Genomic DNA, 56653 nt, shown 5'->3' with positions numbered 1-56653 from the left:
CCGCCCTGCCGCCGGGCGCGCTGATCACCGGCGTCACCCTGCCGCCCGTCCCGGCCGCGGCCAACTCCCGCTACCGCAAGGTGCGCGAGCGGGCCTCGTACGCCTTCGCCATCGGCTCGCTCGCCGCCGCGCTCGACGTCCACGACGGTGTCGTGCGTGACGTACGCCTGGCCTTCGGAGCGGTCGCCTCCCGGCCCTGGCGTGCCCGTACGGCCGAGGACGTCCTGACCGGTGCCCCGGCCGACGCCGAGACCTTCGCCGCCGCCGCGGACGCCGAGCTGGCGGCGGCCAGGCCCCTGCCCCACAACGGATACAAGGTGACCCTGATGCGCAACCTCGTCGTGGCCGGCTTGAGCGAACTCGCCGAGGAGGCCGCCCGATGACCACCGCCACCCGAGGTTCCGTCGGTACCGCGCACACCCGCGTCGAGGGCCGCGACAAGGTCACCGGAGCGGCCCGCTACGCCGCCGAGGTCCCCTTCGCCGAGCTCGCCCACGGCTGGCTGGTGCTGTCCACCGTCGCCCGCGGCCGCGTCCGGTCCATCGAGACCGAGGCCGTGCTCGCGATGCCCGGTGTCCTCACCGTGCTGCACCACCACAACGCCCCGCGCGTCGACACGGACTACGTCGGCCTGCTGGGCGTCCCGCCGGACCCGACCATCGCCCTCTTCCAGCATGACCGGGTGGCCCACCGGGGCTGGCCGGTGGCGCTGGTCGTCGCAGAGACGTCCGAGCAGGCCAGGGAGGCCGCCGAATCCCTCGTCGTGCACTACGAGGAGGAGCCGCACGACGTCGCGTTCTCCGCGGAGCGGCACACCGAGGCGTACCCGCTCGACAGCCACGCCCCGGCCGTGGTGGAGAAGGGGGACCTGGAGGCACAGCTCGCCGCGTCCGCCGTCGTGGTGGACGCGGAGTACACCACGCCCGAGGAGTACCACAACCCGATGGAGCCGCACGCGGCGACGGCCCGGTGGGAGGGCGGCCGGCTCGAGGTCGTCGACTCCAACCAGGGCACCACCTGGGTCGCCGGTGAACTCGCCAGCCTGTTCTCCCTCGACCCGGCCTCCGTGCGGGTGCGGTCCGAGCACGTCGGCGGCGGATTCGGCAGCAAGGGCGCCCGCGCGCACCAGGTGGCCGCCGTGATGGCCGCGACCGTCCTGCAGCGCCCGGTCAGGGTCGTCATGACCCGCCGCCAGATGTTCTCGCTCGCCGGCTACCGCAGCCCCACCGCCCAGCGGGTCCGGCTCGGTGCCGACGCGGACGGGCGGCTGCGCGCCCTGGAGCACCAGGCCCTGAACATGACCTCGACCGTGTACGAGTTCGTCGAGCCGAGCGCCGCGGCGAGCCGGTCGATGTACGCGGCCGACGCCCACCACACCGCCAACCGGCTGGTACGGCTCGATGTACCGAGTCCGACGTGGATGCGCGCCCCGGGCGAGGCGCCCGGCTCCTTCGCGCTGGAGTCGGCGCTCGACGAGCTCGCCGAGCGGTGCGGCATCGACCCGATCGAGCTGCGGGTACGCAACGAGCCGGCGGCGGGCCCCGTCTCGGGGCTGCCGTTCAGCAGCCGCAACCTGATCGCCTGCTTCGAGGAGGGCGCCCGCCGGTTCGGCTGGTCCGGGCGGGACCCGCGCCCCGGGACACGCCGGGAGGGGCGCTGGCTGATCGGCACCGGCACGGCAGCAGCCTCCTTCCCCGCGGGAGCCATGCCCTCGGCAGCGGCCGTCACCGCGGAGGCGGACGGCACCTTCACGGTGCGGATCAACGCCGCGGACATCGGCACCGGCGCCCGCACCGCGCTCACCCTGGTCGCCGCCGACGCCCTCGGGGTGACGACGGACCGCGTCCGGGTCCGCATCGGGGACAGCGACCTCGGCCCCGCCATGATCGCCGGTGGCTCGATGGGCACCCGCTCCTGGGCGTGGGCCGTCACGGCCGCCGCCGAGGAGCTGCGCCAGAGCCTCGCGCCGGGCGCCGACATCCCGCCGGAGGGCGTCACCGTGCAGTCGAACACGGCCGAGGCCATCGGCGCCCTCGCTCAGAAGGAACGGCACTCCTTCGGGGCCCAGTTCGCCGAGGTGGCCGTGGACACGGCGACCGGCGAGGTCAGGGTGCGCCGCATGCTGGGCGTCTTCGCGGCCGGCCGGATCGTCAACCCGCTCACCGCCCGCAACCAGCTCGTCGGCGGCATGATCTGGGGCATCTCCATGGCCCTGCACGAGGAGGCGGTCCGCGACCGGGCCTCGGGCGGCCTGTACGGCGCCGACCTCGCGGGTTACCACGTCGCCGCGCACGCCGACATCCCCCACATCGAGGCCGACTGGGTCGACGACCCCGACCCGGACGACCCGGTGGGCATCAAGGGCATCGGTGAGATCGGCATCGTGGGCGCCGCGGCGGCGGTCGCCAACGCGGTGTGGCACGCGACCGGCGTACGCCACCGGAACCTGCCGATCCGGCCCGACCGTGTGCTCATGGCGGGCGGCGATGCTTGACCTGGCCCGGCAACTGCACGAGTGGGTCGAGGAGGGCCGGGAGTTCGCCGTCGCCACGGTCGTCGCCGTCGGCGGCAGCGCCCCGCGCCCTCCCGGCGCCGCCCTGGCCGTCTCCGCGGACGGCACGGCCATCGGCTCGGTCTCCGGCGGCTGCGTGGAAGGCGCCGTCTACGACCTGTGCCTCCAGGCCCTGCGGGACGGCGAGACGCTCGTCGAACGCTTCGGTTACAGCGACGAGGACGCCTTCGCGGTCGGACTGACCTGCGGGGGAACCATCGACGTCATGGTGACCCCGTTCGATGCCGGCCGGGCGGCCGAACCGGTCGCGCTGCGGGCCGCCGCCCATGGCGAGCCGGTGGCCCTCGCCCGGGTGGTCCGGGGCCCGGCCGACCTCCTCGGCCGGGCGGTGCTGGTACGCCCCGACGGCACGCACCAGGGCGGCCTCGGCGGCCACCCCGGACTGGACCGCACGGCGATCGCCCAGGCCCGCGCCCTGCTGGAGGCCGGCCGTACCGGCACGGTCGACCTCTCCGAGGACGGCTCCCACTGCCCGGGCGGTCTCACGCTGCTCGTCGAGTCGGCCGTCCCACCGCCCCGCATGATCGTCTTCGGGGCGATCGACTTCGCCGCCGCCCTCGTCGGGGCGGGCAAGTTCCTCGGCTACCACGTGACCGTGTGCGACGCCCGCCCCGTCTTCGCCACCCGGGCCCGCTTCCCCGATGCCGACGACATCGTCGTCGACTGGCCCCACCGTTACCTGCGGGGGACGGAGACCGACCGGCGCACGGTGCTGTGCGTGCTCACCCATGACGCCAAGTTCGACGTGCCCCTGCTGGCCGAGGCGCTGCGGCTGCAGGTCGCCTACGTCGGCGCCATGGGCTCGCGCCGCACCCACGAGGACCGGAACCGGCGGTTGCGGGAAGCGGGTGTCAGCGAGCGCGAACTGGCCCGGCTGAAGTCCCCGATCGGCCTCGACCTGGGGGCCCGCACGCCCGAGGAGACCGCCGTGTCCATCGCGGCGGAGATCATCGCGGCCAGGCACGGCGGGACGGGGCGGCCGCTGACCGGCTCGGGCACACCGATCCACCGCACCCTGCGGGAGGCCGGAGAGCTGCCCCGAGCGGTCTGAGGGGTCCTCGCACCATGCCCGTCCGGGTCGCGCGGCCTGGCACCGGAGGAGCCACGTGGGCGTTGCGGCGCCTTGCGCTGCACGGCACCAGGCCACGCGACTGATCGGACGCTCACGGGAAAGGGGCCCACCCCCAAGGGGCCGCGACCTGCCCACGACACGCCGGAGGGGCCACAGCCCTCTCGGGCTGTGGCCCCTCCGTGGCACCCGGCCGGCCGCTTCGGGCTGCGGCCTTGGGGGACCAGAAGCGAGCGGATCAGGCCGCGGCCGGCTCCGTGGCAAAACCGTGCAGGCGGGCGATGACCTCGGTGAGCTGCTCGGCGACCTCGGCGTCGTCGGCCGGGTGCGTCTCGGCGAAGCGGGTCATGGAGCCGGGGATGGACAGCTTGACGTCCTCCAGCACCTTGCCGCCGGCCACGCCCACGGACTTGCGGGTCTCGTCGTGCGCCCAGACACCTCCGTACTGGCCGAAGGCGGTGCCGACCACGGCGACCGGCTTGCCGCTGAGGGCACCGGCGCCGTACGGGCGGGACAGCCAGTCGATGGCGTTCTTCAGGACGGCCGGGATGGTGCCGTTGTACTCGGGCGTGAAGAGGATCAGGCCGTCCGCGGCGGAGGCGGCCTCGCGGAGCCGGGCGGCGGCGGGCGGAACGGAGCCCTCGACGTCGATGTCCTCGTTGTAGAAGGGAATCTCGGCGAGCCCCTCGAACAGCTCCACCTCGGCGCCCTCCGGGGCGAGCTTGACGGCGGCTTCGGCGAGCTGCCGGTTGTGCGAACCGGCGCGAAGGCTGCCGACGAGGGCGAGGATGCGAACAGACATGGTGACTCCCACGTAGTGAAGAACGGCTTGGAAACACTGCCGCAACGATCCGGACCGGGGTCCGTTTAACGTTGTAGCACTCTAACCGGACCGCGGTCCAGTTTTCTTCCCCATGCTTTACGCTGGCTTCATGTCCGCCATCCCGCCGCACTTCCCGACGCCCCAGGAGCCCGTCGACCATCCCGAGCTGCTTCAGCTCGGCGGCGCCCCGGCGACCGAAGAGCCGTGCCTGCGGGCCGACGCCGCGCGCAACCGTGCCCGGCTGCTGGAGGCGGCGGCGCGGCTGGTGGCGGAGCACGGCGCGGACGCCGTCACGATGGAGGCGGTGGCCGCCGCCGCCTCGGTCGGCAAGGGCACGGTCTTCCGCCGCTTCGGCGACCGCACCGGCCTGCTGACGGCACTGCTCGACCACTCCGAGAAGAAATTCCAGGCCGCGTTCCTCGCGGGCCCGCCGCCCCTCGGGCCCGGGGCGCCGCCCGAGGAGCGGCTGCGGGCGTTCGGCCGCGCGATGCTGCGCCGGTCGACCGACGAACTGGACCTGCAACTGGCGGCCGAGCCGTGCGCGTCCCGCCGCTTCTCCGTCCCGGCCCGCAGCGTGCTGCGCCACCACGTGGCCATGCTGCTGCGGCAGATCGTCCCGGAAGCGGACTGCGAACTCCTCTCGTACACCCTGATGGGCCAGCTCGACCCGGCTCTGATCCACCACCTGACCAAGCAGTGCGGGATACCCCTGGCCCGCCTGGAGGGCGCGTGGACCGACCTGGTCGACCGGGTGACGGGCGCCACGCCGGCCGGCTGAGGGCCCGCGGATCTCCGTGACCGTTCACGGCATCCTCACAACTCCCCCGGGCGAAGGGCTCATTGGGGCTTCTGCCAAGATGCCGTACGTCATGGTGCAGATACCGAAACCGCCCACGCCCCCGTCCCCCGCACCGATGCGCTCCGTGCCCACGAGCGCCGATGTGGCCCGCCTGGCCGGCGTCTCGCGCGCGACCGTCTCCTACGTCCTCAACAACACCAGTGCCGTACGGATCAGCGAACCCACCCGCCGCCGCGTCCACGACGCCGCGAAGGAACTCGGGTACGTGCCGCACGCGGCGGCCCGCAGCCTGCGCGCCGGGCACAGCCGTATGGTTCTGATCCCCGCGCCGACCTTCCCCGTCGGCCCCCTCTACAGCCGCTTCCTGGCCGACCTCCAGAGCTCCCTCGCCGCCCTGGACTACACGGTGGTGCAGCACGGCACCGGCGGCCCGCACGGCGACGAAGCCGCCCGTGGCTGGGCCGAGCTGCGGCCCGTGGCCGTCCTCGTGCCCGGGTCCGGGCTCGGCCCGCGCGGGGTCGCGGTGCTCAAACGCTCGGGGGCACGGGCCGTCGTCACCCTCGGCCCGGAGACCATCGAGGGCGCGCACGCCCTGCTCATGGACCACGATGTCGTCGGCCACAGCGCGGGCGCCCACCTCTATGACCGCGGCAGACGCCGGATCGGCGTGGTCGTCCCCCAGGAGCCGGGCCTGGAGGCGTTCTCGGCGCCCCGGCTCGACGGTGTCCGCCAGTCCGTGCGGGGCACCGACGCCACGGTGACCGAACTGCCCCTCGCGTACGACGAGGAGGCCGCCGCACGCCTCGCCGCGCGCTGGCGGACCCTCGGCCTGGACGCCGTGTTCACCTACAACGACGAGTACGCGATGCTGCTGATGCGGGCCCTGCAGGACGAGGGCATCCGGGTCCCCGAGGAGACGGCCGTGATCGGCGCCGACGATTTGATGCTCGGCCGGCTGCTGCGACCGCGGCTCAGCACGGTCCGTCTGGAACTGCCCTCCGGCCGGGAGCTCGCCGAACTGGTCGACCGTGCGGTGCGCAGGCCCGGGAGCGAGCCCGAGGCCCACAAGGTGCTGGGTGCCACGGTGCTGCACCGCGACTCGAGTTGAACCCCGTGGCACAACTCCTGCACGGATGACGGGAAGTGCACGGCCGGTGAGGTGCGAGCGGCCCGGTCGAGTTCGTCGGCATGGCAAGATGTTGCATGCTCAACAAGTTGAGGGGCGCGTAGTGGGCGGGCCGCAGCGCACAAGGCTGCGCCCGGTCGGCGCGTCCCGCCATGTGACCGCCGAACCGGCCGCGCACGCACGGGAGTTCGCCCGTCAGCCGGTGACCGATCGATCGGAGAGCCGTCATGCCGCTGCTCGACACCCATACCTGGCAGCCCCGCACCCTGACGGGGCCCGGGTACACCGTCACCGAGCCCGCCACCGGCCAAGCCCTCGGCCCCCTCACCCTCGCCACCCCGGAGGACGTCGGAGCGGCCGCCGGCAGTGCCGCCACCGCCCAGCGGGAATGGGCGCGAGCCCCGCACTTCGCCCGCGCCGCCGTACTGCGCAAGGCCGGCGACCTGTTCACGGCGCACGCCGACGAACTGCGCGAGTGGCTCGTCCGCGAGTCCGGCTCCGTCCCCGGCAAGGCGGACTTCGAACTGCACGTCGCCGCCCAGGAGTGCTACGAGGCCGCCGCGCTCGCCTCCCGCCCGGCCGGCCAGGTCCTGCCCAGCGAGGCACCGCGCCTGTCCTACACGCGCCGCGTACCGGCCGGAGTGGTGGGCGTGATCTCCCCGTTCAACGCCCCGCTGATCCTGTCCATACGCTCCGTCGCCCCCGCCCTGGCGCTGGGCAACGCGGTCCTCCTCAAGCCCGACCCGCGCACCGCCGTCTGCGGCGGGCTGTCCCTCGCCGCGGTCTTCGCCGCCGCGGGCCTGCCGCAGGACCTGCTGCACGTGCTCCCCGGCGGCCCGGACGCCGGACAGGCCCTGGTCGCCGACCCGCGCGTGCCGGTCATCTCCTTCACCGGCTCCACCGCCGCCGGACGGGCCGTGGGCGAGGCGGCCGGCCGCCACCTCAAGCGGGCCCACCTGGAACTGGGCGGCAACTCGGCCATGATCGTGCTGGAGGACGCCGACCTCGACGCGGTGATCTCCACCGCCGCCTGGGGCTCGTTCTTCCACCAGGGCCAGATCTGCATGACCACCGGACGCCACCTGGTGCACGCGTCCCTGTACGACGAGTACGTCGAGCGGCTGGCGGCCAAGGCCGACTCGCTCGCCGTCGGCGACCCGTACCGCGACCGGGTCCACCTGGGCCCCATCATCGACTCCGGCCAGCTCGCCAAGATCGGCGGCCTCGTCGAGTCCAGCGTGGCCTCAGGGGCCAAGCTCGTTGCCGGCGGCACGTCCGACCGGCTCTTCTACCGTCCGACGGTCCTCGCCGACGTCGGCGACCACACCCCGGCGTACGCGGAGGAGGTCTTCGGCCCCGTGGCACCCGTACGCTCCTTCACCACCGCCGACGAGGCGGCGGCCCTGGCCGCGCAGAGCCCCTACGGCCTGTCCCTGGGCATCGTCACCCGGGACCCGGCCCGCGGCCTGGACCTCGCCGAGCGCATTCCCACCGGCATCGTCCACATCAACGACCAGACGGTGAACGACGAGGCCGTCGCACCCTTCGGCGGGATGGCCGCCTCCGGCACCGGCGCCCGCTTCGGCGGTGAGGCCAACCTCGAGGCCTTCACCGAGCTGCGCTGGACGACGGTACGCGGAGACGTGGCTCCGTATCCCTTCTAGGACGACATCCCTTCCAGGACGACGTGGGGGGGCCCGCACAAAAAAGGGGCCCTCGTCACTCGCTCTGCTGCGGCTGCTGGGCCTGCTGCTCGGCGATCGCCTGGCGGACCTCGTTCATGTCGAGGTCCCGGGCCTGCCCGATGACGTCCTTCAGAGCGGCCTCGGGCAGCGCGCCCGGCTGGGCGAACACGGCAACCTGGTCACGCACGATCATCAGCGTCGGGATCGACTGGATACCGAAGGCCGCGGCCAGCTCCGGCTGCGCCTCGGTGTCCACCTTGCCGAACACCAGGTCCGGGTTCTCCTCCGCCGCCTTCTCGTAGACCGGTGCGAACTGCTTGCACGGCCCGCACCAGTCGGCCCAGAAGTCGATCAGGACGAACTCGTTGTCCGTGACCGTCTCGTCGAAGTTCTCCTTGGTGAGCTCCACGGTGCTGCTCATGGCGTAAGTCCCTCTTCCTGGTGTGGGTGAAGCCGTCGGCACAACACGGCCGACCTGGTAGGTATTCCGCGCCCCTACCCGTGTGGCCAGGGCGCACACCACCCACCAGACTGACCCCATGACGGAAACGGAAACCAACACGTACGACGTCGTGGTGCTCGGGGCCGGGCCCGTGGGGGAGAACGTCGCCGACCGGGCCCGCGCCGCCGGCCTGACCACCGCGGTCGTGGAGAGCGAGCTGGTCGGCGGCGAGTGCTCGTACTGGGCGTGCATGCCCAGCAAAGCCCTGCTGCGGCCGGTCATCGCCCGGGCGGACGCCCGCCGCGTGCCGGGCCTGAGCCAGTCGGTGCAGGGCCCCCTCGACGCGTCCGCGGTCCTCGCCCACCGCGACTACTACACCTCCCACTGGAAGGACGACGGACAGGTCGGATGGCTCGACTCCATCGGCGCCGACCTGTACCGCGGCCACGGGCGGCTCACCGGCCCCCGCGCGGTGACGGTCACCGGCCCGGACGGCGTCGAACAGGCCCTGACCGCCCGGCACGCCGTGGCCGTCTGTACCGGCAGCCGCGCCGCCCTGCCCCCGCTGCCCGGGCTGGACGACGTCAAGCCGTGGACCAGCCGGGAGGCCACCAGCTCGGCGAGCGTGCCCGGCCGGCTCATCGTGGTCGGCGGTGGCGTCGTCGCCACCGAGATGGCCACCGTCTGGCAGGCCCTCGGCGCGCGGGTCACCCTGCTGGTCCGCGGGAAGGGCCTGCTCGCCCGGATGGAGCCCTTCGCCGGGGAACTGGTCGCCGAGTCGCTCACCGAGGCGGGCACGGACGTCCGCACCGGCACCTCGGTGGAGTCGGTGAACCGCGAGAACGGCACGGTCGTGGCGGTCACCGACAAGGGCGACCGCGTCGAGGCCGACGAGATCCTCTTCGCCACCGGTCGCGCCCCGCGCACCGACGACATCGGCCTGGAGACCATCGGTCTGGAGCCCGGTTCCTGGCTGCCGGTCGACGACAGCCTCCGCGTCACCGGCCACGACTGGCTGTACGCGGTCGGCGACGTCAACCACCGCGCCCTCCTCACCCACCAGGGCAAATACCAGGCCCGGATCGCGGGTGCCGCCATCGCCGCGCGGGCCACCGGCGAGACCCTCCTCGCACAGCCGTGGGGCGCCCACGCCGCGACCGCCGACCAGGCCGCCGTCCCCCAGGTCGTCTTCACCGACCCGGAGGCGGCCGCCGTGGGCCTGTCCCTGGCCGAAGCGGAACAGGCAGGGCACCGGGTACGCGCCGTCGACGTCGACCTGTCCACCGTCTCCGGGGCGGGCCTGTACGCCGACGGCTACAAGGGCCGTGCCCGGATGGTCGTCGACGTCGAGGACGAGATCCTGCGCGGTGTGACGCTCGTCGGCCCCGGTGTCGGCGAACTCATCCACTCCGCCACGATCGCCGTCGCCGGCCAGGTCCCGGTCAGCCGCCTGTGGCACGCCGTCCCCTCCTACCCGACGATCAGCGAGGTGTGGCTGCGACTGCTGGAGGCGTACCGGGACAGCTGAGCCCCGTCAGGGTCGCGCGTGCGCCGGCACCACCAGCTCCCGGTAGTCGTCGCTCCACAGATCCTCCTCCGCCTCCGGCAGAAGCAGCACCCGGTCCGGACGCAGTGCGTCGACGGCTCCCTCGTCGTGCGTGACCATGACGATCGCGCCCGGGTACGTGCCCACCGCGGCCAGGACCTCCGCCCGGGAGGCCGGGTCCAGGTTGTTGGTGGGCTCGTCGAGAAGCAGGACGTTCGCGCCCGAGTGGACCAGGCCCGCCAGGGCGAGCCGGGTCTTCTCGCCTCCGGAGAGGACGCCGACCCGCTTGGCCGTGTCGTCGCCGGAGAACAGGAACGAGCCGAGGACCTGGCGGACTTCGCCGTCGGTGAGCTGCGGGGCGACACCTGACAGGTGTTCGCGGACCGTCGACTCCGGATCCAGGGTGTCGTGTTCCTGCGCGAAGTAGCCGAGGCGCAGCCCGTGCCCGTGGACCACCCGGCCGCTCTCCGGCGTCTCCTGCCCGGCGAGAACGCGCAAAAGGGTGGTCTTACCGGCACCGTTGGGCCCGAGTACCACCAGGCGACTGCCGCGGTCGACGGCGAGGTCGACGCCGCGCAGGACGTGCCGCTCGCCGTACGACTTGGTCAGGCTCACGGCGCCGAGCGGGATCCGGCCGCAGGGCGCCGGCTCGGGCAGCCGGATCCTGGCCGTCCTCTCGGCGCGCCGGACCGGTTCGAGGTCCGCGAGCATACGGTCGGCGCGGCGCGCCATGTTCCGCGCGGCCACCGCGGTCGCCACCCGGGCCCGCATCTTGTCGGCCTGGGCGCGCAACGCCGCTGCCTTGCGCTCGGCGTTCGCCCGCTCGCGAGCCCGTCGCCGCTCGTCGGCGTCCCGCTGGGCCAGGTAGGCGTCCCAGCCGGTGTTGTGGATGTCGAGCGCGGCACGCCCCGGGTCCAGGCGGAAGACGCGGTTCACCGTGCCGGCCAGGAGGGAAGTGTCGTGACTGATCATCACCAGCCCGCCCTGATGGGCCGTGAGGAACCCGCGCAGCCAGGCGACCGCGGCCGAGTCCAGGTGGTTCGTCGGCTCGTCCAGCAGCAGCGTGCCGTGCCCGACGAACAGGATGCGGGCCAGCTCCACTCGCCGGCGCTGGCCACCCGACAGCGCGCTCAGCGGCCGGTCCATCACCCCCGAGGACAGACCGAGCCCGGCGGCGACCCGGGCGGCCTCGGCCTCGGCCGCGTAGCCGCCGCACGCCTGGAACTCGGCCTCGGCCCGCACATAGGCGTTCATCGACCGTTCCGACCCGTCGGCCATCGCGGCCTCGGCGCGACGCAGCGCCCGCACGGCGTGGTCCAGGCCGCGTGCGGACAGGATCCGGTCGCTGACGGTGACCGACTGGTCGGCCGCGCGGGAGTCCTGCGGGAGATGGCCGACGTCACCGGTGTCCGTCACGGTGCCGGCGGCGGGCCGCAGGGTACCCGCCAGGGTGTGCAACAGGGTTGTCTTTCCGGCGCCGTTGCGGCCGACCAAACCGATGCGGTCGCCGGGGGAGACGTGGAAGGAGACGCCGGACAGCAGCAGACGCGCGCCCACGCGCACGTCGACGTCACGAACAGTGATCATGAGAAAACGCTCCGAACAAGCAAGAGGACACACGGGTGGCGTGGAAGCGGGTCCTCGGCTAGGAAATTCGGGGCGTAGACATGGAAGGCACGGTAGGGGAAGGGCCGGGCCGCGCGCCTCCGGTTTTCTCGTGCCTCGAGGCGCTTCGAACGTTCCTCAGGGCAACTCGAAGCCGAGCGCCCGCGCGGCCTCCTCCGGTGTCGGCTGGGTCCAGCGCCGCGTCACCGCCTGGTTGGACGACAGTGAACGCGACTCGGCCCGGTCCAGGTACAGGACGCCGTCGAGGTGGTCGGTCTCGTGCTGCACGATCCGTGCGGGCCAGCCGCTGAACACCTCGTCCACCGCGCGCCCGTGCTCGTCCTGCCCGGTCAGCCGCACCTCGGCGGGCCGGGCCACCACCGCCTGCCAGCCCGGCACGCTCAGACAGCCCTCGAAGAACGCGGCCCGGGTGTCGCCGACGGACTCGTAGGCCGGATTGACCAGCACCCGGAACGGCTGCGGCACCCGCCCGCGTGCGAGACGTACCTCCTCCGGCACGGGGGCCGGGTCCTCGATCACCGCGATCCTGAGGGGAACACCGACCTGTGGCGCCGCCAGGCCCACCCCGGGCGCCGCGCGCATGGTCACCCGCAGGGCCTCGACGAACCGGGCCAGCAGCGTGGGCCCCAACTGCCCGTCGTAGCGCTCCGTGCCGCGCCGCAGCACCGGATCGCCGGCCGCCACGATGGGCAACGGGCCGCCAAGAGCGAGGAGTTGCTCGACCCGCTCGGCCATGGGGGCGCGTTCGCTCGGAGTTCCCATCGCGTCAGGATGACACGGCACCCTCCACCAAGGCGTGACGCACATCACACCCTCTCCGCGGGAACTCAACCCCCGGCCGGACCGACTACTGCACCGCAACGGCCAAGAAGACGTCCCCCGGAGAAGCCCGCCGATGACCACCGCTCCCTCGACCCCCACGGACGAGGTCCCGAAATCCGCCACCCCGGCACCGTCGAAGAACGGCTGGGCCCCACTGCGTCCACTGATCCTCCGCCTGCACTTCTACGCAGGAGTGCTGGTGGCGCCGTTCCTCCTCGTCGCCGCCGTCACCGGCCTGCTGTACGCCGCCTCCTTCCAGGCCGAGAAGGTCGTGTACGAGCACGAACTGACCGTCCCCGCAGGCGAGACGAAGCTGCCGATCAGCGACCAGGTGGCCGCCGCGCGCGAGGCCCACCCCGAGGGCACCGTCTCGGCCGTACGCCCCTCACCCGAGGCCGGCGCGACGACGAGGGTGCTGCTGTCCGGCGTCCCGGGCGTCGACGAGGGCCACACGCTCGCTGTCTTCGTCGACCCGTACACCGCGAAGGTGCGCGGCTCCCTCGAACAGTACGGCTCGACCGGCGCGCTGCCGCTGCGGACCTGGATCGACGAGTTCCACCGGGATCTGCACCTCGGGGAATCGGGCCGGCTGTACAGCGAGCTGGCGGCCAGCTGGCTGTGGGTGATCTCGGCCGGCGGGCTGGTGCTGTGGTTCTCCCGCCGCCGGGCGCTGCGCAAGCTTCGGGGGACCAGCGGGCGGCGCCGCACCCTCGCACTGCACGGCGGCGTCGGGGCGTGGGCGGCGGCCGGCTTTCTCTTCCTCTCGGCGACCGGCCTGACCTGGTCGGCCTACGCCGGGGCGAGCATCGACGAGTTGCGGACCTCGCTGGGCCAGGCCACCCCGTCGGTGTCGGCGTCGGCTGGGGGTGAACACGCCGGCCATGGCTCCGCCGCAGGGCAGGCGGGCGACGCCGCGCACGGTGTCGGGCTCGACAAGGTCCTGGCGGCGGCGCGGGCCGAGGGCCTCGGCGACCCGGTGGAGATCGTGCCGCCGGCCGACGCGACGTCGGCGTACGTCGTGAAGCAGGTGCAGCGCAGCTGGCCCGAGAAGCAGGACTCCGTCGCCGTCGACCCGGGCAGTGGGGAGGTGACCGACGTGCTGCGGTTCGCCGACTACCCCGTGCTCGCGAAGCTCACCCGCTGGGGCATCGACCTGCACACCGGTGTCCTGTTCGGCCTGGCCAACCAGATCGCCCTGATGCTGCTCGCGCTCTCCCTGATCCTGCTGATCGTCTGGGGCTACCGCATGTGGTGGCAGCGCGGCCGCGGCAGCGCCTTCGGCCGGCCGATCCCGCGCGGCGCCTGGCAGCAGGTACCCCCGCAGATCCTGGTACCACTGCTGGCCGGGCTCGCCGTACTCGGGTACTTCCTACCCCTGTTCGGCATCCCACTGGCGGCTTTCCTCGCTGTCGACGTCCTGTTGGGGGAGATCGCCTACCGGCGGGGGCGACGGTCGTACGGATCCGGCACAGCCGCCCGGTGACAGACCCGCGCCGACGCGCCGGTGCCCGGCTCCCCACGGGGAGCCGGGCACCGTTCGTGAGAGCGACGGCCGGCGTCGCGTCAGCGTGGCTCGAAGTCACCCGCCAGCGCCGAGGCGATCCGCAGGTGCGACTCCGCCTCCTCGTGCCGACCCTGCCGCTGCAGCGTGCGGCCCAGCATCAGCCGGGCGTAGTGCTCGACGGGGTCCCGCTCGACGATCGTCCGCAACTCCGCCTCCGCGCGCCACAACTGCGCCGAGTGGTAGTAGGAGCGCGCCAGCAGCAGCCGCGGCCCGGTCTGCTCGGGCACCTCCTCGACCAGCCCTCCCAGGACGCGCGCGGCGGCGGCGTAGTCCTTGGCGGCGAAGAACAGCTGCGCGCGCTCCCAGCGCTCCGCCGGTGTTCCGTGACCGTAGTACGTCGGCTCGTGGGTCGTGTTCACGGGTGACCTCCTTCGAGGCCGACAACCGAACCGGATGGTTCAATATTCCACTACTTGGCGGGCCGGTGCCCTCCCTCCTCGCATCGTGAACACGGGTGAGGACGAGGACGCGACCGCGCTGCCCGAATGACGCGCTGACGTGAGGCCGTCCGCCCCACTAGGTTGTGCGCCATGAGCAATCTTGAGCGCGAGGCGACTCCCGCCCTGTGCGGAGGCCGTGGCTTCGTCGTGGCGGAGCCGGTGCGTGAACTTCTCAGTCCTCGCCAGGTCAGACTGGGCGAGTCCAGCGAGGTCCGCAGGCTGCTGCCCAACCTGGGCCGCCGCATGGTCGGCGCCTGGTGCTTCGTCGACCACTACGGACCCGACGACATCGCCGACGAGCCCGGCATGCAGGTGCCGCCGCACCCCCACATGGGTCTGCAGACGGTGAGCTGGCTGCACGAGGGGGAGGTGCTGCACCGCGACTCCACCGGCAGCCTCCAGACGATCCGCCCGCGCGAACTCGGCCTGATGACCTCCGGCCGGGCGATCAGCCACTCCGAGGAGAGCCCGCGCCCGCACGCCCGTTTCCTGCACGGCGCGCAACTGTGGGTCGCCCTCCCCGACAGCCACCGCCACACCGAGCCGCGCTTCGAACACCACGCCGCCCTGCCGGTCGTCACCGCGCCCGGCCTCACGGCGACACTGATCCTCGGCGACCTCGACGGCGCCACGTCGCCGGGTACCGCCTACACCCCCATCGTCGGCGCCGACCTCGCCCTCACCCGGGACGCGGACGTACGGCTCCCCCTGGAACCGGACTTCGAGTACGCGGTCCTGTCCATGTCCGGCGAGGTCCACGTGGACGGCGTCCCCGTCCTGCCCGGCTCGATGCTCTACCTCGGCTGCGGCCGCGCCGAACTCCCGCTCCGGGCGGAGTCGGACGCGGGCCTGATGCTCCTGGGCGGCGAACCGTTCGAGGAGGAGCTGATCATGTTCTGGAACTGGATCGGGCGATCTCAGGAAGAGATCGTACAGGCCCGTCAGGACTGGATGGAAGGTTCCCGGTTCGGGGAGGTGAAGGGGTACGACGGGGCTCCGCTGCCCGCACCGGAGCTGCCGCCGGTGCCGTTGAAGCCACGGGGAAGGATGCGCTGACCTGCGGAAACGCGTCACGGTTGGTGGTCGCAGGGCGGAAGGCGGTCGGGTAATTCTCACTGTCTTCCACCTGCTTGCCGGAAGGCGTCCAAACAGCCGGCTGGCTCAGGCCGGTGCGGTTGGCGATTCCACGGTGTGGCTGTCTGTGGGCGGCTGTGGCAGGACTCTTGCTGACCTAATGCTGACTTTGCTGACGCCTCGTCAGGCTCGGGGGAGGGGGTCTTTTCCGAGGTCCGGCGCTTGCGTAGGCGTTTGCAGGTTCGGTGGTGTCCGGACCGATGCTGACCTGGCTGGCGGTCGAGTCGGGCGTTGCGGAGGGATGGCGTTGCTCACACTGCTGTCTTGTGGAGATTCCATAAGATTCCGATACCACCGCTGTCTTTCGGTAGCGCCGCTTGCGTCCGATCCGAAAGGTGCTGCGCCGGAGAGTGGCTAGCAGGTTCTTCGTCTGCTGGCGGTACAGGAGCTGAAACCGCGCTGACTTGGCAAAACGGTAGTTGGCGCAGCCTTCGGTCGGGGGCTGGTCCGGAAATGGTCCGGATCTTGCTCTGGCGGCGCCGGTTCGGGTCATGCTGCGGCTGCAGGGCGAGCGATTGGGGGCGAGCGGGACTGGACAGAGCAGATGGTCGGCTGCCCGGACGCTGGACTCTTCCGGACTCATGGGACGACGTCGGCGCCATCGGTGTCCCGTCTGCTCTTCTTCAGTCCGCTTCCAGTCGCATGACGACATCTCTGGTGACGATCGGCGCGGATGTCCCCTCGGACAGGATGTCCAGCAGATCTGGGCGGATCACGACGGCGCAGCCGCTCGTCCGTGGCCAGGGCAGGCGGTAGGCGCTCCGCTCGTACTCGGTGCGCCAGCAGATGAGTCGCAGGGCCGGACCTCGGTCGTCCTCCAGTGTCAGCGGGGCTCCGGGCCTCAAGCGGAGTGCGGTGCGGAGCCACGGGGTGGGGGTCAGTGCGAAGCCGGGAAGTCCCAGGCCTTGGGCCGCGTCTGCGGCGGCGGGCATGGCGCGGTGCGCAGAGCGGTGTCTACCGCCGTGGTCAGCGCTTGCGCATCGGCGGCGAAACGCGGGCGCTGCTCATGGACGAGGACGGGTTCCGCCTCGGCCAGCCGGCCCAGCAGGCTGCCGAAGACCGTTTCGGTGACCACCCGGGTCAGCTGATCGCCGTCGGCATCGCCGAGGTAGCAGCAGTGCTCGGCAACCAGCCATCCATCGCCGGTAGAGGGTCCAGGCGAGCCGCACATGGGCGGGCGTCGCACGGTCAGGGGCTTGGCCGCTGCCGATGATCATGACCCCGGGGCCGGGACGGGAGCCGTTGACAAGGTCAAGGGAACATCCACTGTCGTGGTGCCGAGGTCGGTGGTCAGAACCCCGCGGGTCTTTTCTGGCCGAGATCGGCCCGCAGCGGGCCGATGGTCAGGGCCGTGCCTTACCTTGTTCGAGCTCAGGCCGCGGTGCGGCCGTTTGTGGTGATGAAGTCGATCGGCTGGGAGGTGCGGCCCTCCAGGGCGAGGTCCGCGGCGATGTCTCCCATAGCGGGCGAGATCTTGAAGCCCTGGCCCGAGAAGCCGGCCAGCAGGACGATGTCGTCGCAGCCCGGCAGCGGTCCGACCAGCGGCCGGGTACTGTCGGTGTAGCCCTCCATGAACACGGACACGCGTACCGGATCGGGGTTCAGGCCGGGCAGGTGGCGCCGCACCGCCGCCGTGAAGGTCTCCAGTTCCTCCGGTGCGACGGTCCGGTTCAGCCGGTTCGGGTCGTCCACGGGCTTGTGGTGGGGCTGGGGCAGGCCGAGCTTGACGGTCAGGCCGTCCGGAGACGGGATGCCGTAAAAGGGGATGTCGCCTCGGCGGATGAAGGCGGGACGCTCCGCGTCCGCCGGGTGGTCCTCGTGGGGCAGGAACCAGGCACTGATCGCGCGGTAGACGCTCACCTCCCACGGCAGGTCGGGCAGCAGGTCACCCACCCACGGGCCGGGGGTGACGACCGCGGCGTCGAAACGCTCGGTGTCGGTGTCGGTGCGGATCTCCACGCCGCCCCCGGCGACGGGAGTGACCTCCCGCACCGGGTTGTAGCGGCGGATCCGGGCGCCCAGTTCCTCGGCGCGACGGGCCGCGGTCTGGACCGTCAGCTCGGGGCGGACGAAGCCCGCGTGACGGTCGAGGACCACAAGGTCTCCGTCGTCGACGCGGAACTGCGGGAAGCGCCTGGCCATCGCCTCGGCGTCGATCACCTCGTGGTCGAGGCCGTGCTCGGCGATGACGTCGACGACGGTACGCATCTCCGGGTGGTCGGCCGGCCCCATGACCAGGGCTCCGGTCAGCCGCCGCAGCTCCCGGCCGGTCTCCGCCTGCAGCTGCTTCCAGAGAAGGTCGGCGTGCCGGACGAGCGGCACATAGCGGCTGTCGTCGGTCTGCACGCTGCGGAAGACCCGGGTCTCACCGCCCGCGGCGCTGCGGTCGTGGCCGGGGGCGAAGCGGTCATACGCCACGACCTGGGCGCCCCGTGCCGCCAGTCGCCAGGCGGCCTGGCTGCCCACCGTGCCGGTACCGACGACGGCGACCCGTTTCCTTGCAGCTGACACAGGACTTCCCTTTCGTAACGCTGAGGGCTTACTGGCCCCCCGACGTGGAGCTGTTCGATTCAAGAGAGGCTTGGACGGGGTCGGGGGCTTGGAAACGCCGCATCGCAACCGTTGCGTCTCGGAGTTATCGACCATCAGCCATGCCGCATTGTGGAATGAGGTGCTGGAATATGGCACAGAGGTTGGCAGTGTCCCGGAGGGGAGTCAAGAGGCTGCCGGACAGAAAACTCCGAGATCAACGGCGGGAAACCGAATGGAGATGAAGCACCGATAGGGGCCGCGATCGTGTCGCCGGACGCGGGGTGAGCGAATCGTCATCACAACGGCGCAGATCGGCATGCGTCGTGGCCGTTGCGGCATGGAGCAGGTGACAGGCGGAGAAGCGAGGCTCTGAGCAGCCGCACCGTGAAGGCGGCGGACTGTGAAGGAGCGATCTCATGGGCCGATACGATCTCGCCCTCATCGGATTCGGCGGCGTAAACCGCGCGCTTGCCGAACTCATTTCCCAGAGCGGGGAGCGCCTGGCCAAGGAGCTGGGCTTCGGCCTGCGGGTGGTGGCGATCACCGACCTGCGGGCCGGTTCCCTGGTGGACACCGACGGCATCGAACTGGCGCCGCTGCTGGCCGCCGAGCCCGGGGAGCTGAGCTTCGCGGGCCTGGCCGGCGGCAGCGCGGATCCGCGCAACGAGTGGGTGATCCGCGAGGTCCCGGCCGACATCGTCGTGGAGGCGACGTTCACCAACCCCACCGACGGCGAGCCCGCCCTCTCCCATGTGCGCTGGGCCCTGCAGTCTGGCAAGCACGTGTGCACCACCAACAAGGGACCGGTCGCACTCGCCGGCCGCGCACTGAAGCAGCTGGCCGCCGAGCGTGGTGTCGGCTTCGAGTTCGAGGGCTCGGTACTCAGCGGCACCCCCATCCTGCGCACCGCCGAGCGCATGTTCGCCGGCCTGGAGATCACAGGCGTCCAGGGCATCATGAACGGCACCTCGAACTACATCCTCGGCCGCCTCGAAGAGGGCATTGAGCTCTCGGCGGCCATCGCCGAAGCCCAGAGACTCGGGTACGCCGAAGCCGATCCCACCGCGGACATCGAGGGCAACGACGTCCAGCTCAAGGTCATGATCCTGGCCAACGAGGTCCTCGGCGCCGACCTGCGCCGCGAGGACGTCTTCTGCGAGGGCATCTCCGCGATCACCCCCCACGAGGTGCGGGACGCCGCCTCGAAGGGGCTGCGCTGGAAGCTGGTCGGCTCCGCCACCCGCCACGCGGACGGCAGCGTCGAGGCCCGCGTCGCCCCGCTCACCCTGCCCGCCCAGCACCCGCTCGCCGGGATCTCCGGCCCCCTCAACGCGGTCGCCTTCACCACCGACCTCCTCGGCACCGTCACCGTCTCCGGGCCGGGCGCCGGCCGCGTCGAGACCGCCTACGCCCTGCTGTCGGACATCACCGCCATCCACCAGCGCCACGCGGACGACGACACCGCCCCCACGCGCCCCGTTCTCCAGGAGACCCACCGTGTCTGACACCGTCGCGCCCCCCGGCATCGAACCGGGCACCGGCACGAAGCCCGTGCACAACCCCTACACCGGCGAGGTCATCGCCTCGGTGCCCACCGTCGACGCAGGCGCCGTCGGCGGCATCCTGCAGCAGGCCAGGTTCGGGCGCCGCACCTCGGCCGCGCTGTCCCGCGCCTCCAGGGCAGCGGTCCTGGAACGCGCCGCCCGCCTGATCGAGCGGCGCGCCGAGTCCTTCGCCCAGCTGATCGTCAGCGAGGCCGGCAAGACCATCACCCAGGCCCGCAAGGAAGTCGCACGCGCGGTCAACACCCTGTCCCTGTCCGCGGCCGAGGCACGGCGCAACGCCGGCGAGGTCATCCCCTTCGACTCCTATGAGGGCTCGGAGAAACGGCAGGGCTGGTTCACCCGCGAACCGCTGGGCATCATCGCCGCCATCACTCCGTTCAACGACCCCCTCAACCTGGTCGCCCACAAGCTCGGACCGGCCATCGCCGGCGGCAACGCGGTCATCCTCAAACCGTCCGCGCTGACCCCTCTGTCCGCGCTGCGACTGGTCGACACCCTCATCGAGGCCGGCCTGCCCGAGGAGATCGTCACCGTCGTCAACGGCGATGCCGACATCGCCGCCGCGATCGTGGCCGCCCCCGACGTGCGCATGGTGTCCTTCACCGGCGGATTCGCCACCGGCGAGGCCATCTCCCGCACGGCCGGCCTGAAAAAGCTCGCCATGGACCTGGGCGGCAACGCCCCGGTCATCGTCATGGACGACGCCGACCTGGACGAGGCCGTGGCCTCCTGCGTCTCCGGCGCTTTCTGGGCCGCGGGCCAGAACTGCATCGGCACCCAGCGGATCCTCATCGCCCGCGAGGTCTACGAGCGCTTCCGCGACGCGTTCGTCGCCCGCACCAAGCTGCTGCGCGTCGGCGACCCCCTCGACGAGCGCACCGACGTCGGCCCCATGATCACCCAGGAGGCCGCGGCCGCCACCCGGGCCAAGGTCGACACGGCGGTGGCCGAGGGCGCGGTGCTGCTGTGCGGCAATGTCGCCACCGGCTCCCTGTACGCGCCGGCCGTCCTTGAAGACGTCCCGGCGACCTGCTCGATCTGGCAGGAGGAGGTGTTCGCCCCGGTCGTCGTGCTGCAGCCGTTCATGTCCTTCGAGGATGCCATCGAGCAGGCCAACGCCATCGACTACAGCCTCCACGCGGGCATCTTCACCTCGCGCCTGGACCGCGCCCTGAACGCGGCCCGGCTGCTGGAAGCGGGCGGAGTCATGATCAACGACTCGTCCGACTACCGCTTCGACGCCATGCCGTTCGGCGGGTTCAAGTACGGCAGCATGGGCCGCGAGGGCGTGCGCTTCGCCTTCGAGGAGATGACCCAGCCCAAGGTCGTCTGCGTCAACCACATCAGCGAACGGGTCCAATGACCGCCTTCCGTACCGAGCGCGAACCCCTGGGCAGGGGCCGACCTGCCGGAGCGTTCAGACCATGGAAGACGGATTACGAGAAAGCACCTGACCTGCAGGCCGCCCCATCAGCGGGCTCGGTGACTCCCCTGACCCCGCACATCGGCTACGCGGCCGCCGCCTGGATGCGAAAGCGGCCCTCTCGACGGGACGAACGCGGTGGACCCCGTGGCCCCAGGACGGACTGCTCGGCAGGGAACACGCCACCGCGCAGCTCACCCCGCTGCCACCGGACCCTGCTCTGCTCGCGGGCGGTTGACCACCCTGGACAGGGTGAGCGCCGTGACCGTGTCCCGTACGCCGGGCATCTGGGCGATGTCCTCCCAGATGCCCCGTATGCGTTCCAGCGAGGCCGCCTCCAGGCGCACCATGATGTCGAAGTCGCCGCTGAGGATCTCACAGATGACGACCTCAGGAATGCGTTTGAGTGCGGCCAGGACATCGCCGCCGCGCATACGGTCCTGGCGGTAGACGAGTACGAGCGCGGAGACGACATCGCCGGTGTCGCCACCGGCGCGGACGATGGTGTAGCCGGCGATGTGTCCCTCGCGCTCAAGCCGTTCGATGCGCTGGCGCACCGCGTTGCGGGACAGCAGCACTTTGCTGGCCAGTTCGGAATGCGAGATGCGGCCGTTGCGGGTCAGCTCGGCAATGATCTTCTCGTCGATGGCGTCCACAGCGGACCGTCTCCTTCGCGAATCGGGCGAGGTTGCAAACCTCCACGGCACGCGGATCGCAGGCGTGCCACAGACCGTGATGCGGCGCGGCGGCGACACCCGCCCAAACCCTGCTATTCCATGTGGGAACAGTCTCCGGTCGTTCCGGCTCGGCGGGGAGCCGGTGCTCTGGAAGGCCCGACCTTAAACGACAAGCTCACCCGCGGGCGAATACTGCAACTCTCGAATACCGACACTTCGCCAGTGCCGTCGTGACACAACTGAGGGGATCATTGGCGCCATCACCGGCACACTGCGCCGACCACAGACCCTCCTGCTCGGCCGCTACGATCAAGATGGCTCGCTCCGCCTGGTCGCCCGCAGCACCCAGCTGCATCCCGACCCGGCGCGGCACCTCGCGGCACCGCTAACCGCAGCGGTTCAAGGACATCCCTGGGAAGGCGTGCGGTTCACGACCTCGTGGGGGTCGCATACGCCGCTGGACGTCGTCCTCGTCGAGCCCCAACTGGTGGCGGAGATCGACGTGGACACCGCGCAGGACAGGGGCGCATGGCGGCACCCGGTCCGGTTCGTCCGACTGCGCGAGGACATGGCACCCGGCGACGTCGCGGCCTTCGGCGCAGGGCCCGTCCCAGCCTCGGGATGACCGCTCGGGATAAGGCGGAGGAAGGACCCTTGGTGGGCGAGGCATCGGCCGCCCGGCAGGCGGGGCAGAGAACCTGCGCCTTCGGCCCGTAGCGACGGGTGAGCCCCTGGCAGCGCGGGCAGTAGCCGACCTCCGTCGGGGCGCACCCCAAGAGAAGTGCAGCGACTGCCCGATCCGTGCTCGGGGCGATGCGTTGCGGCATCCCGTCCATGCAACCGAATGTACGTCCGGTGTCCCGTACGAGCAGGCCAGACGCGGCTGGCTCGTCATGCAAAGTCGATGCCCAGCTCGGTGTCCGGCCGACAGAACTGGCAAGCCGTGATGTTCGGGTCGGTGAGGGCAGCGCGCGCTTCATCCGCCCGGATCGCATGAGGTGTGCCTTCGATCATGGTGCAGTCGGCCATGTGGATCAGAGCGGGCTCAGGCCCGGTTGGTGTGCGCTTCTGCTGGACGACGTAACCACTCTTCGTGGACGGGGGCGAGAAGCTGGGCAACATCCCGGCCCCCTTCGGTCGGCGCTGAGGCTGCTGCTGCGGCTGACGTTCGGCGCGGGTAAGTGCGTCCCGAACAGCATCTCGCTGAAGCCGTAGATAGAGGGTGACCGTCTCGCTGTCCTCGATCTGTCGATCGAGGTGGGCCAGGATCGCTCGGAGGCGGGGCGGATCAGACGGCAGCAGGGGCATGGCGCGCACCATCCCCGTACCGGGTGAGACCGTTCATCGTGAGCTCCCCCCTCTCCGCGCAGCGGCGCTTAGAGGTCCTAACAAAGGCGTTGGACGTGGCGGTGGGTGATCAGGCAGGTGGCGAGGCCGAGAAAGGCTTCGTGGATGTCGTCGCGTCCTTCCCATCGGATGCGCAGGCGGCGGAACCCGTGCAGCCAGGCGATCGTCCTCCACGGTCGTGGTGCCCAGGTCGGCGAATCAGGCTGCCGCGGGTCTTCTGACCGGGCTCGGCCCGCAGCGGGCCGATGGTCAGGGTCATGTCTTGCCTCATTCGCTCAGGCCGCGATGCGGCCGTTTGTGGTGATGAAGTCGATCGGCTGGGAGGTGCGGCCCTGGAGGGCGAGGTCGGCGGCGATGTCGCCCATGGCGGGCGAGATCTTGAAGCCCTGGCCGGAGAATCTCGGCGAACGGTGCGCCGTACAGGTCCTCGATCCGTCCGGCAATCTCGGTGGACGTGAGGTGGCGCAAGCGGGGCTTTCAGGGTCGGCCGGCCCGGGCCGCCCCGGCACGCGGCGGCGCCAGCGCGGCGGACAGAGGCAGGGTCGCGGTGGCCTTGAGCTGCGTCATGCGGACGGGCCGGGCCTGCTGATCGGGCGGGGGCATGATGCGTAGCAATTCACCGAGGGCTGCGCGGTAGCCGTCGGCGTCGAGCGCGGCCTCCAGCCACTGCGCGTCGGAGCAGAGTTTGTCCGCCGACAGCACGCCCATGTCGCGGTCCGGGTCATGTCCGCGTACACGCGGACGCGGACGACCTGGTCCTCGGCCAAAGCCAGGAACGAACGCAGTTCCAGGACACGGACGAGGGCACCGGCGAGTCCGACGTCCAGCCAGCCCGGAGCGACACGGCCGACGGCCTCGCCGCCACCGGGGTGAGCGGCACTGTCGCCCACGGCGCCCTCGGTGGTCTACTGGCCATCGCCGCAGGCTCCCTGCTGGTGCTTCGCAGGCGCCGCAGCAGGGCTTCGCGCGGCAGACTGAACCCCACCGCGCCGACGGATCATTGGGGAGCCCCCGATGAGCCTCGGTGCGGTGCCGGAGGGGCAGGACAGGAAACAGGGACCAGACCGACCCGAAATGCCACACATCATCGTTCGGTACGCGCCACCCTGCGGTCCGTTGATAATTGAGGCGCCAACACCTGCGGCGCTCGCCGGGTCCTGACCAAGGACGACTCGCGCGTTGGCCGTCGGGGACGTCGCGGCTGACTGAGTGGGGTGGCAGGGTGATTCGGGTGCTCTTGGCCGACGACGAGGCGTTGATCCGTGCCGGGATCCGGTTCGTGCTCGATGTAGCCGATGACATCGAGATCGTGGCCGAGGCGGACACGGGTGCCGACGCCGTCGAGCTCGCTCGCAAACACCTCGTCGACGTGGCGCTGCTGGACATACGTATGCCCGGCGTCGACGGGCTGGCCGCCGCCGCGAAGATCAGAAAGGCGGCACCGCGGACGACCGTGGTCATGCTGACCACCTTCGGCGAGGAGGATTACGTCACCCGGGCGCTGCGCTGTGGCGCGGCGGGGTTTCTCCTCAAGGACACCCCGCCCGACGACCTGATCAGGGCTGTCCGGGTGGCTGCCGCCGGTGAGCCCGTCCTCTCGCCCCGGGTCACCAAACAACTGATCGAACGCTACGTCAACCGTGACGTGAGTCAGGCCGACGAGGCGCGGCGCCGGGTATCGGCTCTGACCGACCGCGAGCGCGACGTGCTGTGCCTGCTCCGTGAGGGTTACTCGAACGCGGAGATCGCTAAGGCCCTGCTGATCGGCGAAGGGACCGCCAAGTCCCACGTCAGTCGCATCCTCTCCGTCCTTGGCTGCACCAACCGGGTCCAGGCGGCCATCCTGGCGCACGACGCCGGGATCCGTCCGCCGGACAGCCGTTCCTGATCCGCCTCGTCGAGCCAATGCGCGCCTGCTGGGCGGGTGCTGTACCCAGCACACGTATCGGGCACAACGCTCCGCTTCGGGGGCCCTGAACCCTGCCGGGTTTGCGGCTACGCCCTCTGGATCTCGTCCTTCTGCATGAGCTTGCCGTCTTTGAAGCAGAATCGGAACACGCTCCCGAAGCCCTCGGCCAGCGCGTACTCGCACGTGGTGTCGGGCGGCGTCACAGGCTGCTCGGCCTCGCCCGCTTCGCGGGCGGTCGCGTTGTCGCCGCCGGTCAGCTCGCGCACCCTGTCCTGGGTGTCGCCGGGTCTGATCTTCCGGTAGGTCTGTGGCGAGACCGCTGACTCGATGTAATAAAAGGCGCTGAAGCCGAGGCCACCGCAGACCACGATGGCGCCTCCGGCAAGGGCCAGGAAGGCCGTCCTGCTCTTCCGTCGTGACGCGTCGTGGGACGGCCCGTCTTCGGTGCCCGTACGGGAGGGAAGCATCTGCCGGTCGGCCGGAGCGGATTGATCGCTGGTCGGGCTCATCGGGACCGGGCCCTCCTGGCGCAGGGGAAGCACGGCGGTGAGGGCGTGGTCACCGGTGAGCGGGTCCGTGCCGGCGGTGAAGTCGCCGCCGACCAGGCGTGCGCGTTCGCGCAGGCCGGCCAGTCCCAGACCGCTGCTGGGCGGCGGGACGGCCGGCGGGCGGGCGCCGTTGCGCACGTTGACGGTGATTTCTTCGGCGTTGACGGTGATGGTCAGCCGCGTGGGCGCGCCCGGGGCGTGCTTGTGCACGTTGGTGAGGGCTTCGCGCACGATGCGGTTCACCGCTCGGCGGATGCCCGCGTCGGTGTCGGTGAGGTCGTCGCCGTGCCAGGACAGGGTGACGGGCAGGCCCGCATGCTGGGCCTCGGCGACCAGGTTGCTGACATCCTCGCGCGTGCCGACCACCGATTCGGTGCCGTCCGGTGGTTCGGCGCCGTCGAGGCGCAGGATGCCCAACACGGCGCGCAGTTCGTCGAGCGCGGTCCGGGAGGTGGTCCGCAGCAGGTCGGCCTGCTCGTTGAACTCGGGGGCCGCGGTGCGGGTGCGCATCTCCAGGGCCCCGGCGTACAGGACGATCAGGCTGAGCCGGTGCCCGAGCAGATCGTGCATCTCACCGGCGATGCGTGCTCTCTCCTGCATCCGGGCCTGCGACTCGCCGAGCAGGTTGGCGCGTTCCAGCAGGGCGTTGCGTTCCTGCAGGGCATCCATGGTCCGCGCTCGCTCCCCCTGCAACATGCCGATGGCTCCCGGCAGCACCACCAGCAGCACGGTGACGACGACGATGAGCCCGGCCGCCCCCAGGTCGGCCTTCATCCCCGCGACCTGGTCGACGAGGTTGGCAGCGGATTGCGCGCCGGTGGCGAGGGCCAGGGCGGCCACGGCGCGGCGGGTGTCCGGGACCTGGCGGCCCACCGCGTAGGCGAGCGTCGCGCTCACCGGCCAGAGAAAGACCGGCAGGATCATGCTCGGCCAGATCAACGCCACCGCCGCGACGCCGGTCCCGGCCAGCAGCGAGGTGATCGGCCGCGTGAACCGGCAGAGCAGGGCGACCGCGGCGGCCAGCAGGCCGATCGCCGTGGCGGGCTCCCTCGGCACGTTGACGACGCCGGTGACGATCGCGGCGGAGGGCAGGAACAACCACCACGCCACCAGCAACCTGCCCTGTCGTGACAGGTACTGCCAGGTCGTCACCACCTCGGCGGTGACGACCGCGGCGAGTTTCACGTAGCCGGCCACGGCACCTCCACGACGACGACGGCGGCAGGCGAGCCGGCCGGTCGCCCGACCGAGGAGCGCGAGCACGTCCGGGCCACACAGGCCGGAGGCACGTACCACGGCCGTGCGGGGGTACTGGCCGGTAGCCCGTGATCGGCACAGAGCGTACCCGAGGGCAGCGGACGTGGTCGCCGTATCCGCGCCCGGCCCGGACCGACCTCGTTCGAGTACCGGGTGAGCGCCCTCTGGCACGCCGCGTCTCACCGGACGAACTTCGCCAGTTCGGTGGTGCTGTTGAGCAGGTATTCCAGCGGTCCTCGACGGAAGTAGCGCGACCAGACGGTGGCGAACAGGATCGCACCGGCGATGAATCCGAGCAGCGGTACAAAGGTGCGGGTAGCTTCCTCGGGCAGCATGGCGAAGGCAGCGACGTGGGCGACGTACAGCGTCAGGGACATGGTGCCCACGGCAACCAGCGGACTCGCCAGTCGGCGCAGCCACGCCAGCCGGTCCATTGCCACGATCGCGCAGAGGAGTACGGTGATCGCCACGCCGAGGCCGCCGACGATCTCGAAGGACGTGCCGCTGTGCGGTTCAGCCCCCAGCAGCGACAGGGCGTTGTTCGAGCTGGCCGCGAGCTTGTCGTGGATGGCCTCGAAGGCTGGAGACCCCGGCTCCAGGGATGCGGTGGACTGCGGGTCCAGGTTCGCGAAGAGGTCCTTCATCTCGGCCTTGCCCTCCTGCAGCGGCGGGTACAGCCTCGCCGTGAGCCAGGAGGTGCCGTATCCGAGGGTCATCAGGGCGGGGCCGAGCACGGCCAGCCGGCGTCGGACCGTGCGGACGGCCAGGTCGAGCCGGGCCAGCGCCATGCCCGCGACGACGAACGGCATCCATGTGATCGCCGGGTAGTAGCCGTCGAGCAGCAGGTTCAGCAGTCCGTCACCGCCGAGCCGGGCGATCGGGTCGTACGCGTCGACGGTCCTCGCCCCCGACTTCCCCAGCAGCCACCTCAGGCCGTACGCCGCCTGCGGCCCGACGAGCGCGAGGGCGGTCGCGAGGACGGCGAGCGTCTTCGCCCGCAGTCGCACCAGGGGTAGCGCGAGCAGGAAGTACACGCCGTAGAAGGCGAGGATCACCAGGATCCCGGTCTTGAGCATGGTCAGCGCGGTGCCCAGCGCGAGCAGGACCAGGGCGCGGATCACGATTCGGGCCCTCGCCTGCCGGCCGGCCAGGCCGGTCTTCGGTTCCCGGCGGCCGGCGATCAGCATCAGGGAGAACCCGGCGAGGGTCGCGAACAGGATCGACGCCCGGCCCTCGGTCAGCCCCAGCAGCCAGCCGCCGAAGCCGCCCACGCCCTCGGCAGGTGGGGCGACGTGTACGGCGAACATGCCGAACACCGCGAGGGCCCGGGCGAGGTCCACCCCGACCAGCCGTCCCACCGGGGGCTGTTGTGCGGGCGCGGTGGCGGAACCGGTCGGTGCGTCGGGCTGTGGGAGTGGCGTCTCGTTCAGGATCTCCGTCTGTGTCATGCGTTCACGGTCGCCGGTCGGGGTGGGCCGACGCGTCTGCCGGGTTTCCGGGTGTTCCTCTGCCGATCGGCAGAGGCCGCCGGGCCGTTCGGCGGGGACAGGAAGGAGACCCGGCAGACGCGCCCAAGCGGGCGGACCGGCGACCTTGGGCGCATGACCCCGAACCAGACACCACCATCCCGGCGCGACACACCGGCGGAAGCACGCCCGGCCGACAGGGAGGCGAGGGCCACGGTCCGCAGCGCCTACGCCGCCATGTCCGCCGCCCTGTTGGCCGCCCTCCTCACCCCGGCGGCGGCCCAGGCCGCCCCCGCCCCCAAGGAGAGCCGACCGGTCTACAACTACGCCCATGCCGTCCGTGAGTCCGTCTGGGTGGACACCGGCCTCGACAGCGATGGCGACGGGAAGAACGACCGCGTCGCCGCCGACATCGTCCGGCCCCGCGAACCCGCCCGGCAGGGCCGCAAGGTCCCCGTCATCATGGACGCCAGCCCGTACTACTCCTGCTGCGGGCGCGGCAACGAAGACCAGAAGAAGAAATACGACACGCGCGGTCGCGTCAGCCAGATGCCTCTGTTCTACGACAACTACTTCGTTCCCCGCGGCTACGCCTTCGTCGGCGTCGACCTCGCCGGCACCAACCGCTCCGACGGCTGCGTCGATGTCGGCGGCCGCAACGACATCCGGTCCGCGAAGGCCGTCATCGACTGGCTGAACGGCCGCGCCAAGGCCTACACCAGCCGCCGCGGCGGCACCGCCGTCAAGGCGACCTGGACCAACGGCCGCACCGGCATGATCGGCAAGAGCTGGGACGGCACCATCGCCAACGGCGTCGCCGCCACCGGCGTCAAGGGCCTGAAGACGATCGTCCCGATCAGCGCGATCTCCTCCTGGTACGACTACTACTTCGCCAAGGGTGCCCCGTTCTCCGAGTTCGGCCCCGACTGGCTGTCCTGGGCGGTGCAGAGCGACGACGCCTCCAGGCACTGTGCGGCCACGGACCGCAAGCTCGTCGACGGGGCCCCGCGCAGCGGTGACTGGACGCCCCTTTGGACTGAGCGCGACTACCTCAAGGACGCGGCGAAGGTCCGCGCGAGCGTGTTTCTCGTGCACGGGATGCAGGACCTCAACGTCCGCGCCAAGCACTTCGGGCAGTGGTGGAACGCCCTCGCGAAGAACGGCGTCGAGCGCAAGATCTGGCTCTCCCAGACCGGTCACGTCGACCCCTTCGACTTCCGGCGTGCCGACTGGGTCCGTACCCTGCACCGCTGGTTCGACCACGAACTCCTCGGCTACGACAACGGCATCGACCGTGAGCCCATGGCCGACATCGAGCGCCACCCCGACCAGTGGGTCACCGCGAAGACCTGGCCGCCGCGCGCCACGCGCACCACCACCCTGCACCCGGGCACCGGCAGCCGGCCGGGCGTGGGAACCCTCGGCCTGAACAAGGGCACCGGCACCGAGACGTTCACCGACAACCGAGCGCGGGGCGAGACCGACTGGGCGGCACGGATCGGCAGCACGACGCCCGAGAAGTCCGGCTTCCTGACCAAGCCGCTCACCAGCGACCTGCGACTGTCCGGCTCCACCAAGGTCACCGTCACCGCCACCCCGACCACGTCGACGGCCCATCTCTCCGCCGTCCTCGTCGACCTCGGCCCCGCCACCATCCGGGACTACGCCCACAAGGCCGAGGGCATCACCACCCTCACCAACCGCACCTGCTGGGGCAGCAGCACCAAGCAGGACAGCGCCTGCTTCAAGGCCACGCGGGCGAAGAAGAAGTCCGTCGACTACACCGTGTTCAGCCGCGGGTGGGCCGACCTCGGCAACCACGCCTCCGACCGCAAGGGGGTCCCGCTCACCCCGGGCAAGGCCTACACCATCACGCTCGACCTCGCCGCCACCGACCACGTCGTCCCCAAGGGCCACCGCCTGGCCCTGATCATCGCGGGCACGGACAAGAACCTCATCGACCCGCCGTCCACCACCCCCACGCTCACCCTGGACCTGGCCCGTACGTCAGTTCACGTCCCGCTTCTCGACGGCACCGCCGCGTTCACCCGCGCCACCTCGGGCCGCACGTCCGCCGCACCCGAGGCCACGGTCCTGGACACCAAGCTCCAGCCCTACATCGACAAGATCGTCGACGAGCACCTGGACGCCATCGCCGCGGGCCCCGAGACCTTCGACTTCGTCCAGGCCATGGCCCTGCCCGTCCCGTGCCTGGTGATCTGCGAGCTGCTCGGTGTCCCCTATGCGGACCGCGACGGCTTCCACCACGCCACCTTCACCATGATGGACATGGCCCTGAGCCGCGAGGAACAGCACAAGGGCGCCCACTGGCTCATCGACTACGTCACCAACCTGGTCGCCGAGAAGCGCCGCACCGGCGCCACGCACGGGATCCTCGCCGAGCTGACCGGCAAGGCCGAGGGCGAGGAGGCCGTCCTGAGCGAGCGTCAGCTCATCGGCCTCGGGGTGCTGTTGCTGTTCGCCGGGCACGACACCACCGCCGCCATGATGGGCCTGTCCACTCTCACCCTGCTCACCCATGACGAACAGCGCAGGGAGCTGATCGAGCACCCGGAGAAGATCGGCAGTGCGGTCGAGGAGCTGATGCGCTACCTGTGACCGACTTCGGACTGACCGGCCCCTATGCGGGACACGCGGCGACCGACGCCGTGCACGCGGCCCTCAGCGGCCTTCTGTGCCGTTCCGGTCTACCCGGGCGCGCGCCGCTTCCGCCTCCCGGTTCGATCGTCACCGAGTCCGCATATCTGCAGGCCGCCTGGGTGACCCTGCTCGCGCATCACAGCAGCCTTGAGACCGGGCGCGGCGACCACATCGACTTCTCCGTGCACGAGGCGGTCACCCAGATCGTGGACCCCGGTTTCGGTATGGGCGGCTCCGCCGCCGGGGGCCGACGTGCCGCAGACCTGCCGCCCGGCAGACCCGCCGCCGGACATCTCTACCCGATCTTCCGGTGCGCCGACGGCCTGGTGCCCCCCTGGGGTCCCTGGTCGTCGTCGGCCTCGGCGCGGCGGACATCGGCTTCGACGTGATGGACCTCATCGGAGGAGGCAAGACGATCCGAGGCAGCATCGAGGGCGACGCGAATCCGCATGAGCTCGTGCCACTCCTACTTGACTGGCACGCGCAGGGCCGTTTCCCCGCGGACCGCGTCATCTCCACGTTCGCCTTCGAAGACATCGACGAGGCGGTCGCACGCATGCGTGCAGATGTCGTCAAGCCCGTCCTCACTTTCTGAGGCAGGGCCGAGCGCAGAGACACAGGTCCGGCACCGTAACGGGAGACGACCAACAGCGCGTGGTCGATGCCGCACGCGATACCGATCATCGAGTCGAATGTCGGAGTGGTGATGGACAGGTCGAGGACCTCGGTGAGCGACATGATCGAGGTGACACCGACGCCTACGACGGCCGGCGGGAGGGGCAGCCCGTCGGCGGCGGTGAGCCGAAGGCGATGCCAAGGATTGCGCGGCAAGGGCGACACCGACCAGCTCGGTGGACCCGGTCTCCAGCAGTCCGGCAATGGCGGTGCCGCCCGCGTTGACCGTGAGTGGCGCCTGCCTCGCCGGCCCGACGATGAGAGCGGCGCGCCTCAAACCCTACGGTATGCACACTCTGACCATCGCCGCGGTGGAGCTGATCGAACGGCTCGACCCCGCCGGCCCACTGGGTCGGCCTGTCCATGGGCGGCCTTGTCGGCCGACGGATCGCCGTTATGAGGACCCGGCGAAGGCCCTGATGTTCGGACCCGCCTCGTCGCCTGTCTGGCGGGCGGTACGCGGTGTCGCCGCTGAGTGCCCGGGGGCCGCCCGTACCCACCCGCGCGGGACACAGGGATGGGAGGTGGATACGGGCGGCGGCACTGGGGCTCAGCGGTAAGTGTTGTTGCTGACGTGGTCACCTTCGAGCCACGACTTGAGTTCGGCGTGCGCGGTCCTTCGGCGCTCCTCGTCGGAGGCCTCGATGCCGGGGGCGTCCAGGGTGAACTCGAGGAGGAGGCCGTTCGGGTCGCTGGTGTACAGGGAACGGCAGTACCCGTGCTCCAGGACGTAGGTCTCCTCGGGCTTCCAGCCGGCGTCCTTGAGCCGCTGGGCGACGGCGTCCTGGACCTCCTCGGTGACCTTGAGCGCGATGTGCTGGAACGGCGAGTGCGGCATCCTCGGGCCGAACTGCTCCTGGTCGGCCGGGTCGACGAACTGGAAGAAGGCCAGCGCGCTGCCGTCCCCGAGACCGTAGAAGGTGTGGCAGTACGTTCGCACGGCCCCGAAGAGCTCGTCGGACTCCTTCCACGTCGCCACCAGCGGCAGGCCGATGATGTCCTCGTAGAACGCCCGGGTCGCTTCCTGGTCCCGCGTGACGTAGGCATTGTGGTGAAGTCGTGTCGGCAGGGAGCCGACGGCCGTGCTGTTGGCGGCTTCGGGCAGGGACTGGGTCATCGTTGACTCTCCTTCGTCATCTTCCGCTCACCGAGACGGAAATATCTCCGGACATCTGTCCGCCAGGCGAGCATGGGACGACGGTCGCGCGTGGCTCTTCCCCGGTCAAGAGACGGGAAAGGCAGGGGAATCAAGCCTTGCGGGAATCGGATGAATCTCGCGGAGAGCGGATCTGCGCGGAGCCGGACCGCAGCGCCACCGGTGGCGGGGCCGGGATCTCAGGTCCTGACCGTTCGCGCGGCATGTTCGGCCTGCTCGGCCAGAAGCGCCGCCAGCCGGTCCGGGGCGGAGAAAAAGGGGGAGTGGTCGCAGTCGATCTCGATGCTCTCGGTGGCGTGTGCCGCGCATTCGCGCTGCGCCCCGACCCGGACCGTCCGGTCCTTCGTGCAGACCACGTATACGGACGGCGCGGACATCCACGCGGGTTCGATGATCGGAGTTCGCGGTACGCGGCTCGCCATCGGCCGCCACCGCTGAGCCGCCAACTCGGCCATGTTCGGCGGAGAGTGCGAGTAGAGGACCTCCCGGGCCTCCCCGCGCAGGATCACGGCGCCGTCTTCGCCAGTGTCCCATGCCGCCCGGAACTCCGGATGGCTCCAGCGGGGCGTGTGCGCCGCGGGTGACTCTCCGGCCGGTGGCATCCGCGCGGCCACGAAGACGAAACGGTCCGCTCCCTGGCCTCCAGCGGTCACCGGCAGGCCGCCGTAACTGTGCGCGACCAGCACGACGGGCCGTGCCCGCGCGATCTCGCGGACGGCCTCCCGCACAGCGGCGGTGTCGTCCTCGAAGGAGGTGAACGGAAGGTCGATCGCCCGGCCGGCGACGCCGACGCGATCCAGCCGCTCCAGGACCGGAGCCCAGCACCAGCCATCGTGGTTGGCTCCGTGTACGAAGAGGATCAGGGGGTCCACAGCTCGCTCTCTGTTCAACGTCAACGGCGCATCGTCGCGGACGGCGACTCTCCAAAGCGCTCTTTGTAGGCGGCCGCGAAGCGGCCCGTGTGAGTGAACCCGTGGCGCAGAGCCACATCGGTGACCTTCACCCCGGTGGAGGGGTCGGCGGTCAGCAGTTCCTCGTGGACCTGTTCGAGGCGGTGGCGTCGGACGTACGACATCGGTGACGTGCCCAACTGCCGACGGAACGCCGAATGCAGGGAACGTTCGCTCACCCCGGCGAATTCAGCGAGGTCAGCGACCGTGAAGGCGGCGTCGGGGGACGACTCGATGAGTTCCACGACGCGCCGGACCACACGGGGCGCCGGCAGCGGCTGCGCCGAGAAAATTCGGTCGGTGTAGTTGTGCCGTTGCCCGAGTAGCAGGGCGGTCAGGATGCCGTGTTCGATCTCCTTGGCGAGCACCGGGGGAGGGCCTGCCTTGCCGCACTGTTCGAGTGCCCGCTGCAGCGTCCTGATCGCGGCCGTGATGCCCTCACCACCGCGCTTGAGGTCCATTTCGGTCTCGAAGCGCAGGGGCGCGTGCAGCGGCTCGTTGAGCAGGTTCCGCAGACAGCGGTCGATGAGGGCCTTGTCGACGGTCAGCATGAGCTGGCGCAGCCCGGGGGACCAGCGCATGCTGACGGTCTCCGGGAAGCAGAAGACCGCCGCCCGGGCCGGGCCGGCGACCGCGGTGGCCTCACCGGTCGAGCCCTCGTCGATGAGCATGGTGCCGCCGAAGACGAAATTCACGCACACGTCGCTGATCGGCGGCGTGCAGGAGATCTCCACCGCGGGGCCGTAGCCAGAGGCCATCAGGCCGATGCCGTTCAGCTTCCGGTATTCGACGCGGGCCTGGAAGGGACTCCCGCGCTCCAGCACCTTCATGCTGTGCACGTTCTTGAGGAGTTCCTGCGTCCGTGCCCGCGCCTCGGACGGGTCCCGCGTGTTGATCAATCGGCCGTAGGGAACGCTGGTGCCCTCCGGTATCAGCCCCTCGTCCATCGACATTGACGGAGCGCGCATGACTACCTCCACCGTCGGACGCCTGTCCGTATGACGTCCAGCTCGCAGAATCCGGGGTTGCGACCGGTATGTCAACCGTGGTGCGGGAAGCGGCCCAAGGCTGCGGCATCCGGCTCGGTGTCTCTGTCGCCGACTCCCTACCTTCGGACGTCAGCAGCACAAGAGCCGGAGGTAGTGCAGTGACACAAGTGACGACCACCGAGGCCGGGCGGGACGTGAGCAGTCCGCCGACCGAGGATTTTCTCGAGGTCCCCGGAGGGCGGGTTCACCTGCTGCGGGGCGGTAAGGGGGCCCCGGTCCTCTTTCTGCACGCGGCCGGCGGCGCGGGCCAATGGCACCCATTCCATGAACTGCTGTCGCGCGGTTTCGAAGTTCTCGCTCCCGACCACCCGGGGTTCGGCGGGTCGGACGAGTTCCCCGAGCTGGAGGGCGTCGACGATCTGGTCTTCCACTACCTCGACGTCATCGAGCGGCTGGGGCTGGAGCGTCCGCACATCGTGGGCGCGTCCTTCGGCGGATGGGTCGCGGCGGAACTCGCGGTCGCCCGCCCGGACCTGATCGGCTCTCTGACCCTGCTCGGCCCGGCCGGACTGCGGCTGCCGGCACATCCGCTCGCCGATCTGTTCCTCATGACGCCGGACCAGGTGGTCGACGCACTGTTCAAGGATCCCGCCAAGGCGTCGGCCCTGTTCCCCGGCGAACCGGACGTCGACGACATCCTCGCGGCCTACCGCGACATGACCGCACTCGCCCGCTTCTCGTGGCATCCCTTCCTGAACAACCCGAAGCTGGAACGCAGGCTGCACCGCATCACCGCGCGCACACTCGTCGCCTGTCCGTCCGAGGACAAGGTCGTCCCCGTTGCCCACGGAGCGCGCTACGCCGAACTCATTCCTCAGGCCCGGTTCGCACAGGTCGAGGACTGCGGTCACGCGATGTATTTCGAACGTCCGCAGGAGTTCGCCCAGGTTGTCACCGAATTCCTGGCCGAAGCCGATGCCAGGACCGAGCTGAGCGGAGCGAGCCGATGAAGTTCGTCTTCTTCCACCTGATGCCCTACCCGTACCTGCCGGACGACTTCGACGAGAAGTACCCGAGCCCTTCCCTCACCTTCCCGAACAAGTTCTTCGACCGCGAACTCGGCAACCGGCTCTACCACCGGTACCTGGACGAGCTGGAGCATGCCGAGAAGCTCGGTTTCGACGGGATCGCCGTCAACGAGCACCACCAGAGCGCCTACGGCCTGATGCCCTCGCCGAACCTCATGGCTGCGGCCCTTGCCCGGCGTACGGAGCGGGCGCAGATCATGGTGCTCGGCAACGCGATCGGCGTGCGCGGCAATCCGCTGCGGGTGGCGGAGGAGATCGCCATGCTCGACCACCTCAGCAATGGGCGGGTGGTCTCCGGATTCGTCCGCGGCATCGGCTGGGAGTACTTCGCGCAGAGCGTCAACCCGACCCGGTCACGGGACCGGTTCAACGAGGCCCACGACCTGATCATCAAGGCGTGGACGTCCGACGAGCCGTTCCAGTGGGTCAGCCCCAACTACGAGTACCGCTACGTCAATCTGTGGCCGAGGCCGGTGCAGGAGCCGCATCCGCCCATCTACATTCCCGGCGCCGGCAGTACGGAGACGATGAAGTTCGTCGCCGAGCACGGCCACACCTATATGTCGGTCTACGCCCCGACGCCCCTGGTCCGCCGCTGGTTCGACGGACACCGGCAGGCGGTGGAGGAACTGGGCATGGAACACGACCCGGTGAAGTCCGCTTTCTCGGTGCCGATCTATGTGGCGGAGACCGATGAGAAGGCCCACCGTGAGGGACGGCGGCACATCGAGTGGCTGTTCCACCGCGGGCTCAAGCAGAGCTTCCCGCAGGTCTATCCGCCGGGTTACATGTCGCCGGGCTCGATGCGCGGTCTGCTGATGTCCGGAATGAAGCCGTACACCGAGACGTCGTACGAGGAACTGCTGGCGGGCGGATACGCCGTCGTGGGCAGCCCCGAAACCGTCGCGGCCCGGCTGAGCGACCTGCAGGCGCAGCTCGGCTTCGGCCAGCTCATCGGGCTGTTCTCGATCGGAGACATCACCGCCGAGGAGATGAACAGGAGCATGGAGCTGTTCGCGTCAGAGGTGATGCCCGCCCTGCGTCCGCTGGGCGTCGCGGGCAAGGTGCCGGCATCCTCCTGACCGGTACAGCCCACGCTCGCCCCCCGGCCCGATCAGCCGGCCCGGGGGGCGAGCGTGGCGAGGGGACGGTTCTCCCATGCGGCCCAGTCGGCGCTGATGTCGCCGGCGGTGCGCAGCAGCAGGGGAAGATGGTGTTCGACCAGGCGGTCGACCGAGGTCTCGGCGGCATGCGCGTTCACGTTCACCGCCGCGACTGTGCGGCCCTGCCCGTTACGGATGGGCGCGGCGACGGACCTGATGCCGAGAGCGAGTTGCTCGTCGGTCACCGCCCACCCCTTGGCCCGTACGTCGCGGAGCACCTCGTCGAGTTCGTCGCGCTGAAGGTGGTGCCGGGGCGTGATGCCCGACCTGCTGGGCTCAGCGAGGACGCGGTCGAGTGAGGGACCGTCCAGGGCAGCGAGCAGCACTTTGCCGAGAGACGTCTGCGCGGCGGGAAAGCGGGTACCGACGGTCACCGACAGCGTCACCAGCTTGGGCATGGCGACCCGGGATACGTAGACGATGTCGGATCCGTCGAGCTGCGCGATCGAGCACGACTCCCGGGTGCGGTCGACCAGGGCACGCAGGTGAGGTTCCGCCAGCTCCCAGATGTTCTGCGAGCCGATGTAGGTCATCCCGAGCTCGAGCACGCGGGGCGTCAAGGCGAACCCGGCTTCGTCGCTGCGTACGTATCCCAGCTTCTGGAGCGTGATGAGAATCCGGCGTGCTGTGGGCCGGGCGAGCTGTGCCTCGGCTGCGACCTCGCTCAGCGTCATGTACCGCCTGCCCGGCTGGAAGCAGCGCAGAACGTCGAGCCCCCTCGCGAGGGCCTCGATGAAATCCGGACCGGCGTCCCGGCGCATCTGTCGTCCCTCCACACCTGCGAAATGGGCGGACGGGCCGAATGACCGCCCACCGGATGATTGTCCGCCACTGTACCGCCGCCCGCTCCGCGCAGGGCAGGTCCAGGTCGGCGCATGGCGCGACCGTGGGACGGCGCGCAACGCTGCCCCACGGTCACGCCGTGCGCCCACCTCACGCCTGCGCCGGAGCCAGCACCCTCTCGTCTCCCAGCCGAGCGGCGGCGAACTCGACGACCTGCCGGCCGACGGTCTCCAGCTGGAACCGGGCCGACTCGTCCGTGCAGGCGCCGGTGACCGGGTCGAAGAGCCCCGGCATCGAGGCATTCAGCGCTGCACCCATCGGGGTAGGCCACCCTCGCAGCGCGTGCGCGCAGGTGCGCAGGGTCTGCAGGGTCGCCACACTCGCTTGCCAGCCGTAAGCGACGGCGATGCAGCCGACCGGGAGCCCGGCAAGGTAGGAGCGCTCGTCGTCTCGCAGGTCCTCGACATAGTCAAGGGCGTTCTTCACCATCCCCGACACCGTGCCGTGGTAGCCCGGGGACGAGATCAGCAGTGCGTCCGCGTCACGCAGTGCCGCCACCAACGCGGTGGCCCGCTCCGTCCTCGCCGACTTCTCCGGATCGTAGAGCGGAAGGACGAGCTCCTCCGCGGTGATCAGCTCGATGGTCGCGCCGGCGTCCGCCGCGGCCGCGGCGGCGACCCGCAAGGCGCGCTCCGAGCTGGAGTTCTGCCGCGTCGTCCCGCCGATCCCCAGGACTCGTGTCGTCTGCACGCCCATGGCGTCCTCCACAGTGCGATCTCGTGCTCGTCATCGAGCGTTCGGTCCGTTGTCTGTAGGGGCGACGGTAGGAGGGGGCGGTCGGCGGCACGAGCCGCTTCCGGCACGGTCGGGCCGTTTCCGGCAACAGGACCACCTCTCCCTGCCGTACAACGGACCAATGACCGCACAACGGTTACGTCGACCCTCACGCGACGGTCGACGTACCTTTCGTGCGGAGGTGGGTTGTTGACACTGGCTGTATCGGGAATCCAAACTGTCGGACAGTCGTCCGCACAGCGGACATATTGAAGGGTGTCGCCCGATGACCGACACAGCTGGAGCCCTCGACGGGCTGCTGATCGCCGACTTCTCCCGCATCCTCGCCGGGCCGTACGCCACCATGCTGCTCGGGGACATGGGCGCCGAGGTGATCAAGGTGGAATCACCCGCCGGTGACGACACGCGCACCTGGGTGCCGCCGGTCCGCGACGAGGTCTCGACCTATTACCTCGGCATCAACCGCAACAAGCGGTCCATCGCCCTGGACCTCAAGAACCCCGGGGACCTACGCCTGGCCAGGGAACTTGTCTCGCGCGCCGACGTCATGATCGAGAACTTCAAGCCCGGCGGCCTGACGCGCTTCGGCCTGGACTACGACACGGTCAGCGCCGACAACCCGGGACTGGTCTACGCCTCGATCAGCGGTTTCGGCACCACGGGTGGGGCGTCCCTGCCCGGCTACGACCTCCTGGTCCAAGCGGCATCGGGCCTGATGAGCCTGACCGGAGACGCGGACGGCCCGCCGTATCGGGCGGGGATCTCGGTGTTCGACGTCATGACGGGGATGCACGCCGCCATCGGCATCCTGGCCGCCCTGAACCACCGCAACGCGACCGGGGCCGGGCAGCACGTGGAGGTCAATCTCCTGTCCTCAGCGCTGTCAGGACTGGTGAACCACACCTCCGCCTACGTGGCCGGCGACGTCGTCCCGCATCGGATGGGCAACGCACACCCCAGCCTGTTCCCCTACGAGCCGCTGCCCACGGCGGACAAGGACCTCATCGTCATCGCAGGCAACGACGGCCAGTTCCGCAGACTCTGCGCCGAACTCGGCCTGGACGAGCTGCCCGAGGACCCCCGCTTCGCCGGCAACGAGGCCCGCACCCGCAACCGCGAACAGTTGGGCCCGCTCCTGGTCGCCAAGCTCAAGGAGCGCCCGGCGGACGAGTGGTTCAAGAAACTGTCCGCGGCCGGGATCCCGTGCGGACCGATCAACCACGTGGACGGCGGTGTTGCCCTCGCCAAGGAGCTGGGGCTCGACCCGGTGGTCACCGTCGGCTCAGGAGCGCAGGCAACACCGATGATCCGCAACCCGATCACCTTCAGTGCCACCGCGCCACGGCACATCCTTCCTCCCCCCGACCTCGACCAGCACGGCGACGAGCTGCGGGCCTGGCTCGCGGCGGACAAGGACACGGACCAGTGACTGCCGGACAGCCCCAGTACCCGACCGGACTCGGCACATCGGATGCCACCACCATCAGACTGCTCGGCCATGACCTGGCGAACGACCTTATGGGCCAGGTCGGCTTCGGCGAACTCGCCTTCTGGCTCGCCGCCCAGCGCCGCCCCAGCGCGGGCGAGGTACGGCTCTTCGAGACGGTATTGGTCGCGCTGGCCGACCACGGCTTCACCCCCACCGCCATCGCCGCCCGTCTGACCCTGCTGTCCGCACCGGAGTCCATCCAAGGAGCCATGGCCGCCGGCCTGCTCGGCGGCGGCTCCCGCTTTCTCGGTGTCACCGAGGACACCGGCCGCTTCCTCGACGAGGTGATCACTGCCGCGGGAGACCCGCTCCCGGCCACCACCGAGGAGTGGGACGCCCTGGCGGGCAAGGCACTGGCGGAACGCAAGGCGACCAAACGGTTCGTGCCCGGCCTCGGCCACCCCGTGCACAAGGAACGCGACCCGCGTACAACAGTGATCATCCGCATCGCGCGAGAGGAAGGGGTTTACGGCCCCCACCTCGCCCTGTTCGAGGCCCTCGGCCGCATGGCACCCGAGATCCTCGGCCGGACCCTGCCCCTCAACGGCGCCGGCGTGTGCGGTGCCGCCCTCGCCGACCTCCGCCTCCCCGCAGAGTTGCTGCGCGGCTTCGCTCTCCTGGCCCGCGCGGCCGGACTCCTCGGCCACCTCGCCGAGGAACTCCGCCGCCCGATCGCCGCCGACATCTACCACTCGGTCGACCGCAACGCCCGCTACGTCGCCGGTGACGCCGTCGGATGAACAACCGCAAGGACAGGAGGGGCTGCCTCGGCGGATGGAGAAAGCCTCTCCTGCGGTGCCCGTCGGTGAGCCGGCGGGCGGGTTCCACAGAGGACTGGGACTACGGCCACGACCACCTGACGGCCGGTTGCCTGGCTGCGGCATCACGCCTCGCACCGCCCATGTGGACCGGCTCCAGCCAACCACGTGGACAACGCCAGCCGGTACGCGCGCCCTGCTGCCCCCCCCAGCCAGGTCCCCCACGCCGCGGTGGAGATGGCCGCCCGCTATCTACCGTCGGGCGGCGACGCCGAGGTGGGCGGCGACTGGTTCGACGTGATTCCGTTGCCCGGCGCACGGGTCGGTCTCGTCGTCGGCCATGGCATCAACGTGTCCGCCACCATGGGCCCCTCCGTCCTGACACGCCCCATCCCCGGACACCGGCCAGCACCGCCGGCCAACCAGCAACGGAATCCCGCCATGCCCGCTGAACAGTACGGGCGCCGACACCACCGCCTTCTCGCCGCACAGCTCTCCGGCCTCGCTGGCCCAAAACCATCCGTGGCTTTCTCACCGGCCACGGCGGTGCCGGGTTCCGGCCCCACCGCGCGCTGTGGGGCCGGAATCGTTGTCGGTTCGGCGGAGGTGAGTCCCGGGATAGGTGAGGGACCGGCGGTGGTGCGGGCGTGGTGACGCTCAGCAGCCGGACGGTGGCGGGGCGGACGGGAACAGAGGGTGCCCCTTGTGTGACGGCGGCAGGGGAAAGGTGGACCTCGACGTCTTCCAGAGCGGCGCGTTCCAGGCCGTACTGCGGGATGGTCAGGTAGCGGAGCAGTTCCTCGACCGCGTTGTCGATCCGGCCGGCCAGGTCTTCGCGCAGCAGTGCCAGTTGGTCGGGGCGCTGGAGCAGGGCGAAGGTGGACAGGGTGATCATGTTGGCGGTGGTCTCGTGACCGGCCACGAGCAGGCTCATGCCGAGGGCGGCCGTCTCCTCCAGGGAGAGCTCCTCGTCCTGGGCGAGTTCGCTGAGTATGTCGTCCGTCGGCTGGGCGCGCTTGTGGCGGGCCAGTTCGTGGACGAAGTGCAGGAGCCCCTGGTTCGCCGCGGCGTACTCTTCCGCGGTGCTGCCCATTTTCAGCAGGGCGGCGCTACGGGACTGGAACTCCGCGTGGTCCCCATAGGGCACGCCGAGGGGTTCGCAGATGACCAGTGAGGGGATGGGCAGGGAGTACGTCTCGACCAGGTCGACCGGGGGCCCCACGCGCTCCATCTCGTCGAGACGCTCGTCGACGATCCGTGTGATGGCATCGGAGAGCTGGGCGACCCGCTTGGTGGTGAACTTGCCCTGGACCTTGCGGCGCAGGCGGGTGTGGTCCGGCGGGTCCATAGGGTTCATGTTGCCGGGGCCGGCGGGCCGGCGTGCGGAGAGCATGGTTCCGATGGCCGAGGTGCGCAGTTCACCGCGGGAGCTGAAGGTCTGGTGGTTGCGCAGGGTCGCGTAGACGTCGTCGTAGCCTGTGAGCAGCCATCCGTCGGTGCCGTCCGGCATGGTGACCGGGCACACCGGCTCCTTCTCCCGGAGTTCCTCGAGCTCGGGGGGCGGGTCGAACGGGCAGCCTTTCGCCCGCTGAATGGGGATCGAACGGCGCTCGGGCAGGGTTTCCGACATGGGGATTCCTTTCTTCATGGGATGTGGGCGGGGCGGCGCGGCGCGTCAGGGCGTCCGGGCCGACTCCACGGCGTCACGCCAGGCGGCGCGCAGGGCGACGGACTGGCGCCATGCCCGGATCGCCTTCGGCGGCATACCGACGCCGAGGACTCCGGTGAGGCGGTCGCCTCTGCGGTAGGCGGCGACGAACCGGCGGGAAGCCAGGTCGCCCTCCACGACGGTGACCTCGTCGTGTCCGCGCAGGTAGCCGTGGGCCTGGATCTTCATGCCGTACTGGTCGGACCAGAAGTACGGCACCGGCGCGAAGGACTTGCGTGCCTGCGGGTTGAGCAGGTTGCGGGCGGCGGCCATACCTTGTTCGGCGGCGTTCGTGCGGTGCTCGACGCGCATCCGCGTGCCGAACAGGGGGTTGTGCCACGAGGCCACGTCGCCGGCTCCGTACACGCCAGGGGCAGCGGCACTGAACTCGTCGCACACCAGGCCGTCGCCGACGGTCACGCCGCTGCCCTCCAGCCATTCGGTGTTGGGGTGGGAGCCGATGGCCAGGAGTACCTCGTCGGCCCTGAGCACGCTGCCGTCGCCGAGGCGTACGCCACCGGAGACGACCTCGGCGGCCGTCACTCCGGTGCGCAGGTCCACGCCGTGCTCGTCGTGGAGGGAGGAGAGCACGCGTCCGACGTCCTCGCCCACCGCGTGAGCGAGGAGCACGGAGGCCGGCTCCAGCAGCGTCACCCTCGCGCCCAGGGCGCGAGCCACTGAGGCGGCCTCGGAGCCGAGGAATCCGGCTCCGACCACGGCCAGGTGGCAACCGGGCCGGATGCGGTCCCGCAGGGCGAGCGCGTCGTCCAGTGTGCGCAGCACATGCGCCCGCTCGCCGGGCAGCCGACGCGGCCGTACACCCGTTGCCACGATGAGGCCGTCGAAGCCCACCTCAGAGCCGTCGGCCAGCGACACCGTACGACCGGTCAGGTCCAGTCCGGTCGCGGTGAGGCCGAGGCGCAGCTCCAGGTGCAGGGCGTCCAGATCGGACTCCGGGCGCAGCGCGAGCCGGTCGGCGGCCCACGATCCCGACAGGATCTCCTTCGACAACGGCGGCCTGTCGTAGGGCGACAAGGGCTCGTCGCCGATGAACGTGATCGCACCCTCGTACCCCTCCCGCCGCAGCGTCTCGGCGGCGGCGAGCCCGGCAGCCGAGGCTCCGACGATCGCGATCCGGTTCAGTGAGTTCACGATTCGGTCAGCCGTATCGCCGTGGCCGGGCACACCACCGCCGACTCCCTCACGGCGTCGTGGTGGTCGGGTGCCGGGGTCTCGTCCAGCAGGATGACGAGGCCGTCTTCCTCCTGCTGGTCGAAGACCTCCGGGGCGAGCAGGACGCACTGCCCCGAGGCGACGCATTTGGGAGCGCCGAGAAACGGCCCGTCACGCTGCACCAGGCGGTGGTCGTCCGCCGTGAGGTCAAGGCTGCAATCCAGCTGATCGAATGGCTCCGGGCCCGCAGCAAGAGCCTGGCCACCTGCACCCAGCACGACATCGACGACTGGCTGGCCACTGACATCTGGGTCCGCTACCTCGCCCGGACCTTCCTGGTCTGGTCGGTACGGAACAGCCACGCTCACCACGTCCTGATCCCGATCCCGCCCAAGGACGCGTCGATGGTCCTCATTGAGCGAGATCAACGATGGGTCCACGTCCGCCGACTCGTGAAGGGCGACGGGGTTGACACCGCCACCCGCGTCGCGGGCCTTCTTCTCTTGCTGTTCGCCCAGCCTCTGAGTCGGACCTCCCAGATCCGGCTCGACCAGGTCACCCGCATGGAGGGCGGGGTTGCGCTCAAGCTCGGGTCCCCCCCGATCGAACTGCCGCCACCGCTGGACGCCCTCGTATTGGAGCTCGTCCAGCAGCGGCACGGCTCCTCGACCCTCGGACGCAGTGACGATCACCCATGGCTCTTCCCGGGCACGGCCGGTGGACAGCCGATCAGCAGCCGACAGCTCATGCGCAAGCTCACCGCCCTGGGCATCAAGGCACGGCCCGCACGCAACACCACGCTGATGGATCTCTCCGCCGAGCTCCCCGCCGTCGTGCTCAGCCGCCTCCTCGGACTGCACATCAGCCGGGCCGAGAAGTGGACCAAGGAAGCAGGCTCCACACGAGCTGACTACGCTGCCGAGTTCTCCCGCCGAGGCGCCGACGCCCATACGTAGACCGTGTCCCTGCGCCTGCGGGAGCTGGGTGTCCCGGTCACGGCTTCGGTGTCTCGCTTCCACCGCCTGTTCGTCGAGCGCGACCGAGGGGCAGTCGGGTGCCTCACCCGCTGGACACGAGACACCCGCGTGTTCAGCGGTGGCCCGCGAGGTCCGGCCCCGACATGCGGCGTTCGTCGTCAAGGACATCGTCGAGGCGGTGCGGCACGTCCGTGCGGCGGGCGCCGAACTCCTCAGCATTCCGGCGAATTACTGCGACGACCAGGCGGCACCGTACGAATTCCCCGACGGGGAACTGGAGACGTATCGCGTGCACGAACACCAAGGTGCGGGTCGACAACTCCGACGCCGTGACGAACGTCCTCGGCGCGGGCGTGCACCACGCCGACAAGTACCCGGCTACCAGGGCGAGGACCCCCACGAGCGGGTGACCAAGGTGGTCGACCGCGGCGCGGAGTAGGACTCCTGGGTCTTCGCTGCACGCGTCCGCGCCTCAGGCTTGCTGCTGCTGGGGTGCACCCGTCGGAACATGTCTGGATCTGGAGAAGACGGCAGGGCGCGGTTCCGGGAGGAGCCTCGGCGCAACCTATTGACGCGATTCGGGCAGGGACATAATCTCCGCTTGCATTTGTTCGGCACGCGGACGAATGTTCGCATTGCGCACGTACTCGTTCCTGTTCAGGAGGCCCCATGCAAAGGCGCGTTCTCGGGCTTGCCATAGCGGTAGTGACGGTCGCAGCCGCGGCCGGATGCGGATCTTCTTCCGGGACCGGTGGTGCGTCCTCCTCGGCCGGGGACAAGACCACCCAGGTCAAAGTAGGGATCATCCCGATCGTCGATGTGGCCCCCCTGTATCTGGGGCAGAAGAAGGGGTTCTTCAGCAGCCGCGGCATCGACCTGAAAATGGAGACCGCCCAGGGCGGCGCCGCGATTATCCCCGGCGTGGTGAGCGGCCAGTTCCAGTTCGGATTCAGCAACGTCACGTCGTTGATGATCGCCCAGACCAAGGGTGTGCCGATCAAGTCAGTGGTCAACGGGACCGCCTCCACCGGTGACACCGGAAAGGACATCAGCGGGGTGGCCGTCAAGGAGGACAGCCCCATCAAGTCGGCCAAGGAACTTGCCGGCAAGACGGTGGCGGTCAACACCCTGCAGAACATCGGGGACACCACGGTCCGTGAGGTGGTGCGCAAGGACGGCGGCGACCCCTCGAAGGTCAAGTTCGTCGAGATGCCGTTCGACCAGATGCCGGCCGCGCTGGACGGCGGGCAGGTGGACGCCGCGTGGGTGGGCGAGCCCGCGCTGACCATCGCCAAGGGCCAGGGCGCCCGCGTCGTGGCGTCGCCGTTCGCCGAGACCGACCCGAACCTCACCATCGCGACGTACTTCGCCTCCACCAAGCTGGCCCAGGAGAACCCCGACCTGGTGAAGAAGTTCACCGAGGCCGTGACCGAGTCGCTGAAATACGCCTCCGAGCACCCGGACGAGGCACGTCAGATCGTCACGACCTACACCAAGATCGACGGCGAGGTGCTGAAGAAGCTGACGCTGCCGACCTGGCCGGCCGAGTACGACATGGCCTCCCTGGAGAAGCTGGCCTCGCTCGGCGAGCAGGACGGCATCTTCGGCGGTAAGAAGCCCGACCTGGATGCCCTGTTCTCATGAGCGCGTCCGGGAGCACTCCTGTGCTGACGAAGCCCGCCGGGACCGCGACAGGTCCCGGCGGGGTGGGCGGTGGCCGCGTGCGGCGCACTCTGGACAGAGCGCGCACCCCGTTGCGCGGACTGGCAGGCCTGGCCGGGCTGGTGGTGTTGCTCGAGGTGCTGCCGCACATCGGTGTGGTCTCCGCCGACTACCTTCCGCCCGCCTCCGAGATGGGCCGGGCCCTGTGGCAGCTGCTCGGCGAAGACGCGTTCTGGACCGCGCTCGGTGACACCCTCACCGGTTGGGGCCTGGGCCTGGCCATCGCCGTGGTGGCCGGGGTGGTGGCCGGCGTGGTGATCGGATCGGTGCCGGTGCTGCGGGCGGTGACCGCCTCCACCATCGAGTTCCTGCGCCCCATCCCGTCGGTGGCGCTCATCCCGGTGGCGGTGCTGCTGTACGGCACCGACCTGGAGTCGAAGCTGCTGCTGGTCGTGTACGCCTCCTTCTGGCAGGTGCTCGTCCAGGTCCTGGCCGGCATGCAGGACGTCGACCCGGTGGCCGAGGACACCGCCCGCAGCTACCGGATGGGTAGTTGGGGACGGGTTCGGTACGTACTGTGGCCCACCGCGCTGCCGTACGTGATGACCGGCGTGCGGCTGGCCGCGACCGTGGCACTCGTCCTGACGATCACCGCCGAACTCGTCATCGGTTCGCCCGGCCTGGGCAACCAGCTCGCGGTCGCGCAGACCTCCGGCGCCGTACCGCGGGTCTACGCCCTGGTACTGGTCACCGGACTCCTCGGGGTCGCGGTCAACCTGGTGGCCCGGGCGGTCGAGCGGCGGGCACTGCACTGGCACCAATCGATGCGCAGGGAGGGACAGCGATGACCGTCCTCACACTCGCCCGGCGGACCGGGCTGGTCCTGGGCCTGCCCGCGGTCCTGTTCGCCGTGTGGTGGTTCGCCACCGCGGGCAGCACCGACTTCTACCTTCCCCCCCTGTCCACCATCCTGGGCAAGTTCGGGGAGGTATGGACGGGCGAACGACTGCTCTCGGACGTCGTACCCAGCCTGGTCCGCCTGCTCACCGGCTATCTCCTCGCCGTCGCCGTCGGTGTCGGACTCGGCCTGGTGGTCGGCATGCACCGTGGCGTGCGCGACGTACTGGAGCCGGTCCTGGAACTCTTCCGGGCCATCCCGCCCCCGGTGCTCGTACCCGTCATCATGCTGTTCGCGGGCATCGGCGACACCATGAAGGTCATCGTCATCGTCAGCGGCTGCATGTGGCCGATCCTGCTCAACACCGTCGAAGGCGTCCGAGCCGTCGACGAAGTGCTCAGCGACACCTGCCGCTCCTACGGCATCACCGGCCCCTCCCGGCTGTGGCACCTGGTGCTGCGCTCGGCCAGCCCTCAGATCGTCACCGGCATGCGCCAGGCCCTCTCCATTGCCATCATCCTCATGGTCATCAGCGAGATGTTCGCGGCCAGCAACGGGCTCGGCTTCACCATCGTGCAGTTCCAGCGGTCCTTCGCCATCCCCGAGATGTGGAGCGGCGTGCTGCTGCTCGGCCTGCTCGGATTCGCCCTCTCCCTGCTCTTCCGCGTCGCCGAGAACCGGGTTCTGGCCTGGTATCACGGCCTGCGCCGGGCCCAGCGCAACCCCTGACAAGGAGACGTCGATGCTCGACGTACGCAACCTGCAGAAGATCTACACCGGACGTAACCGCAGCGTCGAAGCACTGCGGGATCTCACATTCCATATCGGTGCCGGCGAACTCGTATGCCTGGTCGGCCCGTCCGGGTGCGGCAAGACCACGCTGCTGAAGTGCATGGCGGGACTGATCGACCCGACCGACGGCGAAGTGCGCCTGGACGGCCGCCCGGTGGACGGGCCCCCGCCCGGCATGGCGGTCGTCTTCCAGGAGTACGGCCGCTCCCTGTTCGCCTGGATGAACGTACGCGACAACGTCGCCCTGCCCCTGCGCCGCAAGAAGCTCGGCAAGGCCCGCGAGAAGGAACTGGTCGACCACGCGCTGGAGGTGGTCGGGCTCGCCGACGCCCACCAGGCCTACCCGTGGCAGTTGTCCGGCGGAATGCAGCAGCGCGTCGCCATCGCCCGCGCCGTGGCCTTCGAGCCGAAGGTGCTGCTCATGGACGAGCCGTTCGCCGCCGTCGACGCGCAGACCCGCGCCGAACTGGAGGACCTCATCCGGCGGTTGTGGCGCGAACTGGGCGTCACCGTCCTGTTCGTCACCCACGACATCGACGAAGCCGTCTATCTCGGCCAGCGCACCATCATCCTGTCCACCTCACCGACCGTGGTGCTGGAGGATCTGACGATCGATCTCCCCGACGAGCGCGACCAGTTGCACACCCGCTCCAGCACCCGCTTCGCCGAACTGCGCGCCCACGTCTACGAGCAGATCCAGCGCGCCAAGCACCACAACGGCGACACGCATGCAGCAGTGGCCGACCGCAGCGACGAGCTCGCCCTGCACAAGTCCGAGTCCTGACACACCGTCCGACACAAGGGCCGTAGCACATGGACGACAACGAACCCGGGCGGTACTTCGTGCAGTCCCTCGAACGAGGGCTGGCCGTCATCCGTGCGTTCACCGCCGACACACCCGAAATGACCCTCTCGGAGGTCGCCAGGATCACCGGCATGAGCCGTGCCACGGCACGGCGCTTCCTGCTCACCTTCGCCGACCTGGGGTACGTGGCCACCGACGGCCGCTACTTCCGCCTCACGCCCCGGGTCCTGGAACTGGGCTACGCCTACCTGTCCAGCATGTCCCTGGCGGAGATCGCCCAGCCCCACCTGGAGCAACTGGTCGCCGAGGTCCACGAGTCCTCGTCGGTGGCGGTGCTCGACGACGAGGACGTGGTGTACGTCAGCCGGGTACCCACCCGGCGGATCATGACGGTCTCCATCAGCATCGGGACCCGCTTCCCCGCCCATGCCACCTCCCTCGGCCGGGTCCTGCTCGCCCACCTCGACGAGCCCCGGCTGCGGCACTACCTGGACACCGCCTCCCTCAAGCCGCTCACCCCCCGCACCATCACCTCGAGGGAGGGACTCGCCGCCGAACTGGAACACGTGCGGGCACAGGGCTGGTGTCTGGTGGACCAGGAACTGGAACAGGGCCTGATATCGATCGGCGTACCCATCCGGAACGAAGCACGACGGGTGGTGGCAGGCATCAACCTCTCCACCCACGTCAGCCGGCGAACGCCGGACTCGATACGCCACGATCTGCTGCCGCCGCTCCTGGCCACCGCCGCCGACATCGAGGCCGAGCTGAAGGTCCCCGGCTAGCCGGTCCTGATGCCGTGCCCCCGCGACGGCAGCACGGAGCAGCACCGGCCTTGGCGACCGGCCGGAACACACCGCCCCGCGCGACGGGCGTTGCCGTGGGCTCGTCACGGCCACCCAGACCTGTCGGCTCTCTGCCCCCACCAGGCATCATTCACTGCAGTGCTGAGACAGTCGCCGCGGAGAGCCCATGACATCGCCCCACGCCCTGACGCCTACCGACCCCATGGCGGCTCCCGCGCCACCCGAGGAAGCCGTGGCCCCTCTCATCCGGGGTATCGCCGTGCTGCGCGAGCTCACCGACGCCGGAGGGACGGCCGGCCTCAGCGATCTGGGACGGGCCACCGGCCTGGCCCGCGCCACCATCGACCGGGTCACCGGAACACTCGCTCACATGGGGTACATGCGGATGGACGGCAGCAACGCCGTCCTTGCCCCCCGCCTGATGGAGCTGGGGAACGCGTACCTGGCCGCCCTGCGCCTTCCCGCACTGCTGAGTGCGCACGCCGATGCCCTCGCCGAGGAACTCGACGAGTCGGTGTCCCTCGCGGTGGCGGACGGTGACGGCATTCGCTTCATCCACCAAGCGATCCGCCGCCGCGCCCTGTCGCTGAGCTTCCGCATCGGCGACCTGCTGCCCGCCGAACGCACCGCGCCAGGCCCGCTGCTGGCAACCGAGTGGACCACGGAGGACTGGGCGCGGTGGCACAAGCGGCAGGAAGCCGACCCCGAGGACCTCGGCTTCCCGGCGGTCCCCCCTCGATCGCACCGTACCGCCACGACAGACTTCGAAGAACGGGTGGAACGAGCGCGCACCCATAGCTGGGCGATGGACGACCAGTTGATCGAGCCGGGGCTCGTCGCCGCATCCGTTCCGGTTCGCGCCCCCGACGGCCGGATCGCCTGTGTGGCGAGCGTCGTGAGCCATACCAGTCGGCACAGCGCGGACTCGCTGCGCGACGCCCTTCTCCCCAGGCTCCGTACTGCCGTGACCGTCATGGAGCGGAAGCTGGCCGACGCTCCGCCTCCGGAGCCGCCGAGCAAGAGCACTCCCGTCGGGCTCGCCACCTGGACGAGTGCGTCCAAACAGGAACTGGGCGGGGAGTTCATCGAATCCCTGGCCCGCGGCCTGACCGTGGTCACCGCGTTCGGTGAGGGCCGTGCGGAGCTGACCCTCACCGAGGTCGCCGAAGCCACGGGCCTGTCCCGCGCCACGGCTCGCCGTGCCCTGATAACCCTTGAGCACCTCGGTTACGTCACGCTGCAGGGGCGGGTCTTCCGGCTCACTCCACGCGTCCTCGCCCTCGGTTTCCCGCCGCTGTCCAAGACGACACTCACCCGGATCGCGCACCCCCACCTCGCCGCCCTCACCCGCAAGGTGGCGGACTCGACGTCCCTGGCAGTGCTCGCCGGTGACGATGTCCAGTGCGCGGCCTCGGTCGCCGCGGGACGCATCATGGACGCTGATATCGCCGTGGGCGCGCGCGTGCCCGCCTATGCGACCTCCACGGGCCGGGTGCTGTTGGCGGGGCTGCCGGCCGAGGAGCGCACTGCCCGGCTGGCGCGCGTGCGGATGGGGGCGCTGACCGCTCGCACCGTCACCCGGCCCACCGACCTCGAGCTGATTCTCGACCGAGTCCGTGAGGACGGTTATGCCCTGGTCGATGAGGAACTGGAAGAAGGGCTTCGCTCGATCGCCGTACCGGTACGTGACCGCGACGGCGGCCTCATGGCGGCGATCAACGTCACCATGCACAGCGGTCGCCGCCCCGCTGCGGAGTGCGTCACGACCATCTTGCCGGAACTGCGGGCCACGGCTGCTCACATCGAGGCCGACCTGCACATAGCTGGGCGATTCGTGCGAGTTCCGACACGGCAGCTGTAGTTGGTGAGGAGTGAGGTTCCTGTCCTGTCATGTGACGACTGCTGCCGTGACGTTGTTCCATCGGCGGTGGTAGTCGGCTGCGCGTTGCTGGTGTTGGCGGCGCCAGTGGGACCAGTGGAGCGCGTGCGCGGGATCGGCGTCCTGGCGGGCCGGTAAAGGACGAAGACCCGGAGCAGGGCGAGGAGTTCACGCGGGCTGACGGGCACCATGGCCAGCTCGTCGTCGCTCTCGCCGGAGGCGGTGCGTTGCCGCTCGCGGAGGGCTCCGACGGCGAGGAGCGCGTAGGCGATCATCGACATCAGGCTCCAGCGGTGCCAGGAGGTCCAGCAGGTGACCTGGCCCTGGTCGAGGCCGGTGAGGCCCTTGGCTCCTTGAAAGTCCTCTTCGACCCGCCAGCGGCGGCAAAGCGCTGACCAGCACCGATACCGGCTGTGGGTCGGGGTGCCAGGTGCGATAGAAGGACAGGGTGCCGGTACGGCGGTGACGACGGATCAGAACCTGGCTGTGCCCGGCGTCCTGTCCCGGCGGGGTGTCGTCGGCCCTCATGTCGATCATCGCCCAGTCGTAGAGCCGCGCGCCCTTGGTCCCGTTCCCGGTCCTCATCCGCATCCAGGCCCGCTTCGGCACCCGCTGAAGCAGCGCGGTGAGCTTCTCCTTTCCGCCGCCTGGCGTGGTGACACGGTGGCTGGTGGGCACGGCGATCGCGTAGCCGTAGCCCAGCGTGCGAATCCGGCGGCGCAGGGCACTGCCGCCGTAGACCTCGTCCGCCGCGACCCAGGCGGTGCGGATGCCCGCGGCGTGCGCGGCGGCGAGCATGTCGCCGGCCAGTTGCGGCTTGGTGGCGAACACCGTCTCGTCGAGCACTCCGGTCACCTCGCGGCGCTCGTCGTCACCGGCCCAGTCCTCGCTCAGGTACAGGCGACGGTCGATCAGCGCGTGCCCGTCCGTGGTCACGTAGGACAGGTGCACCGCGACCTGGCACAGGCCGATCCCGCCCAGGACCTGTATGTCAATTAGTGCCCGGTGGGCGGTGACCGTGCGGTGCCGGGCCGCGCAGCGGCATCCCCCGTACCCGATCATTCCGCAGGTTCTGATAGCCGGACTTACCGATATCAGCAGCGACTCCAGGTGCACCACCGACGCCGGCCCCAGATCCCGCTGGCCGGCCTTCCATTCGGTGGCGTACTCCTCGAACCGCATCGCCCCGTACCGGGCGATCCGCTCAGCCTTGGCCTGGCCCCGGGGGGCCGCCTTCTTCGCCTTGTAGATCTCCGTCAAACGCTCGATGGCCGCATCCTGGGTCGCGAACCCGGACTCCTCCAACTGCCGCCCCGCCGCCGACCGGTACCGGACCCTGTAAGGATGGGGGCACTTCGACCACCGCGACCGCGGATGCTCACACTCCTTGAAAAACGACCCCATCCCACGAACCAGGACAGCGGAACCCATGGTTGCTGACTCCTCCACGACCGATGCTGGCAGCTTGCTGACCCTCACCGATCCGGAACACCGCTGACCTGCACTGATGCGCGCAGGATCCGCTATGTTCTGGAACTGGATCGGGCGGACGCAGGAGGAGATCGAGCAGGCGCGGCGGGACTGGATGGAAGGCTCCCGGTTCGGGGAAGTGAAGGGGTACGAGGGGGCGCCACTGCCCGCACCGGAACTGCCGTCGGTGCCGTTGAAAGCGCGAGGAAGGGTGCGCTGACCTGCAGGAATTCACCGAGGAGAAGCGCACCGGCGCCCTCGTCCTGGACAAGAACAACAAGGAGATCAAGCGCAGCGAGAACTGCCCCGGCGTCCACGGCTAGGCCCCATGAAGCGGTCCGGACGCACGAAGTCCAGGCCGTCGATGGTCTGTTTGCCGAGCGCCTCGTGTGCGGCGATGTGGCCATAGCCGGTGGCCATTTTGAAGCCTTTTCCGGAGAATCCGGTGGCACAGTAGACCCTGCTGTTCTCGTTCAGCCAGCCGAGGAGGGGATGCCTGTCCTCGGTGAAAAGGTCGGGGAAGGCGTCGGAGCGCACGATGGTGGGGGTCAGACCGGGAAGGAATTCGGTGACGATATCGGTGACCTTCTTTACTTCTTCCCGGGTGAGTTCCCTGGGCACGGAGTCCGGGTCGGGAGTTTTCCTGCCGCGTCCGTCCAGCGGTCCGTCCACCGATGCCTTGACCGTCACGCCGTCGACGGCGGGTGCGCCGTACAGGGAGCGATCGCCGTACAGCCGGCTGAAGATGGGGAAGTTCTCCGGCGAGAACTGCGTGCCGTCCTGGGCGATGAACCAGGTCAGGACGATCCGATGGGTTTCCGTGACGGCCTTGAGGTGGTCGGGCATGAGCCTGTGGGACCAGCCGCCCGACGCGACGATGACCTTCTCGAACGTCCAGGTTCTGTCGCCCGAGGTGACGACCACGCCGTGGCCGGTTTCGGTGATGCTGTCCACGGGTGTGTTCTGAAGGACGGTGGCGCCGTTCGCCCGGGCCGCCGCGACGGCGGCGCTGACGGCGCGGTCGGTGCGCAGAACGCCGGCGCGGGGGTCATAGACGGCGCAGTCGTCGGGGCGGAGGTTGTGCTGGGGGTAGCGGTCCGCCATCTCCTCCCGGCTGAGGACGCAGTGCTCGGCTCCGGTGATGCGCGTTGCATCGAGGAGGCTGTTGATGAAGGTGCCGTTCGCCGTCCCGATGGACAGGCCGCCGGTAATCGTGAGGATTTCCTGCCCGGTTTCCGCTTCGAGCTCGGCCCACAGACTGCGGGAGTGCTCGATGATGGGGGAGTAGTCGGGTTTCCCGAGGTAGACCATGCGGAACAGGCGGGTGTCCCCGCCCACGGCACTGCGGCCGTGGGCCGGAGTGGCGGCCTCGAAGCCCACTACCGAGTCGGACAGCCGGGAGGCCTGCCACAGTGCCATGCTTCCGATGCTGCCCAAGCCGATGACTGCGAGCTTTGCGTCCATGAGAGCAGTTTCCTTTTCGTCTACTCGTGAAGTCCGGCGAGTCGGCTGCCGAATCTGGCCAGGAGTGAGGTCTTGCTGGAACCCCTGCGCTCCTCCCACCAGTCGGCAACACCGAAGAGCCGGTACATGGCGTGAACGCCCAGCCAGCGGATGGGTTCCGGTTCCCACTTCGGTGCCCGGTAGCCGACCCAGGGGAGGGCGGTCCGCTCGGTTTCCTTCTCGAAGGCGAGCTCCACGAGAGTCCTGCCGCCGACGTAGGCCGACGTGACACCGTGTCCCGCGTAGCCGGTCGACGAGCCGATCCCGGAAGCCGGGTCCCAGTGCACGCCGCCGTTCCAGTCACGCGTGACGCCCAGGACTCCCGACCAGGCGTGATCCACCTCGAAGGGAACGCCCGGGAAGAAGGAACTGAGCTTCTGCGAGATCAGGTCAATGGTGGACTGGGCGGTCGCACCGGCTCCCCCCGTGCCGGACCCGAACCGGTAGGGGACACCGCGGCCGCCCATGGCGATACGGCCGTCCGACGTCCGCTGGGCATAGATGAACGTGTGCGCGGAGTCGCTGAGGCACTGCGGCCCGTCCCAGCCGATCTGCTGCCACGCCTCCTGCGGCAGGGGCTTGGTCACGATCATTGAGGAATTGACCGGGATCAGGGTCCGGCGGCCCAGCAGTTGTCCCGAATAGCCTTCGGTACAGATGAACGTCCTGGCAGCGGTGACGCGTCCGTCGGCCAAGGTGAGGGTCTTGCCCTCGACACTGTCCACTCGGCTGCCCTCGTAGATCCTGACCCCCAAGGACGTCAGGGTGTCGGCGAGGCCGTAGACCAGCTTCGCGGGATGGAACCGCGCGCAGTGCTTGTAGAAGAGCCCGCCGTGGACGGTGGAGATGTCGATCCGGCTGCGGAACTCCTCCCGGCCGAGCATGTGGACTTCGTCTTCGGCCAGCCCGTACTTCAGGTCGGCATCACGCCTGGTGACAAGCCGTCCCAGCCCCGCCCGAGTGTGGGCGGCGACGAGCGCGCCGCCCTTGTGCTGATCGGCATCGATGCCTTCGGCCTGCAGGATGTCCAGGACGGCGTCGACGCCGGCGACGAACTCCTGCTGCAGCGCCCGGCTCGCCTCCAACCCTCCCCCGGCGCGGGCGAAGGTGGCGCGGTTCCCCGGAGGCATCGCCGAGAGCCAGCCACCGTTGCGTCCTGATGCGCCGTAGCCCACCTGCTCGGCCTCGAACACGGCGACCGAGAGCGACGGTTCGAGCTTCTTGGCGAAGTACGCCGCCCACAGGCCGGTGTAGCCGCCGCCGACAATGGCCACGTCGACGGAGTCCTGGCCGGTGAAACGGGGGAACGAGGGCTTCTTGCCGGCCAGTTGGGCCACCCAGAAGCCGAGCTCTCCGTTTCGGGGTGGTACCGCGAGGGCGTTCATGGTGTGTCCTTCATCTGTCTCTGGGAACCGCGTGGGCCGCTGCTGGAAGGCGGTGCAGCCGCCGTTGACAGGGAGGGTTGTCCCGCTGATGTACGAGGACTCCGACGATGCGAGGAGGAGGACGGTGCGGCGAAGCCCTGCCCACGGTCGATGTTGGAGCCCGGCGACACCGATCACGGTGCGGGCCGGCCCTCCGTTCTCGCCCTGCACCGCGATGTGCGGTTCACTGGCCGCGTGGGCGACGTTCGACTGCTCACCGAAGTCCGGCGTGCCGGCCACCAGGACCAACATCAGTACGATCCGGGCCCGGTCCAGATCACGTCCCGGCCGACAACGCCCTCACCCAGCGGCTCACTGTCCCGGAAAGGCAGTCGGCCCGAGACGCAGATGCCTGAGCCCGCCGCCCGGTGGTGCACGAAGTACGGTCGGCGATGTCGGTGATCCGCTCGTAGCCGAGCCAGTGCTCGTCGTGCTCCCAGCCGCGGTCCATGTACACCTTGTTCTTGATGCCCATGATGGCCGCCGAGCGCAGGTCGTACATCGGGCTCGCGGAGACGTGGACGAGCTCGTCGGGTGTCACGCCGAGCTTGTCGAGCATGTAGTCGAACGCGCCGAGTCGCGGCTTGTAGACGCCCATCTCCTCGGCGCTGATGACGACCTCGAACGGGGCCTTGAGGTTCTCCGCGAGGCGCACGGCGTGCGCGGTGTCGCTGTTC

Annotated in this window: 51 protein-coding genes and 6 pseudogenes (1 of these 57 cut by a window edge); 30 read left to right on the top strand and 27 right to left on the bottom strand. The window is 70.2% G+C overall.

Annotated features, from left to right (window positions below; all coding sequences use genetic code 11):
• The 3 genes in view from IE97_RS0134695 to IE97_RS0134685 are tightly spaced (each overlapping or abutting the next) and all read left to right on the top strand, a layout consistent with a single transcriptional unit that may run on beyond the window.
• A protein-coding gene (locus IE97_RS0134695) for an FAD binding domain-containing protein (protein WP_030249996.1) crosses the window boundary here: on the top strand, window positions 1–383 show its end. 610 nt of this gene lie to the left of the window's left edge; the window shows 383 of its 993 coding nt (coding positions 611–993); its start codon lies off the left edge, out of view; it ends in the stop codon at window positions 381–383.
• On the top strand, window positions 380–2494 hold the full coding sequence (locus tag IE97_RS0134690) for a xanthine dehydrogenase family protein molybdopterin-binding subunit (RefSeq protein ID WP_030249992.1): 2115 nt from the start codon (window positions 380–382) through the stop codon (window positions 2492–2494). Before IE97_RS0134695 ends, IE97_RS0134690 begins: the two co-directional genes overlap by 4 nt.
• Window positions 2487–3623 (top strand): XdhC family protein, encoded by a 1137-nt coding sequence (locus tag IE97_RS0134685; protein WP_030249989.1) that lies wholly within the window; start codon window positions 2487–2489, stop codon window positions 3621–3623. The genes IE97_RS0134690 and IE97_RS0134685 overlap by 8 nt, the downstream gene beginning before the upstream one ends.
• A 256-nt stretch (window positions 3624–3879) precedes the next feature.
• Here IE97_RS0134685 and IE97_RS0134680 read toward each other — a convergent pair whose 3' ends face one another.
• Window positions 3880–4443, bottom strand: a complete 564-nt coding sequence (locus IE97_RS0134680) for an NADPH-dependent FMN reductase (RefSeq protein ID WP_030249985.1) — start codon at window positions 4441–4443, stop codon at window positions 3880–3882.
• Between the two features lie 130 nt (window positions 4444–4573).
• Here IE97_RS0134680 and IE97_RS0134675 point away from each other — a divergent pair, with 130 nt between their 5' ends.
• The 3 genes from IE97_RS0134675 (at window position 4574) to IE97_RS0134665 (ending at window position 8053) form a co-directional block, all read left to right on the top strand.
• The gene (locus IE97_RS0134675; RefSeq protein ID WP_030249982.1) at window positions 4574–5242 is read left to right on the top strand and encodes a TetR/AcrR family transcriptional regulator; all 669 of its coding nucleotides are present in this window, start codon (window positions 4574–4576) and stop codon (window positions 5240–5242) included.
• A 91-nt stretch (window positions 5243–5333) separates the two neighbouring features.
• On the top strand, window positions 5334–6371 hold the full coding sequence (locus IE97_RS0134670) for a LacI family DNA-binding transcriptional regulator (RefSeq protein WP_078603497.1): 1038 nt from the start codon (window positions 5334–5336) through the stop codon (window positions 6369–6371).
• 245 nt (window positions 6372–6616) lie between these two features.
• The gene (locus IE97_RS0134665) at window positions 6617–8053 is read left to right on the top strand and encodes a benzaldehyde dehydrogenase (protein WP_030249975.1); all 1437 of its coding nucleotides are present in this window, start codon (window positions 6617–6619) and stop codon (window positions 8051–8053) included.
• 55 nt (window positions 8054–8108) lie between these two features.
• Here IE97_RS0134665 and trxA read toward each other — a convergent pair whose 3' ends face one another.
• Window positions 8109–8495 (bottom strand): thioredoxin, encoded by a 387-nt coding sequence (gene trxA / locus IE97_RS0134660; RefSeq protein WP_030249972.1) that lies wholly within the window; start codon window positions 8493–8495, stop codon window positions 8109–8111.
• 118 nt (window positions 8496–8613) lie between these two features.
• On the opposite strand from trxA, the gene IE97_RS0134655 reads away from it, so the two are divergent.
• Complete coding sequence (locus IE97_RS0134655) at window positions 8614–10044, top strand: dihydrolipoyl dehydrogenase family protein (protein WP_030249968.1); 1431 nt, start codon at window positions 8614–8616, stop codon at window positions 10042–10044.
• Between the two features lie 6 nt (window positions 10045–10050).
• Here IE97_RS0134655 and IE97_RS0134650 read toward each other — a convergent pair whose 3' ends face one another.
• Both IE97_RS0134650 and IE97_RS0134645 read right to left on the bottom strand, forming a co-directional pair.
• The gene (locus tag IE97_RS0134650) at window positions 10051–11649 is read right to left on the bottom strand and encodes an ABC-F family ATP-binding cassette domain-containing protein (protein WP_030249965.1); all 1599 of its coding nucleotides are present in this window, start codon (window positions 11647–11649) and stop codon (window positions 10051–10053) included.
• Window positions 11650–11805: 156 nt separating this feature from the next.
• The gene (locus IE97_RS0134645) at window positions 11806–12450 is read right to left on the bottom strand and encodes a peptide deformylase (RefSeq protein WP_030249961.1); all 645 of its coding nucleotides are present in this window, start codon (window positions 12448–12450) and stop codon (window positions 11806–11808) included.
• A gap of 133 nt (window positions 12451–12583) precedes the next feature.
• Between IE97_RS0134645 and IE97_RS0134640 the strand changes: the two genes are divergently transcribed.
• Window positions 12584–13993 (top strand): PepSY-associated TM helix domain-containing protein, encoded by a 1410-nt coding sequence (locus tag IE97_RS0134640; protein WP_030249958.1) that lies wholly within the window; start codon window positions 12584–12586, stop codon window positions 13991–13993.
• Between the two features lie 80 nt (window positions 13994–14073).
• Here the strand turns inward: IE97_RS0134640 and IE97_RS0134635 are convergent, their stop codons facing one another.
• Window positions 14074–14433 (bottom strand): tetratricopeptide repeat protein, encoded by a 360-nt coding sequence (locus tag IE97_RS0134635; RefSeq protein WP_030249955.1) that lies wholly within the window; start codon window positions 14431–14433, stop codon window positions 14074–14076.
• 171 nt (window positions 14434–14604) lie between these two features.
• On the opposite strand from IE97_RS0134635, the gene IE97_RS0134630 reads away from it, so the two are divergent.
• Window positions 14605–15570, top strand: a complete 966-nt coding sequence (locus IE97_RS0134630; protein WP_030249953.1) for a pirin family protein — start codon at window positions 14605–14607, stop codon at window positions 15568–15570.
• Between the two features lie 701 nt (window positions 15571–16271).
• On the opposite strand, the gene IE97_RS0134625 is transcribed toward IE97_RS0134630, so the two are convergent.
• From IE97_RS0134625 to solA (IE97_RS0134615), 3 genes are all read right to left on the bottom strand, one after another.
• A complete protein-coding gene (locus tag IE97_RS0134625; protein ID WP_030249950.1) occupies window positions 16272–16493 on the bottom strand; it encodes a hypothetical protein in 222 nt (73 codons plus the stop codon).
• A gap of 32 nt (window positions 16494–16525) precedes the next feature.
• On the bottom strand, window positions 16526–16819 hold the full coding sequence (locus IE97_RS0134620; RefSeq protein WP_158708382.1) for a hypothetical protein: 294 nt from the start codon (window positions 16817–16819) through the stop codon (window positions 16526–16528).
• A 200-nt stretch (window positions 16820–17019) separates the two neighbouring features.
• Entirely contained in the window at window positions 17020–18159 is a 1140-nt protein-coding gene (solA, locus tag IE97_RS0134615; RefSeq protein ID WP_030249943.1) for an N-methyl-L-tryptophan oxidase, read from the bottom strand.
• Between the two features lie 437 nt (window positions 18160–18596).
• Here solA (IE97_RS0134615) and IE97_RS0134610 point away from each other — a divergent pair, with 437 nt between their 5' ends.
• Window positions 18597–19685, top strand: a complete 1089-nt coding sequence (locus IE97_RS0134610) for a homoserine dehydrogenase (protein ID WP_030249941.1) — start codon at window positions 18597–18599, stop codon at window positions 19683–19685.
• Window positions 19678–21108: an aldehyde dehydrogenase family protein gene (locus IE97_RS0134605; RefSeq protein ID WP_078603495.1), complete on the top strand. Its 1431-nt coding sequence runs from the start codon at window positions 19678–19680 to the stop codon at window positions 21106–21108. The genes IE97_RS0134610 and IE97_RS0134605 overlap by 8 nt, the downstream gene beginning before the upstream one ends.
• A gap of 254 nt (window positions 21109–21362) precedes the next feature.
• Here the strand turns inward: IE97_RS0134605 and IE97_RS0134600 are convergent, their stop codons facing one another.
• Window positions 21363–21824, bottom strand: a complete 462-nt coding sequence (locus IE97_RS0134600; RefSeq protein ID WP_030249930.1) for an Lrp/AsnC family transcriptional regulator — start codon at window positions 21822–21824, stop codon at window positions 21363–21365.
• 226 nt (window positions 21825–22050) lie between these two features.
• Between IE97_RS0134600 and IE97_RS0134595 the strand changes: the two genes are divergently transcribed.
• A complete protein-coding gene (locus IE97_RS0134595; protein WP_078603494.1) occupies window positions 22051–22470 on the top strand; it encodes a hypothetical protein in 420 nt (139 codons plus the stop codon).
• A gap of 266 nt (window positions 22471–22736) precedes the next feature.
• On the opposite strand, the gene IE97_RS0134580 is transcribed toward IE97_RS0134595, so the two are convergent.
• From IE97_RS0134580 to IE97_RS38915, 3 genes and pseudogenes are all read right to left on the bottom strand, one after another.
• Window positions 22737–23153 carry a DUF6233 domain-containing protein gene (locus IE97_RS0134580; protein WP_030249926.1) on the bottom strand — a complete coding sequence of 139 codons (417 nt, stop codon included), beginning with the start codon at window positions 23151–23153 and terminating at the stop codon, window positions 22737–22739.
• A gap of 77 nt (window positions 23154–23230) precedes the next feature.
• Window positions 23231–23362 (bottom strand): annotated as a pseudogene (locus IE97_RS41070) (IS5/IS1182 family transposase); the annotation flags it as partial.
• 307 nt (window positions 23363–23669) lie between these two features.
• A pseudogene (locus tag IE97_RS38915) lies at window positions 23670–24082 on the bottom strand (hypothetical protein).
• Window positions 24083–24414: 332 nt separating this feature from the next.
• On the opposite strand from IE97_RS38915, the gene IE97_RS0134565 reads away from it, so the two are divergent.
• The gene (locus IE97_RS0134565) at window positions 24415–25080 is read left to right on the top strand and encodes a response regulator (protein ID WP_030249922.1); all 666 of its coding nucleotides are present in this window, start codon (window positions 24415–24417) and stop codon (window positions 25078–25080) included.
• Between the two features lie 107 nt (window positions 25081–25187).
• Here the strand turns inward: IE97_RS0134565 and IE97_RS0134560 are convergent, their stop codons facing one another.
• Window positions 25188–26846, bottom strand: coding sequence for a sensor histidine kinase (locus IE97_RS0134560; protein ID WP_234310567.1), 1659 nt, complete (start codon window positions 26844–26846; stop codon window positions 25188–25190).
• A gap of 239 nt (window positions 26847–27085) precedes the next feature.
• On the bottom strand, window positions 27086–28354 hold the full coding sequence (locus tag IE97_RS0134555) for a DUF418 domain-containing protein (protein WP_030249917.1): 1269 nt from the start codon (window positions 28352–28354) through the stop codon (window positions 27086–27088).
• Between the two features lie 255 nt (window positions 28355–28609).
• Between IE97_RS0134555 and IE97_RS0134550 the strand changes: the two are divergent.
• From IE97_RS0134550 to IE97_RS0134540, 3 genes and pseudogenes are all read left to right on the top strand, one after another.
• Window positions 28610–30472: pseudogene (locus IE97_RS0134550) on the top strand (Xaa-Pro dipeptidyl-peptidase); the annotation flags it as partial.
• Between the two features lie 515 nt (window positions 30473–30987).
• Window positions 30988–31422 carry a CoA transferase gene (locus IE97_RS0134545; RefSeq protein ID WP_030249911.1) on the top strand — a complete coding sequence of 145 codons (435 nt, stop codon included), beginning with the start codon at window positions 30988–30990 and terminating at the stop codon, window positions 31420–31422.
• The gene (locus IE97_RS0134540) at window positions 31422–31628 is read left to right on the top strand and encodes a hypothetical protein (RefSeq protein WP_030249908.1); all 207 of its coding nucleotides are present in this window, start codon (window positions 31422–31424) and stop codon (window positions 31626–31628) included. Before IE97_RS0134545 ends, IE97_RS0134540 begins: the two co-directional genes overlap by 1 nt.
• Window positions 31629–31675: 47 nt before the next feature.
• On the opposite strand, the pseudogene IE97_RS43875 reads toward IE97_RS0134540, so the two are convergent.
• The 4 genes and pseudogenes from IE97_RS43875 to IE97_RS0134525 form a co-directional block, all read right to left on the bottom strand.
• A pseudogene (locus IE97_RS43875) lies at window positions 31676–31873 on the bottom strand (hypothetical protein); the annotation flags it as partial.
• A 385-nt stretch (window positions 31874–32258) separates the two neighbouring features.
• The gene (locus IE97_RS0134535) at window positions 32259–32825 is read right to left on the bottom strand and encodes a VOC family protein (RefSeq protein WP_051705232.1); all 567 of its coding nucleotides are present in this window, start codon (window positions 32823–32825) and stop codon (window positions 32259–32261) included.
• Window positions 32826–33043: 218 nt separating this feature from the next.
• Entirely contained in the window at window positions 33044–33760 is a 717-nt protein-coding gene (locus IE97_RS0134530; protein WP_234310562.1) for an alpha/beta fold hydrolase, read from the bottom strand.
• A complete protein-coding gene (locus IE97_RS0134525) occupies window positions 33757–34782 on the bottom strand; it encodes an AraC family transcriptional regulator (RefSeq protein ID WP_078603491.1) in 1026 nt (341 codons plus the stop codon). Before IE97_RS0134525 ends, IE97_RS0134530 begins: the two co-directional genes overlap by 4 nt.
• 188 nt (window positions 34783–34970) lie before the next feature.
• On the opposite strand from IE97_RS0134525, the gene IE97_RS0134520 reads away from it, so the two are divergent.
• Both IE97_RS0134520 and IE97_RS0134515 read left to right on the top strand, forming a co-directional pair.
• A complete protein-coding gene (locus IE97_RS0134520; protein WP_051705230.1) occupies window positions 34971–35813 on the top strand; it encodes an alpha/beta fold hydrolase in 843 nt (280 codons plus the stop codon).
• Window positions 35810–36973 (top strand): LLM class flavin-dependent oxidoreductase, encoded by a 1164-nt coding sequence (locus IE97_RS0134515; RefSeq protein WP_030249891.1) that lies wholly within the window; start codon window positions 35810–35812, stop codon window positions 36971–36973. Before IE97_RS0134520 ends, IE97_RS0134515 begins: the two co-directional genes overlap by 4 nt.
• A 32-nt stretch (window positions 36974–37005) precedes the next feature.
• On the opposite strand, the gene IE97_RS0134510 is transcribed toward IE97_RS0134515, so the two are convergent.
• Both IE97_RS0134510 and IE97_RS0134505 read right to left on the bottom strand, forming a co-directional pair.
• Entirely contained in the window at window positions 37006–37815 is an 810-nt protein-coding gene (locus tag IE97_RS0134510) for an IclR family transcriptional regulator domain-containing protein (RefSeq protein WP_030249887.1), read from the bottom strand.
• Between the two features lie 172 nt (window positions 37816–37987).
• Window positions 37988–38587, bottom strand: a complete 600-nt coding sequence (locus IE97_RS0134505; RefSeq protein WP_234310560.1) for an NADPH-dependent FMN reductase — start codon at window positions 38585–38587, stop codon at window positions 37988–37990.
• Window positions 38588–38897: 310 nt separating this feature from the next.
• Between IE97_RS0134505 and IE97_RS0134500 the strand changes: the two genes are divergently transcribed.
• The 3 genes and pseudogenes from IE97_RS0134500 to IE97_RS43870 all read left to right on the top strand — a co-directional run.
• Window positions 38898–40061 (top strand): CaiB/BaiF CoA transferase family protein, encoded by a 1164-nt coding sequence (locus IE97_RS0134500; protein ID WP_030249879.1) that lies wholly within the window; start codon window positions 38898–38900, stop codon window positions 40059–40061.
• Complete coding sequence (locus IE97_RS0134495) at window positions 40058–40861, top strand: citryl-CoA lyase (RefSeq protein ID WP_030249876.1); 804 nt, start codon at window positions 40058–40060, stop codon at window positions 40859–40861. The genes IE97_RS0134500 and IE97_RS0134495 overlap by 4 nt, the downstream gene beginning before the upstream one ends.
• Window positions 40862–41047: 186 nt before the next feature.
• A pseudogene (locus IE97_RS43870) lies at window positions 41048–41248 on the top strand (hypothetical protein); the annotation flags it as partial.
• Here the strand turns inward: IE97_RS43870 and IE97_RS43660 are convergent.
• The 3 genes from IE97_RS43660 to IE97_RS43270 are packed head-to-tail and all read right to left on the bottom strand — an operon-like array spanning window position 41226 to window position 43942.
• Window positions 41226–42509 (bottom strand): cytochrome P450, encoded by a 1284-nt coding sequence (locus tag IE97_RS43660; protein ID WP_051705229.1) that lies wholly within the window; start codon window positions 42507–42509, stop codon window positions 41226–41228. The pseudogene IE97_RS43870 and the gene IE97_RS43660 sit on opposite strands and share 23 nt — an antisense overlap.
• Window positions 42510–42554: 45 nt before the next feature.
• On the bottom strand, window positions 42555–43730 hold the full coding sequence (locus IE97_RS0134480) for an NAD(P)/FAD-dependent oxidoreductase (protein WP_030249869.1): 1176 nt from the start codon (window positions 43728–43730) through the stop codon (window positions 42555–42557).
• Window positions 43731–43735: 5 nt separating this feature from the next.
• A complete protein-coding gene (locus IE97_RS43270; protein ID WP_030249866.1) occupies window positions 43736–43942 on the bottom strand; it encodes a ferredoxin in 207 nt (68 codons plus the stop codon).
• 6 nt (window positions 43943–43948) lie between these two features.
• On the opposite strand from IE97_RS43270, the gene IE97_RS43265 reads away from it, so the two are divergent.
• The 8 genes from IE97_RS43265 (at window position 43949) to IE97_RS0134435 (ending at window position 51561) form a co-directional block, all read left to right on the top strand.
• A complete protein-coding gene (locus tag IE97_RS43265; RefSeq protein ID WP_030249862.1) occupies window positions 43949–44716 on the top strand; it encodes a hypothetical protein in 768 nt (255 codons plus the stop codon).
• Window positions 44717–44855: 139 nt separating this feature from the next.
• Window positions 44856–45176, top strand: coding sequence for a hypothetical protein (locus tag IE97_RS42325; protein WP_158708381.1), 321 nt, complete (start codon window positions 44856–44858; stop codon window positions 45174–45176).
• Between the two features lie 230 nt (window positions 45177–45406).
• A complete protein-coding gene (locus tag IE97_RS0134460) occupies window positions 45407–46381 on the top strand; it encodes an ABC transporter substrate-binding protein (protein WP_030249854.1) in 975 nt (324 codons plus the stop codon).
• On the top strand, window positions 46378–47247 hold the full coding sequence (locus tag IE97_RS0134455) for an ABC transporter permease (protein ID WP_234310559.1): 870 nt from the start codon (window positions 46378–46380) through the stop codon (window positions 47245–47247). The genes IE97_RS0134460 and IE97_RS0134455 overlap by 4 nt, the downstream gene beginning before the upstream one ends.
• A complete protein-coding gene (locus IE97_RS0134450) occupies window positions 47244–48026 on the top strand; it encodes an ABC transporter permease (RefSeq protein WP_030249846.1) in 783 nt (260 codons plus the stop codon). The genes IE97_RS0134455 and IE97_RS0134450 overlap by 4 nt, the downstream gene beginning before the upstream one ends.
• Window positions 48027–48039: 13 nt before the next feature.
• Window positions 48040–48873 (top strand): ABC transporter ATP-binding protein, encoded by an 834-nt coding sequence (locus IE97_RS0134445; RefSeq protein WP_030249842.1) that lies wholly within the window; start codon window positions 48040–48042, stop codon window positions 48871–48873.
• 29 nt (window positions 48874–48902) lie between these two features.
• Window positions 48903–49679, top strand: a complete 777-nt coding sequence (locus tag IE97_RS0134440) for an IclR family transcriptional regulator (protein ID WP_030249837.1) — start codon at window positions 48903–48905, stop codon at window positions 49677–49679.
• A gap of 187 nt (window positions 49680–49866) precedes the next feature.
• Window positions 49867–51561 carry an IclR family transcriptional regulator domain-containing protein gene (locus IE97_RS0134435; RefSeq protein ID WP_030249833.1) on the top strand — a complete coding sequence of 565 codons (1695 nt, stop codon included), beginning with the start codon at window positions 49867–49869 and terminating at the stop codon, window positions 51559–51561.
• A 186-nt stretch (window positions 51562–51747) separates the two neighbouring features.
• Here the strand turns inward: IE97_RS0134435 and IE97_RS42320 are convergent, their stop codons facing one another.
• Window positions 51748–52839, bottom strand: coding sequence for an IS701 family transposase (locus IE97_RS42320; protein ID WP_420706163.1), 1092 nt, complete (start codon window positions 52837–52839; stop codon window positions 51748–51750).
• A 265-nt stretch (window positions 52840–53104) separates the two neighbouring features.
• Between IE97_RS42320 and IE97_RS41045 the strand changes: the two are divergent.
• A pseudogene (locus tag IE97_RS41045) lies at window positions 53105–53269 on the top strand (pirin family protein); the annotation flags it as partial.
• A 65-nt stretch (window positions 53270–53334) separates the two neighbouring features.
• On the opposite strand, the gene solA (IE97_RS0134420) reads toward IE97_RS41045, so the two are convergent.
• The 3 genes from solA (IE97_RS0134420) to IE97_RS0134410 all read right to left on the bottom strand — a co-directional run.
• Entirely contained in the window at window positions 53335–54612 is a 1278-nt protein-coding gene (solA, locus tag IE97_RS0134420) for an N-methyl-L-tryptophan oxidase (protein WP_234331889.1), read from the bottom strand.
• Window positions 54534–55937 carry an NAD(P)/FAD-dependent oxidoreductase gene (locus IE97_RS0134415; RefSeq protein WP_030249825.1) on the bottom strand — a complete coding sequence of 468 codons (1404 nt, stop codon included), beginning with the start codon at window positions 55935–55937 and terminating at the stop codon, window positions 54534–54536. Before IE97_RS0134415 ends, solA (IE97_RS0134420) begins: the two co-directional genes overlap by 79 nt.
• A gap of 316 nt (window positions 55938–56253) precedes the next feature.
• On the bottom strand, window positions 56254–56653 hold a 400-nt coding region (locus IE97_RS0134410; RefSeq protein ID WP_234331888.1), incomplete at its 5' end, for an HAD family hydrolase.

Origin of the sequence: Streptomyces sp. NRRL S-455, from assembly GCF_000717875.1 — a bacterium.
Classification (GTDB): Bacteria; Actinomycetota; Actinomycetes; order Streptomycetales; family Streptomycetaceae; genus Streptomyces.
Note: the sequence above shows the minus strand (reverse complement) of the source record. Positions and strands in the feature narration are given on the sequence as shown.

Excerpts from the sequence above, each read along its gene's own strand:
- IE97_RS0134690 (WP_030249992.1), top strand. The coding sequence starts at position 380 with ATGACCACCGCCACCCGAGGTTCCGTCGGTACCGCGCACACCCGCGTC.
- IE97_RS0134685 (WP_030249989.1), top strand. The coding sequence starts at position 2,487 with ATGCTTGACCTGGCCCGGCAACTGCACGAGTGGGTCGAGGAGGGCCGG.
- IE97_RS0134680 (WP_030249985.1), bottom strand. The coding sequence starts at position 4,443 with ATGTCTGTTCGCATCCTCGCCCTCGTCGGCAGCCTTCGCGCCGGTTCG.
- IE97_RS0134675 (WP_030249982.1), top strand. The coding sequence starts at position 4,574 with ATGTCCGCCATCCCGCCGCACTTCCCGACGCCCCAGGAGCCCGTCGAC.
- IE97_RS0134670 (WP_078603497.1), top strand. The coding sequence starts at position 5,334 with ATGGTGCAGATACCGAAACCGCCCACGCCCCCGTCCCCCGCACCGATG.
- IE97_RS0134665 (WP_030249975.1), top strand. The coding sequence starts at position 6,617 with ATGCCGCTGCTCGACACCCATACCTGGCAGCCCCGCACCCTGACGGGG.
- trxA (WP_030249972.1), bottom strand. The coding sequence starts at position 8,495 with ATGAGCAGCACCGTGGAGCTCACCAAGGAGAACTTCGACGAGACGGTC.
- IE97_RS0134655 (WP_030249968.1), top strand. The coding sequence starts at position 8,614 with ATGACGGAAACGGAAACCAACACGTACGACGTCGTGGTGCTCGGGGCC.
- IE97_RS0134650 (WP_030249965.1), bottom strand. The coding sequence starts at position 11,649 with ATGATCACTGTTCGTGACGTCGACGTGCGCGTGGGCGCGCGTCTGCTG.
- IE97_RS0134645 (WP_030249961.1), bottom strand. The coding sequence starts at position 12,450 with ATGGGAACTCCGAGCGAACGCGCCCCCATGGCCGAGCGGGTCGAGCAA.
- IE97_RS0134640 (WP_030249958.1), top strand. The coding sequence starts at position 12,584 with ATGACCACCGCTCCCTCGACCCCCACGGACGAGGTCCCGAAATCCGCC.
- IE97_RS0134630 (WP_030249953.1), top strand. The coding sequence starts at position 14,605 with ATGAGCAATCTTGAGCGCGAGGCGACTCCCGCCCTGTGCGGAGGCCGT.
- IE97_RS0134620 (WP_158708382.1), bottom strand. The coding sequence starts at position 16,819 with ATGTGCGGCTCGCCTGGACCCTCTACCGGCGATGGATGGCTGGTTGCC.
- IE97_RS0134610 (WP_030249941.1), top strand. The coding sequence starts at position 18,597 with ATGGGCCGATACGATCTCGCCCTCATCGGATTCGGCGGCGTAAACCGC.
- IE97_RS0134580 (WP_030249926.1), bottom strand. The coding sequence starts at position 23,153 with ATGCCCCTGCTGCCGTCTGATCCGCCCCGCCTCCGAGCGATCCTGGCC.
- IE97_RS0134555 (WP_030249917.1), bottom strand. The coding sequence starts at position 28,354 with ATGACACAGACGGAGATCCTGAACGAGACGCCACTCCCACAGCCCGAC.
- IE97_RS0134540 (WP_030249908.1), top strand. The coding sequence starts at position 31,422 with ATGGACCTCATCGGAGGAGGCAAGACGATCCGAGGCAGCATCGAGGGC.
- IE97_RS0134535 (WP_051705232.1), bottom strand. The coding sequence starts at position 32,825 with ATGACCCAGTCCCTGCCCGAAGCCGCCAACAGCACGGCCGTCGGCTCC.
- IE97_RS0134525 (WP_078603491.1), bottom strand. The coding sequence starts at position 34,782 with ATGCGCGCTCCGTCAATGTCGATGGACGAGGGGCTGATACCGGAGGGC.
- IE97_RS0134515 (WP_030249891.1), top strand. The coding sequence starts at position 35,810 with ATGAAGTTCGTCTTCTTCCACCTGATGCCCTACCCGTACCTGCCGGAC.
- IE97_RS0134510 (WP_030249887.1), bottom strand. The coding sequence starts at position 37,815 with ATGCGCCGGGACGCCGGTCCGGATTTCATCGAGGCCCTCGCGAGGGGG.
- IE97_RS0134500 (WP_030249879.1), top strand. The coding sequence starts at position 38,898 with ATGACCGACACAGCTGGAGCCCTCGACGGGCTGCTGATCGCCGACTTC.
- IE97_RS43660 (WP_051705229.1), bottom strand. The coding sequence starts at position 42,509 with ATGTCGGAAACCCTGCCCGAGCGCCGTTCGATCCCCATTCAGCGGGCG.
- IE97_RS0134460 (WP_030249854.1), top strand. The coding sequence starts at position 45,407 with ATGCAAAGGCGCGTTCTCGGGCTTGCCATAGCGGTAGTGACGGTCGCA.
- IE97_RS0134455 (WP_234310559.1), top strand. The coding sequence starts at position 46,378 with ATGAGCGCGTCCGGGAGCACTCCTGTGCTGACGAAGCCCGCCGGGACC.
- IE97_RS0134450 (WP_030249846.1), top strand. The coding sequence starts at position 47,244 with ATGACCGTCCTCACACTCGCCCGGCGGACCGGGCTGGTCCTGGGCCTG.
- IE97_RS0134445 (WP_030249842.1), top strand. The coding sequence starts at position 48,040 with ATGCTCGACGTACGCAACCTGCAGAAGATCTACACCGGACGTAACCGC.
- IE97_RS0134440 (WP_030249837.1), top strand. The coding sequence starts at position 48,903 with ATGGACGACAACGAACCCGGGCGGTACTTCGTGCAGTCCCTCGAACGA.
- IE97_RS0134435 (WP_030249833.1), top strand. The coding sequence starts at position 49,867 with ATGACATCGCCCCACGCCCTGACGCCTACCGACCCCATGGCGGCTCCC.
- IE97_RS0134415 (WP_030249825.1), bottom strand. The coding sequence starts at position 55,937 with ATGAACGCCCTCGCGGTACCACCCCGAAACGGAGAGCTCGGCTTCTGG.